This window comes from Taklimakanibacter albus, assembly GCF_016595235.1.
GTDB classification, from domain to species: Bacteria; Pseudomonadota; Alphaproteobacteria; order Rhizobiales; family Aestuariivirgaceae; genus Taklimakanibacter; species Taklimakanibacter albus.
In genome coordinates this window covers 2,215,259-2,265,433 of sequence record NZ_JAENHL010000007.1, presented here as the reverse complement: position 1 = coordinate 2,265,433, position 50,175 = coordinate 2,215,259, and the positions used below count along the sequence as shown (strand labels likewise).

The following is a 50,175-nucleotide window of genomic DNA, read 5'->3' as shown; positions in this document are numbered from 1 at the left end:
AAAGCCGCCGCCGATGATGACGATGCGCTGTTTCATCAGGAACGCTCGAAGACGATGCAGCCGTCCACGATGGTCAGGAGGCTCGCCAAGTCCTTCAGCTTGTTTGCCTCGACGGTAAGCGGGTCGGTAGCGAAGACGGCGAGGTCGGCGAGGAAACCCGGCGTCAGCGGGCCTTTGTGATGCTCGTCATAGGTGAGGCGCGCGCCGCTCACCGTGAGCGCGTGCAAGGCCTCGCGGCGGGTCAGCCGCTCGGCGGCGCCCAGTACCTTACCGTCGGACCGGCGCTCCCTTTCGCACATCGTCCACAGTGTGAAGCCGGGATTATAGGGAATATTGTCGGTCGCCGCGGCGGCATCGATGCCGAGATCGAGCATGGTGCGCATCGGCACGATCCGGTCGCCCTCGGCCGCGTCATACCAATGGCCGCCCTTCCACAGGAAATAGACCGGAATGGTGGTGACGAGCACGCCGAGCCGCGCCAGGCGGGCGAGCGTCGTGCGTTCAGTCTTGGCGATATGCTGGATCACCCAGCGTTTTCCGGCGAGCGGCGCCAGCGCGTTCACCCGCTCGAGTATCGCGACGACCTCGTCGAGGCGGTCGCCGACGATGGTGTTGATGCGCAGGTCATAGAGCAAAGCCAGGCGGCACAGCTCCTCGAAATCCTTTGGCCCCTGCGCCTGCTCGACGAAACCCGACCAGCCGGTATTGGGCAGATCCTTGCGGGCGATCTCGGCCATGCGGTCATCGCCGCCATAAGCGACATGGATGCCGGAGAGACGGAACCACGGATCGCCGAGGCCGGAGCCCCGCGCCTGTGCCAGCCAGTCGCGCATGATGATCGCCGCCTCGTTGGCATCCGTCCAGGACGGGCTCACCACCAGCCCCATGCGCACGGTGAGCTCGTTCCGCTCCCACAGATCGCGATAGAGGCCGATGATCTCGGCGGCCGAGCCATGGCCTTCATAGGCCGATGTCGTGCCGACGCCATTATAGAGGCGCATCGACGCGACGATGCCGGCGCGGCGGTCGGCAGCGCTGAAGCGCGGCACCGCGGGCAGAAGATCGAACTCGACCATCGGGCGCGGATTGCGCTCGATGATGACGCCGGTCGGCTCGCCTTTTGCGTCCTTCACGATCTCGATGCCGCCGATGCTGGGTATCGACGCGCGTGTAATACCATTGAGCGCCAGCGCTTTCGTATTGAGGCAGGAATGGCCCGGTGGTGCCCCCCAATTGCCGAAGAGGCCCGGAATATAGATCGGATGATCGGGAGCGGCGGCGTCGAGGTCGAAACGGTCGGGTGCCCGGCCTTCGGCGAGCTGGGCAACAGCGTTGAAGAAAAACGGCGGCGCGCCGATCGGCATGGTGACGATCCAGTCGCCGGGCTTCGTCTTCTGCGCTTCCTTCCGGATGAGCGTCTGAATATCGGCGATCGACCGGCAGGCGGCGAGTGAAGGACGCCGGAGCTTCAGCCCCTCACGCTCCATATGTGCATGGGCATCATTGATGCCGGGCGTCACAGTAGCGCCGGGCAGATCGATGAGGCGCGTGGCGGCCGTGGCGCGCGCTTTGAGATCTGCCGCGGCGCCGACAGCGAGAACGCGGGTGCCGTTGATCGCAATGGCTTCGGTGACACGATCTTGCGCGTCGAACGTGCGCACCGTGCCGGTAGTGATGATGATGTCAGGCACTGGGCCGATACCAGGGGAAGAGCTTCCGGCACAAAGCGACGAACAGGCGGTCGCCGGCGAAGCCTAAGAATCCGAGGATCACCAGTCCGGCGAACATGATGTCGACGCGGAACAGCTGATGGCCCATCGACATCATATAAGCGACACCGGCGCGCGCACCCGCAAGTTCGGCGGCGACGAGCACGATGAGGGCGATGGCGATGCCTTGCCGAAGCCCCGCGATGATGAAAGGCAAGGACGCCGGCAGCACGACATAGCGCAAAGTCTGCCAGCGATTGGCGCCGAGACAGGCGGCGGAGCGCAAATAGATCTCATGCACGTCGCGCACGCCGATGAAGCTGTTGATCCAGATCGGGAAGAAGGCGCCGGTGGCGACGAGCGCGACCTTGGCGCCCTCACCGATGCCGAACCACAGGACCGAGACCGGCACCAGCGCGATGACCGGCACCGAGCGGAAACCATGCAGCAAAGGCTCGACCAGATCGCGGATCAGTGGGGCCCGCGCGGTGGCGACGCCGATGGCGACACCCAGCACCGCGGCGATGAGGAAACCGGCACCGGCGCGCCCCAGGCTCACCAGGATATTCCACGGGATCTCGCCCGAGCCAAACATCGGCAGAGCCGCCTCGAGGACGTTCGAGGGCGGCGGGAACAGCACCGGATTGGCAAGGCCGAGGCGCGGGATGATCTCCCAGACAGCCAGGAACAGCAGGACACCCAGAATGTTGAGGGCGATGCCGCGCCAGCGCCTGAGCCGCACCGCGCGTTGATGCTCGGCGAGGAAACGGGCTTCGAGCGCCGCGATATGGTTTGCCTCGTCGCGCATCAGGCGGCCTGCTTCTGTTTCTGGTCGCGATGCAGCGCCGCATTGATGCGCGCGTACCATCTGGCGAATTCGGGCGAGCCGCGATCGCGCGGATGCGGCATGTCGATGGTCATGATCTCCTGGATGGAGCCCGGATGCGCCGACATCACCACCACGTCATCGGCAAGGAACACCGCCTCATCGACATTGTGGGTGATGAAGACGATGCTGAGGCCCAGTTGCTGCCAGAGGCGCAGCAATTCTTCCTGCAAGGTGGCGCGGGTCAGCGCATCGACCGCCGCGAAAGGCTCGTCCATCAGCACGACCTCAGGATGGATGGCGAGCGCGCGGGCCACCGCCACACGCTGGCGCATGCCGCCCGACAATTCATGCGGATAACGATCGGCCGCGTGGCTCATGCCGATCATGGCGAGCAACTCGTCAGAACGTTGGTGTCGTTCGGCCGCCTTCATGCCGGCGACGCGCAGGCCGAATTCGACATTCTGGCGCACCGTGAACCAGGCGAAGAGCGCATATTCCTGGAAGACGACGCTGCGGTCGGGACCCGGTCCCGAAATCGGCTTGCCGTCGAGCTGGACGCTGCCGGCGGTGGGCTTGAGAAAGCCGGCGATGAGCTGCAGCAAGGTGGTCTTGCCGCAGCCCGACGGGCCGACGAGACAGGTGAAACGGCCCCGTTCGAGGCCGAGACTCACATCACGCAAGGCCCAGGAGGGGGTGCCGCCGGTCCCGACATAGAGATGCGAAACATGCTCGATCGAGATCAGCGGCATGATGCTCAGAGACTCACGCGGTCGGGAGCGGCCTTCTTCAGGGGCTCCGAAGCGATGAGGCCCGACAGCAGGGTCCGCACATCCTCGGCCGGCTGCTTGGCGAGGCCGGAATTGATCGCCCATTCGGCCTGGCCGACGAGATCATCGAGGAACGCCTTGTCGAGCCGGACCTGGAATTCGAAGACCGAGGTCATCTGGCGGACGAAGTCGGCTTCGGCGCGCACCCGCGGCGCCACGATCTCGGGCCAGGAGGCGTTCTTGGTCATGTAATCCTCGGCGGCGAGCAATGCGCGCACCGCGCGGTCGCCGAGCTCGGGATTGCTCGCGAGGGCGCTGTCATTGACGAGCAGCAATTGATGGCTGACGAAAAACTTCTCGAGCCCGTCCTGGGTCATCTCGAAGATCTTGTCGGGGGCCGCATCGAGGGCGAGCTTGGAGGCCTGCGAGGTCCAGGCGAAGCCGTCGACATCGCCGCGCAAGGTGGCGGCGAGCATGTCGCTCGGATTGAGATCGACGATCTTGATATCGCTGTCCTTCAGGCCGCCCATCGCCAGGTAACGCGACAGCATATATTGGCCGCTGGTGCCGACGCGGGTGCCGATGGTCTTGCCCTTGAGCGAGGAGGGATCCTTCTCGGAGACGCCGCTCGCTTTGCTCATCGTCACTTTCATGTCGCGCGAATAGCGGCTGTAGCTCGCGAGGATCTTCGGCTTGAGGCCCTGCAGGGCGGCGAAGATCACCGGCGTGTCGGTCGAGGTGGCGAATTGCGCCGAGCCGCCGAGCAAAGCCTGCATCGATTCGCGGCCCGTCGGGAAATCGAGGGCGGTGAGGGTCACGCCTTCCTTCTTCCAGGCGTCGATGCCCTCGGCGACGAAGGACAGGGCCCAGGTATAGCCGGTGCTGCCATAAGCGATGGTCGCGTCGATGGGGGTGGCCTCGGCCTTGGCGCCCCGCAAAGGTGTCGCGAGGAGGGCGGTACCGCCCAGGGCCAGAAGGGCGGAACGTCGGGTCAGCAGCATTGGTTTTTTCTCCTTATATGCCGGCAGTAACGTCATCCATCCGGTCCGGCAACTTGATTGACCGGTTTCTCACAGCAAAGTGTGGCCCAGGGGCCAAACGAGAAAATTTCACGCCCGGCCGAAGTTTTTCTAATGATTACTTGACGTTGTGTTGGGTCTCGAATGCGCGCCGCAGGGCCGCCCCGGAAATCCAGGGTTGACAGGGACCTTGAGGACGCGTTTACTCGGATAACATTTGTTCCGGCAGAATTACAAAAGTTCAAAGCCGCCGGAAAGACCGGATGGGAGGCCTCTTGATGACCGCAAGCCTGCGCGGTGCGACGATGTTGTGTGCCGGAGCGCGCGCATGAGCGACGCGGCGGTGGCGCAAGGCCGTTCGCCGGGCTCGTTCTGGCCCAAATGGCGCTGGCTTTCCTCCGAGCATCCCTTGCCCTGGCTGCTGCCGGCTTCGGCGCTGATGATCATCTTCGGCATCTATCCGCTGCTTTATGCGCTGTGGCTGTCGCTGCATAAGCGCAACCCGGTGACGCGAGCCAATGTCTTCGATCCCGACTACAACTGGCTGAAGGCCTTCGGCGATCAGCGCGTCTGGGACGCCATCGGCACGACCTTCCTCTATACCGGCATTGCGCTGGTCATCCAGCTGGTGCTCGGGCTTCTCATCGCGCTACTGCTCGACTCGGACCGCAAAGGTTATGGCGTGCTCCGCGCCTTGATGACCTTGCCGCTGGTGGTGCCGCCCGCCGTCACCGGGATGATGTTCCTGCTCATGCTCGATGGCTCCTTCGGCGTGCTGTCGCGCTCGCTCTATGCGGTGGGACTGCTGTCGCCGCAATATCCGATCCTCGCCAACAGCTCAACGGCGCTCGCCGGCGTGCTGCTCGCCGATATCTGGCAATGGACGCCTTTCATGGTGCTGATCATGCTGGCGGGATTGCGCTCACTTCCGAAGGAACCTTTCGAGGCGGCGGCGATCGACGGCGCCACTGCCGTTCAGGCCTTCTTCAAGCTGACGCTGCCGATGATGTCGAAGGTGATCGCCATCGCCGTCCTCATCCGCGGCATCGATCTGTTCCGCGTCTTCGACTATGTGAAGGTGATGACGGATTCGGGGCCGGGCACCGCCACCGAGACGCTCACCTCCTATTCGGGGCGCATCTATTTCAACGGCGATTTCCCTTATGCCTCGACGCTGTCGCTCATCACCCTCATCCTGGTGATCATCGCGTCGAGCCTGTTCATGAAGATTTTCCGGGTGAAGCTCTGATGGAACAGTCCCTGCCCAAACGCATATTGCGCGACATCACGGCGGTCGTGGTCGTGGCGATCTTCATGTTCCCGCTGTTCTGGTGGGCCTTGACCTCGATCAAGCCGATGTATGCGATCTTCAACAAGGACGAGGTCGTCGTCTTCGACTTCGTGCCGACGCTCATCAATTATGCCGTCGTGCTGCTCGGCTGGTCGCGCGCCGAGATCGCCATCGAAAGCGGCTCGACTTTCGGCGTCGGCGGTACCAGCTCCTACGATTCGCGCCAGACCATCATCGATTCGATCATCGTCGCCGTCGGGTCGACCGGGCTCACCATCATCCTCGCGGTCCTCGCCGCCTATGCTCTGTCGCGCATGCGGTTCCGCGGCCGCGAAGGCTTTCTCAACTGGGTGCTCGGGCAGCGCTTCCTGCCGCCGATCGCGATCATCGTGCCGCTGGTCGGCATGTACAAGGTCGCCGGCATGCGCGACACCGACAATCTCTTCCTCGGCTATATCGGCCTCATCGTCATCCATGCGCTGATGAACCTGCCGATCGCGGTGCTGCTGCTCAAATCCTTCTTCGACGATGTGCCGAAGGATGTCGATGAGGCGGCGATGATCGACGGTGCCACGCGCTGGCAGACCTTCCTCAAGGTGGTGCTGCCGATGGTGCGGGGCGGTGTGGCCGCCGCCGCGGTGTTGTGCTTCATCTTCTCGTGGACGGAATTCCTGCTGTCGCTCTTCCTCACCACGATCATCCGTACCGTGCCGGTCAAGATCACCACTTTCGTCACCTCGACCGGCTCGGAATGGGGCTTCATCTCGGCGCTCGGCACGGCGGCGATCCTGCCCGGCTTCATCTTCATACTTCTGGTTCAACGGCATCTGGTCCGCGGCCTCACACTCGGCTCACTCAAGGAATGAGCCGCGGACGAGCGATTACGACGCAACCCATGGGAGGAATTCATGAGTTTCAAAGACCACGATAAGAAGACCTTCATCATCGACACCGCCCGCGACTTCGCGGCGCGGCGCATCTCCAAGCGCGACTTCCTGCGCAAGACCGGCATGGCCGGCATCGGCTTCTCGGCCTTTGCCACCGGGCTCCTCGGCTCGACGCGGCCCTTCCGCGGCAATCTCGGCGGCAATGCGGCCTATGCGCAGACGCCCGAAGAGATGACCAAGTGGCTGAAGGATGTCGGCGGCAAGTTCAAGGGCACCAAGGTGCGCTACACCTCGGAAGCCACACCGCCGACCGTCGTTCTCAACCAGATCAAGGGTGAGTTCACCGAAGCGACCGGCATCGAGGTCGAAATCGAGATCGTGCCGCTCGAGCAGGTGCTCGCCAAGGCGACGCAGGACGTGCAGGGCCAGCTCGGTACCTATGACGTCTATTATCTCGACCAGTCCTGGGTCGCGACCTTCGCGCAGGACACGGTTGATCCGACGCAGTACTACAAGGACAAGCCCGATCTCGCGATGCCGGGCTTCGACTTCGACGACTTCTCCAAGCCGCTGGTCGAGGGTCTTGCCCTCTATGACGGCAAATGGGCGGGCATTCCGTTCGACATCCCGATCTTCATCACCATGTATCGCAAGGACATCCTCGAGAAACATGGCATCAAGCCGCCGACCAATTTCGACGAGTTCACCGCCGGCGTGAAGGCGATCACCGAGGCTGAGAAAGCCAATGGCATTTTCGGCACCGGTCTCCAGGCCAAGTCGGGTCACTATTCGCTCGAATGCGACTGGACCGCGGCGGTGTGGGGCCATGGCGGCTCGATCTTCGGCAAGGACAAGAAATTCGCCGGCAATGACGAGCAGGCCATCAAGGGTCTCCAGTGGTATCAGGAAATGCTGAAGAACGCCCCGCCGCAGTCGACCGCGTCGACCTGGGACGGCCAGTTCCAGATGATGCAGGCCGGCCAGGTGGCGCTCGTCAACAGCTGGGACGAGTTCTTCCCCGGTCTCGATGCCGATGATTCGAAGGTAAAGGGCCTGTGGGAACCGCTGCACCCGATCTCCTCCATGACCGGCGTGCGCGCCGTGGCGGATGCGGGCTTCGGCGAAATCCCCAATGTCGGCCACCAGGGCGGCTCGATCCTCGGCCTCTCGAAATACTCCAAGAATCTCGACGCCGCCTGGATCTTCATGCAGTGGGCCTGCTCGAAAGAGATCATGACCCGTTGCACGCTTTTGGGCGGCTTCGCGCCGATGCGTCTGTCCTCCTTCGACGACCCGCGGGTCAAGGCGAAGGCGGTGGTCGGCCCCGGCACCACGCGCCATCTCGAGACGGTGAAGTGGACGATCGACAATGTCATGGCTTCCGAACCCGACATGCCCTTGTGGGCGGGCTTCTCCAATAACGAGATCCCGGTCGAGCTCGGCAAGCTGCTCACCAATCAGGACTATGGCGGCGATGCCAAGAAGTGCATGGACAACGTTGCCAGCCTGATCAACAAGGCCGTCGAAGACGCCGGCCTTCTCTGATACTCCCTGGACTGGGCGGAGGCGGACCATCCCGTCTCCGCCAATTTTTTGACCGGACTCATGACCCGCGACCTCGTCATCGGCCTCGATTCCTCGACCACTGCCGCCAAGGCCATCGCCTTCGACCGCGACGGCAATGCGCAAGGTGAAGGCCGCGCCCAGATCGCGCTCGCCAATCCGCAAGCCGGCTGGTTCGAGCAGCGGGCGGAAGACTGGCGCCATTCCGCCGAAACCGCGATCCGCGAGCTGCTCGTCAAGGTGAAGCCGGAACGCGTCGCGGCCATCGCCATTTCCAATCAGCGCGAAAGCTTCGCGCAGTTCGATGCTGAAAACACGCCGCTGCGCCCCGGCACGTTGTGGCTCGACGAGCGCGGCCGTTCCGAGATCGAGCGGCTCGCCCAGAAGATCGGCCGCTCCGAGATCCATCGTATCTCGGGCAAGCCCGTCGATCTGACGCCCTGTCTTTATCGTTGCGCCTGGTTCGACGCCCATATGCCCGATATGTGGCGCAAGACCGCCAAGACCGCCGAGGTCCATGGCGTCCTCATCCATCATCTGACCGGCCAGTGGGTCACCTCGACGGCGTCGGCCGATCCGATGGGACTGCTCGATATGGCGGCGCAGGACTGGTCCGACACGCTCATCGACGCCGTCGGCTTGAGCCGCGCGCAGTTGCCGAAGCTCGTGCGGCCGGGCCAGAAGATCGCGACCCTCACCGAAGCGGCGGCGAAAGCGACCGGGCTGCCGCGCGACGTCGTGGTAGTGGCGGGCGGCGGCGACGGGCAATGCGCCGGCAGCGGCGCCAATGTGTTCGAGACAGGCCGCGCCTATCTCAATCTCGGCACCGCCGTCGTATCGGGAAGCTTCGGCGAGGCTTACGCCTATGATCCCGCCTTCCGCACCATGAAGGCGATCGCCGAGACCGGCTATATCTATGAATCCTGCCTGCGCACCGGCACCTTCCTGGTCAACTGGATGGTGGAGCAGCTGTTCAACATCGATCCGGCCCGGAACCCGCAGATCTTCAAGACGCTCGAAGCGGAAGCAGCACTTTCGCCGATCGGCGCCAACGGCCTGGCGCTGGTGCCTTACTGGTCGGGCTCGATGACGCCCTATTGGGATCCCCATGCGCGCGGCATCATCGCCGGTCTCACCGCCTCGCACCGGCGCGGCGATGTCTATCGCGCGCTGCTCGAAGGTGTGGCGCTGGAGCAGGCGATGGTCACCGGACGCATCGCCCGAGTGACGCAGCCGATCGATCATTTCGTCGCCATTGGCGGCGGCGCCGCGTCCGATCTCTGGTGCCAGATCATCGCCGATGCGACGGGCCGCAAGGTGCTGCGCTCGACGACGGTCGAGGCGTCATCGCTGGGGGCCGCCGCCGCGGCGGCGACCGGCGTCGGCTGGTATGCTTCCGTGATGGAGGCGGCGCGCGCCATGACCGGCGATCTCACCAAAACCTTCACCCCGGATGGCAAGGCCCAGGCCCGCTATGCCGAACTCGCTGCCATCTATGCCGATCTCTGGCCGTCTCTGTCGAAGTGGAATGCACGCATGGCCGCCTTTGCCCAAGGAGCACCCCAATGACGGAAGCCATGCGCGACTGGAACCAGCTCATCAGTGACGTGGTCGACGGCAGATGGGCCGATCCCGAAACCGGCAAGCCGGCACAAGTGCCGTTCAAAACCATCCTGCTCGCCGATACGCTCGATGGCGGCGCCGCCGATGTGACGGCGCCCCTGAAGCTCGGCAAGAGGATCGCCGTCGTCTCCGACGCCAATACGGTCGAGGCGATGGGGCGACGTGTCGCCAGGGAGCTGCAGGCGCTCGGCACGATCGATGAGATCGTGATGCCCGGCAATATGGAATGCGACGAGCCGACCATCGCACTGGTGCAGGAGAAAACCCGTCATGCCGACGCGCTGATCGCGGTGGGCTCGGGGGCGCTCAGCGACACCTGCAAATTCGCGACCTTCAAGGACGGCAGGCCCTATGCCACCTTCGGTACCGCCGCCTCGATGAACGGCTATGCCGCATCGACCGCTTCGGTGACGCTCGCCAATGGCTACAAGACGTCGCTGCCGGCGCATGCGCCGCAGGGCATCTTCCTCGATCTCAAAGTGTCGGCCGATGCGCCGACTTGGCTCTCGGCGGCGGGCCTCGGCGATTGCCTCTGCCGTTCCACCGCGCAGATCGACTGGTGGGCCTCGCATCGCCTCTTCGGCACCTTTTATTCGCCGGTTCCTTATGTGCTGCAGAAGGACGATGAAGCGCCGATGCTGAAGGCTGCTTCCGGCCTCGCCAAGCATGACGTGGCCGCCAATGGCTATCTGCACCGCGTGCTCACTCTGTGCGGTCTCGGTGTCTGCTTCACCGGCATCTCGCATCATGGCTCGATGGGTGAGCATCAGGTGTCGCATTGGATTGACATGTTCGCGGGGCCTGCCCATCCCGGCACCACCCATGGCCAGCAGGTCGGCGTCGCCTCGCTCGCCATCGCGCGGCTGCAGAGCGAATTGCTCAAGCTCGACAAGGCGCCGAAGATCAAGCCCACTCATATCGACGAAGCCGAGTTCATCGACCGCTATGGCCGCGAGATCGGCAGCATGTGCTACGCCGAAGCGAAGAAGAAGGCCTTCGACAGGAAGGGCGCCGACGAGTTCAACGCCAAGCTGGCCGATCTCTGGCCGCAATTGCGCGAAGAGCTCAAAGCCTTTGTGATGGACCCGGCCGAGATGGAAAGGGCGCTCAAGGCGGCCGGCGGCCCGGTCACCGCGACTGACATGAACCTGCCGCGCAAGATCTGGCGCGATGCGATGAAATATGCCCGCGACGTGCGCAACCGCTGGTCCTTCCTCGACCTCGCGGATGATGCGGGACTCCTCGACGACTTCCTTTCACGTGATCCGCAATAGGGACGGGCAAACTCATGGCATCGGTTTCCGCCAAGAAGGTCTTCAAGAATTACGGAGATGTCGCTGTCGTCCATGGCATCGATCTCGATATCGAGGACGGCTCCTTCGTCGTGCTGCTGGGCCCGTCGGGCTGCGGCAAGTCCACGCTGCTCCGCATGATCGCCGGCCTCGAGACGGTCACCAAGGGCGATATCGAGATTGCCGGCAAGCGCGTCAATGACGTGCATCCGAAAGACCGCAATATCGCGATGGTGTTCCAGAATTATGCGCTCTATGCGCATATGAATGTCGCCGACAATATGAGCTTCTCGCTGAAGCTCGCCAAACGGCCGCAGTCGGAGGTCGACCAGAAGGTCTCCTGGGCGGCGAAGATCCTCAATCTCGAGCCCTATCTCAAACGCTACCCGCGTGAATTGTCGGGCGGCCAGCGCCAGCGCGTCGCCATGGGCCGCGCCATCGTGCGCGACCCGGCGGTGTTCCTATTCGATGAGCCTCTGTCCAATCTCGACGCCAAATTACGCGTCCAGATGCGCACCGAGATCAAGGAGCTGCATGAGCGGCTCCAGACGACGACCGTCTATGTGACGCATGACCAGATCGAGGCCATGACCATGGCCGACAAGATCGTCATCCTGCGCGACGGGCGCATCGAGCAGATCGGCTCGCCGCTCGAGGTCTATGATCATCCGGTCAATCTCTTCGTCGCCACCTTCATCGGCTCGCCGGCGATGAATCTGCTGAAAGGCGAGACGGTCTCGGCCAATGGTGGCGTCGCGGTCAAATCGGGCGACGTGCTGCTGCCCTTGCCGCAGACCGGCAAGGTCGAGGCGGGCCGCAAAGTCACCTATGGCGTGCGGCCTGAGCATCTCGATCCGGTTTCGGGTTCGGATGGCATCCCGGCCAAGATCAGCGTCACCGAGCCGACCGGCCCCGAGATCCATATCTATGCCGAGCTCGCCGGCGAGGAGATCTGCGCCATCACCGATGAGCGGCGTGACTGGAAACGCGGCGAAACGGTCGGCCTCAAACCGAAGCTCGACCGCATCCATCTCTTCGATGCGGAGAGCGGAATGGCGATTTTGTGACGGAGTAGAGAGTGTATGGAGTGTCAGATGACAGTGTTGGGCTCGCCCCATTATCGTCATCCCGGCGAAAGCCGGGACCCATTAAATTCTTTCCACGCGACCAGCGCTTCCCAGATTGCGCTTATTGAATGGGTCCCGGCTTTCGCCGGGATGACGGTGTAATCATGGCGGTCATCACCATTCTCGGCGCTGGCGTCATGGGATCGGCGATGGTCCTGCCGGCGCGCGACAAAGGCCATGAGGTCAGGCTCGTCGGCACGCATCTCGACCAGGCGATCATCGACAGCGTCACCAGGACCGGCCGGCATCCGCGTCTCAATGTGAAGCTTCCCGATGGTGTGAAGGCCTTCACCCACAGCGACTTCGGCAAGGCGCTGGGCGACGACACCGATCTCATCCTCTTAGGGGTAAGTTCCGCCGGAGTCGGCTGGGCCATCGACCGTTTGTGTGAGACGCTGAAGAAGCCGGTGCCGGTGATGATGATCACCAAGGGGCTGATGCCCAAGGACGGCGCCATCCTGACGCTGCCCGATTTCGTCCAGGCGGAAGTGAAACGCCGCACCGGCATGGCGCTCGATCTCGCGGCCGTCGGCGGTCCCTGCATCGCGGGCGAGCTGGCGGTGCGCCGGCAGACCGGTGTCGTGATCACTTCGCGCACCGCAGGGCTCGCGGCCAAACTCTGCGCCTGGCTCGAAACCGATTATTATCATCCGCGTGTGTCAGACGACATGGCCGGCGTCGAGCTCTGCGCCGCCTTCAAGAATTTCTTCGCCATCTCGGTCGGCTGGGCGGCGGGCCAGCATGAAAAGGCGCCGCCTTCCGAGAACAATGCCTTCAATTTCAACGCCGCGTCGGTGATCTTCGACCAGGCGATCGCCGAGATGATGGTCTTGGCGCGTTATATGGGCGGGACTGAGAAAAGCGTATGGGGCATGCCGGGCGCCGGCGATCTTTATGTAACCTGCCAGGCGGGGCGCAATTCCAGGCTCGGACGGCAGCTGGGCCTCGGGCTCTCTTACGCAGAGGTCAAGGCCGGACCGATGAAAGATGATACGATCGAAGGTGCCGAGCTCGGCATCGCCTTGGCGGCGACGCTGAAACAGTTGATGGCGGCGGGAAAACTCGCTGCCGCCGAGTTGCCGGTGACCGCCGCTTTGCTCCAGGCGCTGACCGCCAATGACAAGCTCATAATGCCGTGGGGCAAGTTGCATCGTTACGCATGACCGAATACGGAGTGTGCCATGACTGAGAAGAAATCCATCGCCATCGGCGCCGACCATCTGGGCCTCGAGCTCAAGAACACGTTGGTCGAGCATCTCAAAGCCAAGGGTTATGAGGTAAAGGACATGGGTGTCGTCGACAGCAATCCGGTCGATTATCCCGATATCGGCGTCAAGGTGGCGGAAGCGGTCGGGCGCGGCGACTATCCGCGCGGCATCCTGGTCTGCGGCACCGGGGCGGGCATGGCGATCACCGCCAACAAGGTGCCGGGCGTGCGCGCCGTGCCGGTGATGGACCCCTATACGGCGGAACGCGCCATGGCCTCCAACAATGCCCAAATCATCACCTTCGGCCAGCTCATTGTCGGCCCGGCGGTGGCCAAGATGCTCACCGATATCTGGCTCAATGCCGAATTCCAGGGCGGCCGTTCGGCGCCCAAGGTCGCCAAGATGGACGCCATCGACGAGAAATACCGAAAAGCCGTCAAATGAACGACGAGTCCATGCTGGTATTGCCGGTCGATCGCGACGAGCAGCTCGCGACCCGCGCCGCATGGCTCTATTTCGTCGCCGGCCTCACCCAGGCGCAGATCGGCAAGAAGCTCGGCATCAACCGCATCCGGGTCAACCGGCTGCTCGCCCAGGCGCGTGAGCAGGGCATGGTGCAGATCCGTATTACCGGCCGCCTCGCCGACTGCATCGAGCTCGAAAACCGCATCAAGGACCGCTTCAAGATCGACCAGGCGATCATCGTGCCGACCCCGCCAGATCCGGCCCTGATCCGCCATGTGATCGGCGCCGCCGCCGGCAGCGCGCTCGCCGAGCGGCTGAAGGACGGCATGTCGGTCGGCGTCGGCTGGGGCCGCACCTTGCGGCTCAGCCTGCGCTCGGTGCCGCGCCGGCCGTTGCGGCGCGTTTCCGTCGTGTCGCTGATGGGCGGCCTGACGCGCGGCGCCGCCGTCAATCCACATGAGACGGCCTCGCATCTCGCCGACCTCATCGATGCGCAATGTTATTATGTCGCCGCCCCCGCGCTCGCCGATTCGGAAGCGACGCGCGATCTCCTCGCCCAGCAGCCGATGATCAAGGATGTGTATGAGCGCCTGCGCAAGGTGGATCTCGTCCTCGTCTCGGCGGGTGGGCTCGCCGACGACAGCACCATCCATCATGTCGATCTCATCAGCGCCGCCGACGCCAAGTCGCTGAAGGAGGCGGGCGCCGTCGGCGATCTCTGCGCCCATTGGCTCGATGTCCATGGCCGCCTCGTCGATCATCCCTTGAACAAGCGGGCGGTAGGCCTGTCGCCGCTCGAGCTCAAATCGGTGCCCTGTGTCATCGTGGCGTCAGGCGGCATCGATAAGATCGAGGTCCTGCATGGGGCGCTCGAAGGCGGCATGGTCGACATATTGATCACCGATGAAGTGACGGCATCCGGCATTCTGGCGACTTCCGATCGGGTGACACCATGAGTGACGCGGTCCTCGGCATCGATATCGGCACGTCCGGCCTGCGCGCCGTTCTGCTCGACCGCGACGGCGAGATCCTGGCGATGCGCCAGACCGCCATGATGCTGCCGCAGCAGGCCTTCGGCCGCCTGTGGCAGGATGCGCATGTCTGGGCGGCGGCGATGGACGAAGTGCTGCTCGCGCTGAAGGGTGAATTCAAGGCGCACCGGGTCCTCGCTCTGGCGATCGACGGCACGTCGGGCACCATCGTGCCGATCGATATCGAAGGCACGCCGGCCGGGCTCGCCTCGATGTATAATGATGTCGCCGACCAGAAATACCTCGATGCCGTGATGCAGGTGGCGCCGCAGGAAACGGCGGCGCGCGGCGGCTCGTCGCCTTTGGCGCGGGCGCTCGAAATGCAGGCGACGATCAAACCCGTCCGCATTCTGCATCAGGCCGACTGGCTCGCCGGGCGCTTCTCCGGCCGCTTCGATGTCAGCGACGAAAACAATGCGCTGAAGACCGGCTATGATCCGATCACCCGGCAATGGCCGGCCTGGATCGCCGAGACCGGCCTCGCGATGGATCTCCTGCCGCACGTGGTGGCGGCGGGCGCGCGCACGGGTAAGATCCTGCCCGCCATTGCCGAGCACTATGGACTGCCGAGCACCGTCGCTATTGTCGCCGGCACGACCGATGGCTGCGCCGCCTTCCTGGCGAGCGGCGCGCGTGACCCGGGTGACGGCGTCACCTCGCTCGGCACGACCTTGACCTTGAAGCTCCTCTCGGATGAGCCGGTCTTCTCCCCCGATTACGGCATCTACAGCCATCGCATCGGCGATCAATGGCTGGCGGGCGGCGCGTCCAATACCGGCGGCGCCGCGCTCGCCGCTTATATCAGCCGCGAGGACATCGTGCGGCTCACGCCTTTGATCGACCCCAATCTTCCGACTGGCCTCGATTATTATCCGCTGCCGAAGCCCGGCGAGCGGTTCCCGATCAATGATCCGAAAATGGAATCGCGGGTGACGCCCAGGCCCGATGACGAGCGCCTGTTTTTCCAGGGCCTGCTCGAAGGCATAGCGGGCGTCGAAGCCTTGGCCTATCGCCGCCTCGCCGAGCTCGGCGCCACACCGCTCAAGACGCTTCGCACGGTAGGGGGTGGTGCGGCCAATGAAGGCTGGACGCGCATTCGCGAAAGGCTTCTCAAGGTCGCCAATGTAACGCCGCGCAGCGAACATGCCGCGGTCGGCACGGCGCGTCTCGCCTGGCGGGGATTGGGTCATGATCCCTATTAAAGGCCTCGCCGACATCGCCGGACAATATGACGGCATGCTGATCGACCAGTTCGGCGTGCTGCATGACGGTGGGACGCTCTATCCCGGCAGCCTCGGCGTGCTCACCGAATTGAAGGCGCTCGGCATTCCTGTTGCCGTCATGACCAACTCCGCCAAGCGGGCGGCGCCCAATGTCGCGCGCCTCACGCAGATGGGAATCCCGCGTGATCACTTCGTCGATGCGGTGAGCTCGGGTGAGGTCGCTTACGATCTCCTGCGCGGCTCCACAGCAAAGAGAGCTTTCATCGTCGGCCGGCAAGGCGACGACTACGGCTTCGACATGTTCGATCTCGTCGCTCGGCCCGACGATGCCGACATCATTCTCATTCTGGGGTCGGATGCGCCGCGGGTATCGCTCGAAGAATATGGCCGGCTGCTGAAGGGCGTCACCGCGCCGGCCGTCTGCTGCAATCCCGACAAATGGATGATCACGCCGTCGGGCCTTCACCCGGCGCCCGGCGCCATCGCCGCGCTCTATGAGAGCCAAGGTGGCAAGGTGCGTTGGATCGGCAAGCCGCATCGCGAGATCTACGACTACGCGCTGCGCCGGATCGGCAGGCCGCAACGCGTACTCTGCGTCGGCGACAGCGCCGAGCATGATGTCGCGGGCGGGCGCGGCGCCGGCCTCGCAACCCTTCTCATCCGCACCGGCGTGTCGGAGGGGCAGACCGATTTCGAGCCCGCGCCCGACTATCTGATGGAGCACTTCACCTGGCGATGAGCCATTCATGCTCCTTGGCATTGTGGAACTTCCAGGTGCGCTTCGGTCCCGCCATCACATTGAGATAATAGAGATCGTAGCCATGGATGGCGGCGCAAGGGTGATAGCCCTTGGGCACCAGCGTCACATCGCCGTCCTCGATCGCCATCGCCTCGTCGAGCGAGCGGTCGTCGGTATAGACGCGCTGGAAGCCGAAGCCCTGGGACGGGTTGAAGCGGTGATAATAGGTCTCCTCGAGCAGCGACTCGCGCGGCAGGTCGTCCTGGTCGTGCTTGTGCGGCGGATAGGATGAGGTGTGGCCGCCGGGCGTGATGACCTCGACCACGAGCAGGCTCTCCGCCGGCTCCGTCTCGGGCAGGATGTTGGTGACATAGCGGACATTGGTGCCTTTGCCGCGCGTCTCCTGGCCGAGCGTGTCGGGCGAGATCACACGGATCGGCAATTTGCCGGTGCCGGGGGCGGTGCACACGCCGAGCTCGAGCGGCGTTTCGGCGCTGATGCTCCAGCTCGCGCCCGCCGGCACATAGACCGACCAGGGCTTGCCTTCGAAAGGCGACATGCGCTCCCCCAGGATGCCCAGATCCTTGCCGTCGACCGTGACGCGGCCCTTGCCGGTGATGAAGACCAGGCAGGTCTCGCGTGTCTTGTCCCCACCCTTGGCGGACTGGCCCTTATCGAGCTTCCACACATCGAAGCCGACATAGGTCCAGCCGGCATTTTCCGGCGTCACATGGAGGATGCGTCCTTTGCCTTGCTTGTGCTTGAGCAGCAGTTTCGACATCAGGTGAGCCCGCCGTCTTTGAGGAAGCGAACAAGATTGTCATAACCGAGCTTGGCATATTTCGCCGGCTCGGCTTTTTTCGGGTCCTGCTCGGCCTCGACCACCACCCAGCCGGAATAGCCGGGAAGCTCCTTGAACACCGAGACATAATCCACCATGCCGTCGCCCGGCACCGTATAGACGCCGGCGATGACCGAATCGAGGAACGACCAGTCCTTCGCCTCGGATTCCTTGCGCACGGCGGCACGCACATCCTTGCAATGAACATGGCTGATGCGTTTCCGGTATTTGCGCGCCAGTGCGGCGGGATCGGCGCCGCCCCAGGTGGCGTGCCCCGTATCGAGCAGAAGATGCACCGCTTCGCCCGTCTCCTTCATCAGCCGGTCGATCTCTTCCGGCGTCTGCACCACGGTGCCCATATGATGATGATAGACGAGCTGGAAGCCCTCCTGCCGCAGAAGCTCGGCGAGTTTCGTCAGCCGCTCGGTGAAGCGCTTCCATTCGGCTTCCGTCATCTTGGGCCGCGTCGACAGCGGCTTCGATTTGTCGCCATGGATGGTGCGGGTGCATTCCGCCACGATGAAGACATTGGTGCCCATGTCTTTCAACAACTTGCGGTGATGCGCCGCTTCGGCGAATTCGGTCTCGGCGTCACGCTCGATCAGAAAGATCGAATGCCAGCCGCCGATCAGCGCATGGCCGTATGTGTCGAGGATCGGACGCAGCTTCGCAGCCTCGCGCGGGAACTTGTTGCCGAGCTCCATGCCGACAAAGCCCGCGGCCTTCGCCTCGCTCAGGCATTGCTCGAGCGGAATCCATCCGCCGAGCTCCTGCATGTCGTCATTCGACCAGCCGATCGGATTGGCGCCGATGCGGATTGCCATAGTCACTACCTCCTAATTTAGTTTGTCATCCCGGCGAAAGCCGGGACCCATTAAACTCGTGCGAGCCGCACAGTGCTGCCCGCTTTGAAAGACTCTACTGGATCCCGGCTTTCGCCGGGATGACGGTAGGGAGTGGATACCCACAATGATACCTCAATCCCCGATCCGCTGCTGCTTCACCGCCGTCTCATATTTCTTCCGCGCCGCGTCGACTTCCTTGCGCACCGACACTTCCGGCACCGCCACATCCCACCAATGGCCGCCGGCCTCGGTCGAGACCCACGGATCGGTGTCGATGACGATCACGGTGGTGCGCGTGTTGGCCTTCGCCGCCTTCAGCGCCGTTTCGAGATCAGCGAGTGAATTCACCTTTTCGGCGAGGGCGCCCATGCTCCGGGCATGGCCGGCGAAATCGATCTCGGGCAGCGTCTCATGCACGCTGTCGGCCAGGAGATTGTTGAAGCGGGCGCCGCCCGTCGCTTTCTGCAATCTGGTGATGCAGCCATAACCACGATTGTCGAGCAGTACTATGGTGAGCTTGATGCCCATCATCACCGAGGTGGCCACTTCCGAATTGAGCATGAGATAGGAGCCGTCGCCCACCATCACCACGACCTCGCGCTCGGGCTGCGCCATCTTCATGCCGAGGCCGCCGGCGATCTCATAACCCATGCAGGAGAAGCCATATTCGAGATGATAGGAAGACGGCGTGCTCGCCTGCCAGAGCTTGTGCAACTCGCCGGGCAGCCCGCCCGCGGCGCAGAGCAGCGAGATATCGCGGCCGAGCGCCCGCTGCACCGCGCCGATCACTTGCGCATCGGAAGGCAGCGCATTGGTGGCGGCCGTCACCGCATCGGCCTCCTTCATCCAGGCCTTGAAGCCATCCTGCGCCGACTTGGTCCAGGTGGCCGGTGCCTTATAGCTGCCGAGATTGGTGGACAGTTCCTCGAGCCCGACGCGCGCATCGGCGATGAGCGGCAAAGCGCGATGTTTGCCGGCATCGAAGACCTGCGTGTTGAGGCCGATGATCGTCTTGCCTTCATTCTTGAACAGCGCCCAGGAGCCAGTGGTGAAATCCTGCAAGCGCGTGCCGACCGCCAGGATCATATCGGCCTCTTCGGCCAGGCGATTGGAAGCGGATGTGCCGGTGACGCCGATGGCGCCCATATTGAGCGGATTGAGGAAGGGCAAAGACGATTTGCCGGCCTGCGTCTCGGTGACGGGAATGCCATGACGCTCGGCGAAGCCCGCCAAGGCGGCGGAGGCCTCCGAATAGAGCACGCCACCGCCTGAAATGATCACCGGCTTCTTGGCGTCGCGCAATCTTGCAACGGCGCGCGCCAGCTCATTCTCATCGGGGCGAATGCGGCGCTGCGTCCAGACTGTTTCGACGAAGAAGCTCTCCGGATAGTCGAAAGCTTCCGCCTGCACATCCTGGCAGAGCGCCAGCGTGACGGGGCCGCAGTCGGCCGGGTCGGTCAGAACTTCCATGGCGCGGGAGAGCGCCGGGATCAATTGCTCCGGCCTGGCGATACGGTCGAAATAACGCGAGACGGGGCGGAAGCAGTCATTGGCGGAGGCCGTGCCGTCGCCGAAATTCTCGACCTGCTGCAGCACCGGGTCGGGCTTGCGGTTGGCGAAGATGTCGCCGGGCAGGAACAGCACCGGCAGGCGGTCGACATGCGCGACGGCGGCGGCCGTCACCATATTGAGCGCGCCGGGACCGATCGAGGTGGTGCAGGCCATCATGCGGCGCCGGCGCGTCGCCTTGGCGAAAGCGATGGCCGCATGCGCCATGGCCTGCTCATTATGGGCGCGATAGGTCGGCAATTCATTCTTCACGCCATACAGCGCCTCGCCCATGCCGGCGACATTGCCATGCCCGAAAATCGCCCAGACGCCGGCGAAGAGCGGAACCTTCCTGCCGTCGACCATCGTCATCTGGCGGGTGAGGAAGCGCGCCAGCGCCTGGGCCATTGTGAGGCGGATCGTCTTGGTCATGAATGCGTCCTCTTCCACAAATCGACGAGCTTGCCGAAGCGCCCGGCCATGTCGGCGACCGCCTGGTCGTCGCCGAAGCGCCCGCCAAGCCAGTCTTTCGCCACATCATTGAAGATCGTGCGGCCAATGGCAAATCCCCTGACCTCCGGCTGGCCGGCGGCCGTCTCGAAGCCCCGGGCGAGCTCGCTTTCCGGTGCCTCGAGGCCCAGAAGCACGACGCCCCGGCAATAGGGATCATGGCGCTGAATGACCTCGCCGATGGCCTTCCAGGCCGCGCCCGAGGCTTGCGTCTCGAGCTTCCACCAGTCGGGCTTGATGCCGAGCCCATAGAGCTCGTCCAGCACGCGCGCCACCGTGTCGTCCATGAGCGCCCCGTTCTTGCCGCAGATGATTTCGACCATCAGCTCGCGGCCGACCCGGCGCGCCGCCTCGAACAGCGTGCGCAGCTTCTGCGCCTGCTCGTCCTTCAGAGCCTTGTCATCGTCGGGATGATAAAAAGCCAGGCATTTGATCGTATGCGTCACCGGCCATTCGGCGAGGCGGGCGCCGACATCCTGGGTGAATTCGAAGCGCAAGGGCCGCGACCCCGGTTCCTCCAGCGGCCGCGCGACCCACAGATTGTGCTGCGCCGCGTCGAACATGGCTTCCCGGCCATAGGTGTCGTCGAGCAGCATGCCGAAGCCTTCCTTGCCCCTGGACACCTGCGCCGTCGCCTTCACCGCCAGGCGCTTGAAATCGGCAATGCGCGTGCGCGGCACGCTGAGCTTGTCGGCGACCTCCTCGAGCTGCTTCCTGTGATCGATCGCCAGCGCCAGCAGGCTTTTCGCCTGCGGCCGCCGTGTCGTCGCCCAATGGACATGGTTGATCGCCTCGTCCTTGCGCAAAGCGCGGTGCGGGCTGCCGGCTTTAAGGAAATATTGCAGCTCATCCCAGGTCGGGATCTCGGGCGAGCAGAGGAGACGCGACACGGCGAAAGCGCCGCAGGCATTGGCCCAGGTCGCCGAGGTCGCGTGGTCCTCGCCTCTGAGCCAGCCGCGCAGGAAACCCGACATGAAGCTATCGCCGGCGCCCAGCACATTATAGACCTCGATCGGAAAACCCTTGCCGACGATGCCGTCCTCGATCCGGGCCGGAATGGCGTCGGGATAGACGACGCAGCCCATCGGCCCGCGCTTCAGCACGATGGTCGCCTTCGAGAGCGCGCGGATCTTGCGCAGCGCCGCGAGCGTGTCCTCGGCGCCACCGGCAATATGCACTTCCTCTTCGGTGCCGACGATCAGGTCGCAATCGGGGAGAATGGCCTGCAGGCTTTCCGAGACCTTGTCGGATTTGATGTAGCGCTCCTCGCCCGCCGCATGGCCGGCAAGGCCCCAGAGATTGGGCCGGTAGTCGATATCGAAGATGACCTTGCCGCCGCTCTCCTTGGCGATCCGGATCGCTTTACGCTGCGCCGCGCTGTTATGCGCGCGCGCGAAATGCGTGCCGGTGACGAGCACGGCCCGGCTCGAGCGGATGAAATCGGGGTCGATGTCGGCCTCCGACAAAGCGCTGTCGGCGCAGTTCTCGCGGTAGAAGATGAGCGGGAAGCTCTTGTCGTTCTCGACCGAGAGGAGGACGAGGGAGGTCAGGCGCTCCTTGTCGGTGGCGATGCCGGTGAGCGACACGCCCTCGCGCGCCATCTGCTCCGTGATGAAGCGACCCATCTGCTCATCGCCGACCCTCGTGATGAGGCCCGATTTGAGGCCCAGCCTGGCGGTGCCGATGGCGATATTGGACGGGCAGCCGCCTACAGACTTGGCGAAAGAGCCGATATCCTCCAGCCTGGCGCCGATCTGCTGGCCATAAAGATCGACGGAGGACCGGCCAATGGTGATCACATCCAGTTGCGCCATGGCCTGCCGATCGTCCTTGATTGCTGTGCTTGACGGTATGAAACAATAATTCTATTCAATCGTCAATTCGGAATATTTGTTCTGTTTTGGGAGGTCGCATGATCAGCTTCGGAGTTCTGGGCGCCGGCCGCATCGGCAAGGTTCATGGCAATACGCTGGCCAATTCCGGCCGCGCCAAGGTGGCTTACGTGGCGGACGCCGACGGCAAGGCTGCCGACAGCCTCGCCAAGGCCGTTGGCGCCAAGGTCGCCTCGGTCGAAGAGGTCATCAAGGCCAAGGACACCGATGCGATCCTCATCGCCACCCCGACCGACACCCATGCCGACCTGATCGAGGCCGCGGCGCAAGCCGGCAAGATGATCCTGTGCGAGAAGCCGGTGTCGCTCTCGGTCGAGCGCATCGAGAAATGTCTCGCCGTCGTCGAGAAGGCCAAGGTGCCGCTGATGATCGGTTTTCATCGCCGCTACGACCCCAATTTCTCGGTACTCGAGAAGCGCTTGCGTAAGGGGGAAGCCGGCGATGTCGAGATCGTCACCATTACCTGCCGCGATCCGGCGCCGCCGCCGGTCTCCTATATCGAACGCTCGGGTGGTCTCTATCGCGATATGATGATCCACGACTTCGACATGTCGCGCTTCCTTTTGGGCGGTGAGGAGATCGAGATCGTCCATGCGCTCGGCGGCAATATGGTCGACCCCGCCATCGGCAAGGCCGGCGATATCGACACCGCCGCGGTGCATATGCAGACCAAGCGCGGCGCCATGGTGATCATCACCAATTCCAGGCGCGCCACCTATGGCCACGATCAGCGCATCGAAGTGCATGGCAGCAAGGCGATGCTTCGCGCCGGCAATATCCACCTGACGACGGTCGAATGCGCCAATGGCGACGGCTTCACCAGCGACCTGATTCCCTTCTCCTTCATCGAACGCTACGCCGAAGCCTACCGCCTCGAAGTGCTGGCTTTCCTTGATGCGATCGAGAAGGGTGTGGCACCTACCGCCTCTGGCCATGATGGGCTTCAGGCCCAGAAGCTCGCCGAAGCGGCGACGGAAAGCTGGAAGACAGGGAAGCCCGTAAAGGTGAAATAGTATTTTGGCCCGCTTCGCGGGAAGAAAGTACCGTCATCCCGGCGAAAGCCGGGACCCATTAAATTCGTGCAAATTCTGCAGTGGTGCTCGCGTTGAAGGGCTTCAATGGATCCCGGCTTTCGCCGGGATGACGTATTGGGATAGGGGCGAGGATGTTTAGCTCCCGCGCTTCTCCGCCACGGCCACCGTCAGCGTCATAGCGAGTGCCAGCGTCGCCGCAAGCGAGCGGAAGCCTTCGAAATTGGCCTCCGCCACCTCGAACCAGATTTCGGCGTCGCGGGCGAGCGGCGAGAACGCGCTGTCGGTGATGGCGATCACCGGCACATGCATGCGGGCGGCTTGCGTGACGAGCGTCACCGTCTCGCTGGCATAGGGGGTGAAGCTCACCGCCAGCACCGCATCCTTGGGGGTTGCGAAAGTGAGATCGTTGGACGCCAATCCACCCAGCCCATCAATCAGCACATGGCGGATGCCGAGCTTGCCGAAGGCATAGGCCACGTAAGAGGAGATCGGGAAGGAGCGTCTGAGACCTACGATATAGATCGTCTGCGCCGCCGCCAGCCGCGCCACGGCCTTGTCGAGCGTTCCGGCCTCGAGCTTGCTGCCCAGATCGGCGATCGATTTCTGCGCCGCCTCCGAAAAACCCTCGAACAGGATATGCGCCTTGGACGCCGATTTCGCATGCTCGCGCAACTGCGCGATGCGCTCTTCGTAATTGGGCACCCGGTCGCGCAGCCTGGCGCGGAAGATCTCCTGCAATTCGGAGAAGCCCTGATAGCCCATGGCCTGGGAGAAGCGGATCAGCGAGGAGGGCTGCACCTGGGCCTGCTCGGCGATCGAGGCCACCGTCCCGAAAGCGATATCGTCGGGATGGTCGAGCGCGAAAGCGGCGATCTGGCTCAGGCGCTTGGGCAGCGTCTTGCCGCGCTCGATGATCAGCGCCTTCAATGCGGCGAAATCGCGGGGCGTCGTGTCGGCGGTGGTCATGGACGCATGTCAACAGAAGGGCTTGACGACGTCAAGCAAAAATGGAATAAACATTCTAATCACAAAAATAATCAACAGAATATTCTATTTCAGACCGACTGCCGGATCCTGAAGAGGGAGGATAGACAGGTGAGCGTCACGCAGACCCCATTATTGGAGGCCAAAGGCGTCACGAAGTATTTCGGGGCGATCACCGCGCTGCGCAATGTGAACTTCCATGTGAATGCCGGCGAGGCGCTGGGGGTGGTGGGCGACAATGGCGCCGGCAAGTCCACGCTCATGAAGATCCTCTCCGGCCTCTATCAGCCGAGCGAAGGCCAGCTCATCTTCGAGGGCCAGCCCGTTCATTTCTCGAGCCCGCGCGTCGCGCGCAACAGCGGCATCGAGATGGTCTATCAGGACTTCGCGCTCGCCGGGAACCTGCCGATCTACGAAAATATCTATCTCGGCCGCGAGCCCGGCACCAAGGTCGGCGGGCTCACCGTCATCGACAGGGCCAGGGAGCGCGAGATGGCGCAAGCCCATCTTGACAAGCTCAAGATCCATGTGAAAAGCGTCGACCAGCCAGTCGAGGAACTGTCCGGCGGCCAGCGCCAGGCGGTCGCCATCGCGCGCGCCACCGCTTTCGACGCGAAGGTCGTCATCATGGACGAGCCGACGGCGGCGCTCGCCATCAAGGAGGTCGGCAAGGTTCTCGATCTCATCAAGACGCTGAAGGAGCATGGCGTCGCGGTCATCATCATCTCGCATCGCATGGACGACATCTTCTATGCCTGTGACCGCGTGATGGCGCTGTTCCAGGGCACCAATTTCGCCGATGCGCCGCTCGTCGAGACCAACCGCAACGAGGTCATCGGCTGGATCATGGGAACGAAGGGCCATACCGCGCAGCTTGCGCATGACAAGGTGCATTGATGATCAGCAACAATCCCGCCTTGTCGCGTTTCCTCGAAAGCTACGGCATCATCCTCGTCGTTCTCGTGATGATGGCGATTCTTTATGCGACACAGCCGGCGACCTTCCTGTCGGCCACCAATCTCTCCAACATCCTCAAGCAGAACGCCTATCCGGCGATGCTGGCGCTCGGCATGTTCGTCGTCATCATCACTGCAGGTATCGATCTTTCAGTCGGCTCGGTGCTCGGCCTGTCGATCATCTGTCTCGCCGTCGCCGACAAGGCCGGCGTGCCCTGGCCGATCGTGCTCCTGATCGGTCCTCTGGTCGGTACCGCCTGCGGCCTTGTCAATGGCTTGGGCTATACCTTGCTCAAGCTGCCGCATCCCTTCATCATGACGCTCGGCACGCTCAATATCGCGCGCGGCCTGACCAGCCTGATCAGCCAGGCGCCGATTTCGGGCCTGCAGCCGGAGGTGCGATTCGCCGGGCAGAAAGTCTTCGACTTCGGCATCTTCCTGCCGCCGGCCGGCGTTCCCTTCAGCTTCTTCCTGGTCATCATCTGCGCCGTGGGCCTGTGGTTCTTCCTCAACCGCACCAATATGGGCCGGCATATCTTCGCCATCGGCGGCAATCCGCAAGCGGCGCGGGTGTCGGGCATCGATGTCGACCGGGTGCTGGTCTATGTCTATGCGATCTGCGGCTTCTTCGCCGGGCTTGCGGCGCTGCTGCTGGCGGGCCGGACCGACTCCGGCTTCCCGCTCGCCGGCATCGGCAATGAGCTCGATGCGATCGCCGCGGTGATCATCGGTGGCGCCAGCTTCTTCGGCGGACGCGGCACGGTGCTGGGCGTGCTGGCCGGCGTGCTGATCATGGGCCTGCTCCGCAATGGGCTCAATCTCAACAATATCAGCCCGTTCTGGCAGCAGATCCTCATCGGCCTGATCATCATCATCGCCGTTTATATCGACGTGCTCAGACGGCGCGCTGCTACGCGCAAATGACTTTATGGACCCGGCCCTGTCTCCTGCCGGGTCCTGTGTGTTGCGGAGACGTCATGCTTCATGGGAGGACTAAATGAAGAAGTTTCTGATCGCGGGTGCCGCACTTGCAGCGCTTGCCGGCTCGGCCTTCGCCGATCCGATCGTGCTCGACATGAAAGGCCCCGGCGCCGGCAACCCGTTCTGGGCGGCGGTGCAGGCGGGCGCCGAAGAGAAGGGCAAGGAGCTCGGCGTCGAGGTCGTGGTGATGTCGCCGCCGGCCGAATCCGATGTCCAGGCGCAGATCGGTCAGCTCGAGGACATGCTGGCCAAGGGCATTTCCGGTCTCGCTCTGGCGCCGACCGATCCCAATGCGCTGGCCGCCGTCGTCGATGCCGCCAAGGCCAAGAACGTGCCGGTCGTCTTCGTCGACACCAAGGGCACCAATGAAGGCGTGACCTTCATCGGCACCAACAACCAGGTCGGCGCCAAGCTCGCCGCCGACTTCATCTGCTCGAAGATCGAAAAGGGCTCTGAAGTGGCGATCCTGCAGGGCATCATCACGCAGTCGACCGGCCAGGCTCGCGCCACCGGCGCCAAGGAAGGCCTGGAAGGCTGCGGCCTCAAGGTCGTCGCCGAGCAGCCGGCCGACTGGGATCGCGCCAAGGGCCAGTCGGTGATGGAGAACATCCTCACCGGCAATCCCAATATCAAGGCGGTCTTCGCGTCGAACGACAATATGGCGTTGGGCGCGGTCGAAGCGCTCAAGGCGGCCGACAAGCTGAAGGACGTCATGGTGGTCGGCTTCGACGCCAATCCGGATGCCGCGGCCTCGATCCTCGCCGGCGACATGACGGCTTCCGTCGCCCAGGCGCCCAAGAATATGGGCGCCTTCGCGGTCGAGAATCTGATCAAGCTCCAGAAGGGCGAGAAGATCGACGCGGTGATCGACACCGGCACGGTGCTCGTCACAAAGGACAATGCCGATCAGTACAAATAAGGCTGGTTTGGTCTTGAAGTGAAAGCGGGTCCCGGCGAAAGTCGGGACCTGCCACCTCCCGTCATGGCCGGGCTTGACCCGGCCATCCAGGCTCGCCGCCACACAGCTGTCGTGCGGATGGGCTGGATGGCCGCCTCAAGGGCGGCCATGACGAGCGGGGGATTAGCTTTGTAAGGGTGAGCCATGACATCTCTCGGCATCGGCCTGATCGGCACCGGCTTCATGGGCAAGTGCCATGCCATGGCGTGGAGCCATGTGCGGCCCGTCTTCGGCGATGTGCCTGAGATTCGTCTCGAAACTCTGTGCGACATCGATCCGGACGTCACCCAAAAGCGTGCCGCCGAATATGGCTTCGCGCGCGCCGAAACCGACTGGCGCAAGCTCGTCGATGATAAACGCATCGACATCATCTCGATCACCTCGCCCAACAATGTCCATCGCGAGATGGCGGTCGCTTTTCTCGAAGCCGGCAAACATGTCTGGTGCGAGAAGCCGATGGCGCTGACATTGGAAGAGGCGGAAGCGATGACGGTCGCCGCGACCAAGGCCAAAGGCCGCACTCTGCTCGGCTATAATTACATCAAGAATCCCGCTGTGCTGCATGCGAAGAAGCTCATTGACGCGAAAGCGATCGGCGACGTCGTGCATTTCCGCGGGCAAGTGGATGAGGACTATCTGGCCTCGCCCGACGTGCCGTGGAGCAAACGGGCGCGCATCGATCTGTGGGGCCTCGGCACGCTCGGCGACATAACCTGCCATCTGGTGAGCTTCGCGCATCTCTTAATCGGCGACATCGCCTCCGTCTCGGCCGATATGGAAACAGTGGTGAAGCAGCGCCCGGTGCCCGGCACCAGCGAAATGCGCGAGGTCGAGAATGAGGACATCGCCCATGCCATCGTGCGTTTCAAATCCGGCATTTCCGGCATGCTCGCCTCGAGCCGCGCCGCCTGGGGCCGCAAGAATCTGATCCGCTTCGAGGTGCATGGCACCAAAGGCATGCTCACTTTCGATCAGGAGCGCCTCAATGAGTTGCAGCTCTATATGAGTGAGGGGCCGGAGGAGACGCGCGGCTTCCGCACCATCCTCACCGGGCCGGTTCACACGCCCTATGGCCAGTTCACCCCGGCGCCCGGCCATCAGCTCGGCTTCAACGAGCTCAAGGTGATCGAGGCCAAACATCTCCTTGATTGCATCGCCAATGGGAAAGAGTGCTTCGTCAACTTCGCCGAAGGCCTCAAGATCGAGCGTGTCATCCACGGCATGGCGCAATCGGCGCGCGAGCGGAAGTGGGTGGATGTGGCCTGACGCTGCTCATGAGAGCGCCATCATCCCGGCTTTCACCGGGATGATGGAATTGTTGAATTGCAATCGCGGTCACAACAGTGACACTCAGGCAGCTTGCCCGAGGCTCATGACGCGAGCCGTTTCATGGCCGCACAGCAAATTCCCTGCTCCAGGGGCCCACAGGGTGCTAACTCTTTGAAAAACCTGGATCGACACCAGGATTTTCGGAAATACCCTGTAAATCCCTGATAATCCCTGTAATTTCGCTGTTCTTCAGCCCTCGTCGAAACCGCGGGCGCCACCCTTGCCCTCGTCGCGGCCCTTGTGCCGGCCATTGGGCGGCGGCATCTGGCCGTTGCCATTCTCCTCCTCGAGGGCGCGCTTGAGTCGCCGGATGATGACGGCGCGCGCCTTCTCGTCGGCCGCCTTGCCCACCATGTCGTTGATGCCGAGCATGAGCTCGGTCAGATCATTGTGCCAGTCGCGGCGCGCCAGCTTGTCGGGGCTGATGCGCGGCCTGACTTCGGCGGCGCTGAGCACCGGCTCTGCGCCGGTCAGATCATAGACATCATCGAGGCTCGGCCGGGCGATCCGGTCGGCGGGCATGATGTTGTTCTGCGCCACCTCGCCTTCCATGGCGATCTGGGCCGATTCTTCGCCATGGGTGAGGAAGACCATCTTGGCGATGGGCAGGCGCTCGCGCAGCCACTGCAGCAGCTCCGGTCCGTCGGCATGGCCTGAATAATCCTCGAAGCGGCGGATGGTGGCGCGGACCTTGACTTCCTCGCCATGGATCTTGACCGCTTGCGCGCCGTCCTCGAGCAGGCGGCCGAGCGTGCCCGCCGCCTGGAAGCCGACCAGCAGCACCGTGGCATTGGGCTTGAACAGATTGTTCTTGAGATGATGGCGGATGCGGCCCGCCTCGCACATGCCGCTCGCCGCGACGATGATATGGAAGCCCGAGAAGCGGTTGATCGCTTTGCTCTCCTCGACGCTTTCGGTCGTCTTCACATAGGGAGATTCGAGTGCCCGCAGCAGCGCGTCGCCGTTGCGCAGCGACTTGGCGTGCTGCGAGAAGATATTGGTGGCCTTGAGCGCCAGCGGCGAGTCGATGAAGACCGGCGCATTGGGAATGACGCCCTTGTCCATCAGCGCGATGAGATCGACCAGCACTTCCTGGGTGCGCTCGACGGCGAAGGACGGGATGAGCACGGCGCCCTGGCGGCTTGCCGCGGCGCGCAGTTCCGTGCCGAGCAGCTCGCGGCGCTTTTCTTCCGATCGTTCGAAACGGTCCTTGCCGCCATAGGTCGATTCACACACGACATAGTCGAAATCGGTCGGCGCCTCGGGATCGGGCTCGAAGAGCTTGGCGTCGGGGCCGATGTCGCCCGAGAACAGGATGCGCAAGGGCTTCTGGCCGGCACGCTCCACTTCCACCTCGATCGAGGCGGAGCCGAGCAGATGGCCGGCATTCCAGTAGCGCGCACGGATGCCCGGCACCGGTGTGATCCACATCTTGTAGGCAATGCCTTCGAAGAATTCGAGCGCCCTATGGGCGTCTTCCAACGTGTAGATCGGCTCGACCTCAGGCAGACCGCGCTTCCGGTTGCGGTCATTGAGCAGCCGGACTTCGGTCTCCTGGATGAAGCCCGAATCGGGCAGCATCACCGCGCAGAGATCGCAGGTCGCGTGCGTCGCATAGATCTTCTTGGCGAAGCCCGCCTTGACCAGCTTGGGGATCAACCCGGCATGGTCGATATGCGCATGGGTGAGAAGCATGGCGTCGATCTTGCGCGGATCGAAGGGGAAAGCCCGATAGTTCAGCTCCTTCTCGGTCTTCGAGCCCTGGAACATGCCGCAATCGATGATGAGGCGCGCCTGGTCCGTCTCGATCACATAGCAGGAGCCGGTGACGACGCGGGTGGCGCCGTGGAAATGCAGCTTGACGGTCATGCTTTATCCTTTGCGTTCGGGGATCTTGAGGCCGCGGGCGATGAGCTCGCCCCAGGCTTGTTCGGGCGTGTCGGCGAAAGCGAAGAGATCGAGATCCGCCGGGGCGCACAGGCCTTCCTCGACGAAGCGGTTGAAGTTGATGGTCTTGCGCCAGAAGATGCTGTCATAAAGCACGATCGGCAGCGCGTCGTCCATCTTGCCGGTCTGGCGAAGCGTCAGGATCTCGAACAATTCATCGAGCGTGCCGAAGCCGCCGGGAAACACGACGAGGGCCGCGGCGCGCATGGCGAAATGCATCTTGCGCATCGCGAAATAATGGAAGCGGAAGGTGAGGTCGGGCGTCGAATAGGCATTGGGCTCCTGCTCATGCGGGAGCGTGATATTGTAGCCGATCGAGGGCGCGCCGGCATCGACGGCGCCGCGATTGGCCGCTTCCATGATGCCGGGGCCGCCGCCGGTGGCGATCACATTCTGACGCGGTCCGGCATGATCATAGAGGGCGCCGCCGCGCTCCGAGACGATTCGGGCGAAGGCGCGCGCCGCCTCGTACCAGCCGCGCTTGTCGCCTTCCTTGACGCGGGCGGAGCCGAAGACCACGATGGTCGAGGCCACGCCCCATTTGCGCAGATATTCTTCCGCCTTCTGATATTCGAGGTGGAAGCGCACGCCACGCATCGTATCGCCGAGAACGAAATCCTGATCGAGGGCGGCGATCCGGTAGGCCGGCGACGCCATCTGAGCTTTGTTGTCTGTCATCATCAATCCTTCTGCTGTTAGGGAATAGAAGCCTGGGCCCTTGCAATCAAGCCCTGTTTGGCTCACGCTTATGCGAGCAAAAACAGGAGCTTGCATGGCCAGTCCGTTCGCCAGGAGATTCACCGTCGAAGGCGGTAAGAGCGTTTCGCTCGCCAAGATCGACCCGCGCGACGAGAGCGCTTTCGAAAGCAAGGAGAAGGCCAAGGCCGAGATCGCCAAGGACGCCGAGGCGATCAACCAGCTGCAGGACTGTCTCTATGCGGAAGGCCGGCGCAGCCTGCTCGTGGTGCTGCAGGGCATGGACTGCAGCGGCAAGGACGGCACGGTGCGCGCGGTGTTCAACACCTGCGGGCCGATCGGCGTCGAGGTCACGCCGTTCAAGGTGCCGAGCGCGGAAGAGCGCGCCCACGACTTTCTCTGGCGCGTCCACAAGGCGGCGCCGCCCAAGGGCATCATCGGCATCTTCAACCGCTCGCATTACGAAGACGTGCTGGTGGTGAAGGTGAAAAAGCTCGCCAAGCCGGAGGACATCGAGCGGCGTTATGAGGAGATCAACAACTTCGAGAAGCTGCTCAGCGACCACGGCACACGCATCCTCAAATTCATGCTGCATATCTCGAAGGACGAGCAGGCCGAGCGTCTGCGCGAGCGCGTGACGGACCCCAAGAAGTTCTGGAAGTTCAATCCGAGCGATCTCGAGGACCGCAAATTGTGGCCGCATTTCATGGATGCCTATGAGACGGCGCTCAAACGCTGCTCGCCGGCGCACGCGCCGTGGCACGTCATCCCGGCCGACCGCAACTGGGTGCGTAACGCCGCCATCGCCCGCATCGTGCGTGAGACCCTCGAGGACATGGCGCCGAAATATCCAAAGCCCGACGGCTGGGATCCGAAGAAAGTGGTGATCGAGTAGTTACTCCGCCGGCGCCGGCGCCGCATGCGCGACGTCCTTTGGCGCAATCGTGACCTTGCGCCCGGCGAGGCTGTAGACGGCGGGCACCACGAAGAGCGTGAGAAGCGTGCCGACGCTCATGCCGCCGACGATGACCCAGCCGATCTGCTGGCGCGCCTCGGCGCCCGCACCTTCGGCGAGCGCCAGCGGCACGGCGCCCAGCACCATCGCGGCCGTCGTCATCAGGATCGGGCGCAGGCGCAAGGTCGCCGCCTCGACGATCGCCTCTCCGCGGCTCTTGCCTTCCTCCTGCAAACGGTTGGCGAAGTCGACGATCAGGATACCGTGTTTGGTGATGAGGCCGACCAGCGTCACGAGCCCGATCTGCGAATAGATGTTGAGCGTGCCGCCGGTGAGCTTGAGGGCGAGAAGCGCGCCCGCCATCGACAGAGGCACGGTGAGCATGATCATCAAGGGATCGCGGAAGCTCTCGAACTGCGCCGAGAGCACCAGATAGATGAAGGCCAGCGCCAGCACGAAGATGAACAGGATATTGCTCGATGCGTCGCGGAATTCGCGGCTCTGGCCTGAGACGTCGGTGAGCGCGGTCGACGGCAGGATCTGCTCGGCGGTCGCCTGAACCGCCTGCAAGGCCTGGCCCAGCGTATAGCCGGGCGCCAGATTGGCCTGGAGGGTGACGGCGCGCAGCTGGTTGAAGCGGCGCAGGTCCTTGGGCGCCACCGTCTCGTGGATCGAGACGATGTTGGAGAGCTGGATCATCTCGCCGGCCGAGTTGCGCACGAACATGCGGGCGAGATTGTCGGGCGCCGAGCGTTCGCTCGGATCGAGCTGGACGATGACGTCATATTGCTCGCCGCCGATCTCGAAACGCGTCACCTGGCGGCCGCCGAGCATCGTTTCGAGCGTGCGGCCAATGACCGACACGTCGAGGCCCAGATCGGCGACGCGGTCGCGGTCGATCTTCACTTCGAGCTGCGGCTTGTTGAGCTTGAGATTGCTGTCGAGATCGGTGAGGCCCGGATTCTCGGCGAGCTTGTCGAGCATTGCGTCGCTGTATTTCTGCAGGTCCTCGTAAGTGCCCGAGGTCTGGATGACGAACTCGACGGGGCGGCCGCCGCCGCGCCGGCCGAAGCCGCCCGAGGAGCGCGCCGAGACCTGGGCGCCCGCCACCTTGCGCAATTCAGGGCCCAAACGCTGGGCGATCTGCGATTGGGTCAGATTGCGTTCGGAATAGTCCTTGAGGCGTCCGATCGAGAAGAATTCGTTCACTTCCGGCTGGCCGACGGTGACGAGATAGGAGCGGATATCGGGTGACTTGGCAAGAATACCTTCGACCTGGCCGGCATAGCGGTTGGTGAAAGCAAGCGTCGAGCCTTCCGGTGTCTGACCCGATATCTGCAGCACGCCGCGGTCCTCGCTCGGCGTCAGCTCGGAATTGAGTCCCGTGAAGAGCACGCCGCCCATGCCGGCGACACCGAGCGCAATCAGGAACACGACATAACGCAGCTTGATCGCGAAAGTGAGGAGGCCGTGATAGGCCCGCTCGAGGCGGGCGAGAATGGTCTCGATGAAACGGGCGATGATATTCGGCCGGTCATTGTGCTTGAGCAGCTTCGAGCACATCATCGGCGTGAGGGTCAGCGCGATGAAGCCGGAAATGACCACCGCGCCGGCCAGAGTTAGCGCGAATTCGAGGAACAGGCGGCCGGTCGAGCCCGGCATGAAGGCGATCGGTGCATAGACGGCGGCCAGCGTCAGCGTCATCGCGACGACGGCGAAGCCGATCTCGCGCATGCCCTTGAGCGCCGCGTCGAAGGGCTTCATGCCCTCTTCGACATGGCGGAAGATGTTCTCGAGCACGACGATGGCGTCGTCGACCACGAGGCCGATGGCCAGCACCATGGCGAGCAGCGTCAGCATGTTGATCGACAGGCCGGCCATCAGCATGATCGCGAAAGTGGCGACCAGCGAGATCGGGATGGTGATGATCGGGATGATCGCGGCTCTCAGCGAATGGAGGAAGAACATGATGATCAGGATCACCAGCGCGATCGCCTCGAGGATGGTCGAGAACACCGAATTCACCGACTGCTCGATGAACTGGGTGGAATCATAGCCGATCTCGGCATTCACCCCGTCGGGCAGCGAATCGATGATCGACGGCATGACCTCGCGCACCGCTTTCGAGACATCGAGCGGATTGGCGACCGCCTGCTTGATGATGCCGACGGTGATCGACGTCTGGCCCATATAGCGGCTGATGCGGCGCACATCGGTGGAGCTCAGCTCGACACGCGCGACGTCGCCGAGCTTCACCTGCAGGCCGCCGGCCGGCTTCAGCATGATGTTGCGGAACTCTTCCGGTGTTGCCAAAGCGGTCTTGGAGAGAACGGTGAATTCGCGGTCGGCGCTTTCGATGCGCCCGGCCGGGATCTCGGCATTCTGCTTGCGCAGCGCATCCTCGATGTCCTGGGCGGTGAGGCCGTAGCCGGCGAGGCGGTCGCGGTCGAGCCAGATGCGCATGGCATAGAGACGCTCGCCATAGATGGCGGCGTCAGAAATGCCGGTCAGGTTCTTGAAGCGGTCGACGACATAGCGGTCGACATAGTCGGTGAGCTCGATGGCGTTCAGCCGGTCGGAGCGGAAGGTGATGTAGATGATGGCCTGGGCGTCAGCCTCCACCTTGGCGATGATCGGCTCGTCGACCTCGTCTGGCAAACGGCCGCGAACGCGGCTCACGCGGTCGCGCACGTCGCTCGCCGCCGTGTCGATATCGATATCCGACTTGAAGCGGATGGTGATGCGGCTCGATTCGGAGCGGCTGGTCGATTCGATGATGTCGATGCCCTCGATGCCGGCGAGCGAACCCTCGAGCACCTGGGTGATCTGCGATTCGATGAGGACGGCGGAGGCGCCGGTATAGGTGGTGTTCACCGAGACGACCGGCTCGTCGACTTGCGGATATTCGCGCACGGTGAGCCGGCCATAAGCGACGATGCCGATCAGGAGGATGATCAGGCTCAAGACGGTGGCGAAGACGGGGCGGCGGATACAGAGTTCGGAGAGCGACATCCGCTCAGCCCTCGACGGCGGCGGTCGCCGGCGGGACGATCTCGACATCGGAGCCGTCGCGCAGGCGCGACTGTCCGGCGATCACCACCTGCTGGCCGACCTCGATCCCGTCGAGAATCTCGACGAAGCCATTCTCGCGCCGGCCGGCCAGAACCTTCGTCTCCTTCGCCTTGCCATTGTCGGTCTTGAAGACGAGGAAATCCTCGCCGCGCGACACCAGCGCGCTTTCAGGGATGGTGACCGCGGTGCGCGGCTGGCCCTTCACCGTGATGCGGGCGAGAAGACCGGGGCGCAGTTTGCCGTCCTGATTGGCGAGCGTCGCCTTGACGCGGACAGCGCGGCCATTGACGTCGATCGCGGGGTCGATGGCGTAGATCGTGCCTTCGAAGCGGACGCCGGGCAGGGCGTCGGCCGTGATGTCGATCTTCTGTCCGGCCGCGAGCTTGCTCAGATAGAATTCGGGCACGCTGAAATTCACCTTGAGCTGGTCGATCTTCTCCAGATTGACGAGCGGCGTGCCGGCGGTGACATAGGCGCCGAGTGAAATGGAGCGGAAGCCGAGCTCACCCGGAAACGGCGCCTTGATCGACAGCTTCTCCTGCTGGGTACTGATCAGGTCGTAGGCCGCCTGCTGGACCAGCAACTCCGACTGCGCGGTGTCGAGCGTGGTCTGCGAGGCGGTGCCCGATTTGCGCAAGGTGGCGGCGCGGTCGTAAGTCGACTGGGCGAGCGTCAGACGCGCTTTGGCGTCCTCGAGCTGGGCGGCGATGAGCTTGTCATCGAGCTTGATGAGCACGGCGCCGGCCGCGACGGACTGGCCCTCGGTGAAGGCGATCTCGGCCACCCGGCCATTGGTCTCGGCGGCGATCTGCACCGATTCATCGGAGAGCAGCGAGCCCACCGCGGTGATGTCGTCGCTCAGCGTCTTGGCGGCGGCCGCGACCACTTCGACGGGGGAGGCATTGGCGGGCCGCGCCTGGCGCTTCTCCGCGGCCGGCTGTGGCGCGGCCGCCTTCAGCTTGCCGGTGGCGGCCGACACGATAGGCTCCACCCAGCCGGCGCGCTGGGCGGTGTAGCCGGCGCCAGCCAGCAAAGCGAGAACAAACAGAGAAACCAGCGTTTTCTTCATAGAATTCTAGAATAGCGGATATTGGGCCCGTGGATAAGACGAGGGGAAACCTAAAACCCGTCGCTTTAAAGGCGGCCTGACCGCCGTCCCGGCTCACACGCTCGTGATCGGTCCCGCCACCCGGCCCTGCTTATCGGTCGAAAAAACGATGTCTTCACCCCGCCTGACCGTGAGGGTCTTGCCTTTGCGCGTGATCGTCACAGAACCCAATGGGCTCATGACCGGGCCGATCGCGAAATCCTTGCCTTCATTGCGCAGTTGCCAGCCTTGCCAGGGCAGGAAGCTCATCGTCCGGGCATGCTGCATGAAAGGTAAGAGCGCCGACCAGGAATAGAAAGGATCGGTGTCGGGCTGATCGAGACCCTCGCCGGACACGGGATGGTAGTTTTCGGGCGACAGGCGCCCTTCGTCCCAGCTCTTGGTGAAAAGCTTCCAGCTCTTCTCGACGAGCCGGTCGGCCGCTTCAAATTCGCCGGCGCGTTCGAGGCCGTTCCACACCAGCCAGTTGAGGATCGGCCAGATGCGGCCGCGCCAATAGACATTGTCGTTCACCGCGGGATCGTCACGCGACACCGAAGGCAGGCCGAAGGCGCCGCCGAACTTCTTCGGGTCGTCCAGAGCTTTCAGCAGATGTTTCGTCTGCTCCTGCGAGGCAGCGCCGCACAGCAAGGGATAGAAGCTCGTCGGCGCGACGCTTTTCACGAAGGCGCCGGACCACAGGCGGTTGGCGAATATCTTGCGCCTGTCGTCCCAGAAATGCTTACCGATCTTCCTGCGCATCGTCCCGGCATGGGCATCGTGCCGTTTGGCTTCGTCGCTGAGGCCGAGCGCGCGCGCCATATGGGCGAGCATCTCGCAATCGAGGCAGACGAGACAATTGAGGCCGACATCTTCGCTGTCGAGGGTACGGCTCTCTTCGTTCCAGCGCGCCTCGTCATGGATCGGCGAGTTGTCCATGAAGGACTCGTCCTTGGCGGCGAGCTTGGTGCCTTTGTAGAGGCCCTGTCCGACATCGGAAGATCCGAATTCGAGGAGCCCGTTGCCGTTGCCGTCGCGAACGTCGCGGATCCATTCGTTGTTCCGCGCCAGCGTCTGATAGGCCATGTCGATGAACAGGCGGTTGCCGGTGCGCAGATAGATCTGCCAGACGATGAAGGAGATGAGCGGCGTCTGGGTGCGGTCGACCCAGGCGTCGTTGCCGGTCATGATGCAGGGCAGGTTGCCTTGCGGCGTCGCTGCCGACAGCAGCATCGCCAGATTCTCGCGCGCCTGATCGGGATCGAACTGAGCGACGATGAAAGCATTGATCGCCGTGTCGTTGAGCCAGAAGCCGAAGCCGCCGAACTTCTTCAGATCCCAGTTGCGCGAGCAGGTGATGTAAGGACGGTGATTGACGCTGTCCCAGATGGTGTTCCAGCCCATGATGTCGGCCATGGCGTCGAGCGCCGGCCCGCGCGAGGGCGCGGTGGTGGCCGGCAGTGGCTTGGCGAGGCGGGCAAAGGCCTTCTCCTTGCGGTCGGCAATCGTCACCGCGAAATCATTCTCAGGTGCTTCCTCGAGATTGAAGCGCAGCGCCAGGACCTTGGCACTTTCACCGCGCGAGGCCAGATACCAATAGCCGTTGGTCTCATATTCGGTGCGCAAGGCGTCGAGGCTCTCATGCGCGGTCACCAGAAGTGGTGCATGTTTCGCCTTGATCGCCACGGTGCGCGGCCCGATGGTGCAATAAGCGGTGCGGGCCGTTTCATCATAATGCCAGAGCGCGCCATCATTCTGGCTCAAGGCCAGCACGACCCAGTAGCGCAGGCCCCATTCGCCGAATTTCGCGGTCTTCCAGGCGCCGGTGATCTCGAAGGGCGATGGTTTGGTGCAAGTCCAGTCGAGATGGGTGCCGCCATGGGCGAAGGACGCCTCGATGAGACTGCCATCCGGCTCGTGCCGGCCGAGCTTGATCTCCGAGCCCGGCCCCATCAGCGTCGTCTTGCCGATGCTCGCGGCATAGAAGACCGGGGTGATCTTCACGCCGAGCGGCAGATGCGACATTTCGAGATAACGGTCGGCGGCCCAGCTGTTCCAGGCGCGGTGCGTCGGGATATTGGGCGTGCGCAGATAATTCGGAACCGTCATGGCGACCAGGCTTTCAGCAAAGTGTCGGTGTCGATGAGCTCGACCTGCTGGTCGAAGCGCGGATAGATGCCGTCGAGCGCGGCCGCATGGCTCGCTTTATTGGAGCTGGCGATGGCGTCGGAGACGAGGATGGTGCGATAGCCGCGATCGACCGCGGTCAAGGCGGTGGCGAGCACGCAGACATCGGTCTCGACGCCGGTGAAGATGATCGTGTCGGCGCTCAATTCATCGAGCGCGTCCTGGAAGGCCTGAGCCTCGAAAGCCGAATGCACATATTTGTCGATGACACGCGCCGGCGGCACGAAGGGACGCAAGGGCGGCAGGAGATCGAGCAGGTCGTGATCGATATTGCTGGCCAGCACGCTTTTCCAGTGGCGGTAATAGATCTGCCACTGGCCCTTGGCGTCCTCGACATGCTCAGGCGTCAGGAACCGGGTGAAAAGGGTGAGATGCGGCGCGTGGGCGACGATGCGGCGCACCGTCGGCTCGATCGCATGGACGACGGGGGCGGCCCATTCGGTCTCTTCGGCGAACAGCCGCTGCATGTCGATGCAGACATGGACGGCGCGCTTGCCGATGGCGCCGAAACGAAGTCCCGTAATGGCGTTGCGCGTTTCGAGAGTGTCGCTCATGCGTCCACCGGAATGGTCTGCTCTGGGTCCCAGCTTGCCGTGACAAGGGCGCCCGTCGCGAGCACCTCGCCGGTCTGGTTCTGGATGAAGGCGAGGAGCGGCGTATCACCCAGTACCTTGGTACGGATGCGATAGGTCACACTGGCGCCGGAATAGATCGCCTGGATGATCTCGCCTTCGATACTGTTGCCTTGCGCCTTCTTGTGTCCGCCTGCGACGCGCAATTTCTCCGGCCGCACGATAGCCGCGCCCGTCGAGGGTTTGAGCGTCGCGATGACCGTGCCGTCGGCGAGCTTCAGGCCTTCCGCGACAGGCGTGCCGCGGAACACATTGGCGTCGCCCAGGAAGTTCGCGGCGAAGACGGTGGCCGGCCGCTCATAGACAGTCTGCGGCGCATCGACCTGGATCAGCCGGCCCTGGTCGATGATGGCGATGCGGTCGGACAGTGTCAGCGCCTCTTCCTGGTCGTGGGTAACGAAGATGGCGGTGATGCCCGTCTCGCGCTGGATGTCCTTGAGCTCGACCTGCATTTCCTGGCGCAGCCGGCGGTCGAGCGCGCCGAGCGGCTCGTCGAGCAGCAGCACCTTGGGGCGCGTGATCAGCGCGCGGGCAAGCGCCACGCGCTGCTGCTGGCCGCCCGACAATTGCCGGGGATAACGGCCTTCGAGGCCCGAAAGACGGACCATCGCCAGCATCTCGGCGGCGCGCTTCTTGATGTCCTCGCGCGCCACGCCCCTCACATCGAGGCCGAAGCCGATATTCTCGGCGATGGTCAGATGCGGAAAGAGCGCATAGGACTGGAACACCATGCCGATGGCGCGGCGATGCACTGGAACGGATTCCACCTGCTCGCCGTCGAAGGAGATCGTGCCTTCGTCAGGTATGATGAAACCCGCGATCGAGCGCAGCAAGGTGGTTTTGCCCGAGCCCGAGGGGCCGAGCAGGCCGAAGAACTCGCCGTCATTGAAGGTGATCGAGACATTGTCGAGCGCGGCGAAGGTACCGTAGCGTTTGGTCACATGCTGGATGTCGACGCGGCTCATCAATTGTCTCCGCCGAATTTGTAATTGCGCGCCACGATCAGCATGAGCCCCATGGAGAAGAGAATGATGATCGAGGAGATGGCGTTGATCTCGGGCGTGAAACCTTTGCGGATCGACGTATAGATTTCGACGGGCAAAGTCGACGTTCCGGGCGGCGCCAGGAAATAGGAGATGACGAACTGATCGAAGGAGACGGCGAAGGCGAAGAGGCCCGCGGCGATGATGCCGGGCAGCAAGACCGGAACCGTGATGCGCCAGAAGGTCTGCCAGGGTGTGGCGCCGAGGCTCGCGGCGGCTTCTTCGAGCTGCGGCCCGAAATTGGCGAAGCGGGCACTCACCACCACGATCACATAAGGCAAGGACAGCGCCACATGGCCGAGCAGGATGGCGTGCAGTCCGCGGCCGATGCCGGTCCAGAAGAAGAAGATCAGCATCGAGGTGCCGATGATGAGCCATGGGATGGTGATCGGCGGGAAAAGCAGGATCTGCAAGAGCCGCTTGGCGCGGAAATCGTAGCGCGCGAAGGCATAAGCGGCGAGGGTTCCGAGCGTGGTCGCGATCGCCGCATTGACGCAGGCGATCCAGATGCTGTTCCAGCTCGCCTGCAAAAGCCGGTCGTTCTGCGCCAACGCCTTGAACCAGACGAGATCGAAGGTGAAAGGCATCTCGTAGAGGGCCGAGCGGTTGAAGGCCATGGCGATCATCACCACGATCGGCAGATAGAGAAAGACGAGCACGGCGCCCAGATAGAGTTTGGCGGTCCGTTCCATCAGCCCACCGCCATCTGCTTCTTGAGGAAGGGGGCGGCGATCAAAAGGATGATCAGCACCATGCCGAGCATGGTGAAGGAAAGAGCGGCACCCAAGGGCCAGTTGAAGGCGGTGATGAACTGGCCTTCGATGATCGGACCCAGCATGATCGCGTCCTTGCCGCCCAAGATACGCGGCTCCATGAACGAGCCGATCACCGGCACGAAGATGAGGAATACCGCCGCCAGGATGCCGGGCATGCTCAAGGGCAAAGTGATGCGGCGGAAGGCCTGGGCCGGTGTGGCGCCAAGGCTGCGGCCCGCCTCGATGAGCGAGTCGTCGACCGCCTGCAGCGAGATGTAGCAGGTGAGGATCGCGTAAGGCAGATAGGCGTGGACGAGGCCGACGACGATCGCCGGATAGGAGAAGAGAATATTGAAGGGCTCACGCAGCACCATGGTCCAGGAGAAGGTGCGCACCAGCGCGTTGGACCAGAAAGGCAGGATGATGAGCAGGAAGATCGCCTCGCGCCAGCGGCCTTTGATATATTTGGCGAGGCCGAGGGCCGCGGGATAACCGATGATCAGGCAGAGCGCCGTCACATAGAGGCCGAGCTCGATCGAGCGCCAGGCATTGTACCAGTAAATCTGCTTGGTGAAGAAATCCGTATAATGCTTCAGCGTGAAGCTGACTTCCTTGCCGCCGAGCGGCGAGGCGGTGAGGAAGCTGAAATAGAACATCGTCGCCAGTGGCAGCATCACCGTGACGGCGAGCCATAGATAAGCCGGCGCCGTCAGCGCGAAAACGGTGCGGGTCTGGCGGGAGACGGCCATCAGGCCTTCTCCCACGCGATGCGCGGGAGAAGCATGAAAAGGCGGGAAGCGCTAAAGGGCAAAGCTCGTCTTCACCTCGTCCCAGAGTTCCTGGTTCTTCTGCTTCTGCTCATCCGTGATCGGCGCCATCCACTGGACGCGCTTCACCACTTCGGGATCGCCCAGCACGACGCGGTTGAGCGCGTCTTCGGGGAGTTGCGCATTGGCCTTGGCGTTGGAGGAGGCGGGTGCTCCGATGTCATTGTCCCATTTCACGTAGAATTCGGGATCGACCATGAAGTTGATGAAGGCGGCCGCGCCTTCGGCATTGGGCGCGTTGTTGGCAATCGTAAGGCCGTCGAACCAGCCGATGGCGCCTTCCTTCGGCACCACGAATTCGACCGGGAGCTTCATCGCCTTCTTGGAGCGTGCCGCCGAGCCTGACCAGTAGACAGCGATGTCGTAATCGCCCGCCGCCATATATTTGTTCCACTCGTCCTCGGACGACCAGAAGGTCTTGATCTGGCTCTTGAGGCTTTTCAACTTCTCCTTGATCTTCTCGATGTCGGCCGGCGCATTCATGTCCTGGCCGGTGGCGAGTGCCGCGATCTGGATCGATTCGAGCGCGTCATCGCGCCAGCCGACCTTGCCGGCATGGGCCGGATCCCACAGCGCATTCATGCTGTCGGGTTTGGCCGTGATCTTCTGGGTGTTGTAGGCGAAGGAGGTGAGGCCCCAGACCCAGGCGATGGCGAAATGTTTGCCGCCCATCACGAAGCGATCGCTGTCGCGCAAGGCCGGCGTCAGATCGTTGAAGTTGGAGAATTTCGCCGTGTCGAGCGCCTGGATCAGGCCTTCATGGGCGGCTTCCATGACATAGATGTTGTTCATCAGCACCACGTCATAGACGCCCGGGCTGGTGCGCAGCTTGGTCAGCATCTCCTGCTCAGAGTTGAAATAGTCATGGACGACCTTGATGCCGGTCTTCTTCTCGAACATCTCGAGCGCCCATTTCTCGTCGGTGCCGTAGCCCTGCCAGTTGAGGACCTTGATCTCGCCGGCGGCGTGAGCGAGGCGGCTCGTGGCGCCAAAGGCGGCGGCCCCGCCCATCAGGGCCAGAGCGGAACGGCGGGACAGCGCAAAGCGTGACATCGTAATCTCCCTCGGTCGCAAAATTTTCTCTTGGCGGCGGACTTTAACGGATGGGCAGTGCCCCCGCAATGCAACGGTTCTCCGTGGGTTATTGTGCGGCGAGGAAAGCGTCGATCTCGGCGCGCGTCGGGGCGGCGGCGGAGGCGCCTTTCTTGGTCGTCGACAGAGCGCCTGAGGCAGCGGCGAAACGCACGGCCTCGGCGAGCGACTTGCCTTCATCGAGGGCGACCGCAAGGCCGCCATTGAAACTGTCGCCGGCCGCCACCGTGTCAATGGCGGTCACCTTGAAAGGCGGCACGAAGCCTTCCTCAGTGGGGCCCGAGAAGGCGACGCCCTTGGCGCCGAGCTTCACCAGCGCGGTGCGGAAGCCTTTGGACTTGAGCTCGCGCGCGGCGCGCAGGGCGTCATCAGGCGTTGCCGGCTGCCAGCCGAGGAGCCCGGCGGTTTCGCTTTCATTGGGAGTGACGACGTCGACCGCGGCGATGATGTCGGCCGAGAAAGGTTCCTTGGGCGCCGGGGCCGGATCGAGAATCACCGTGCCGCCCTTGCCGCGCACGATCTTGGCGGCGGCGAGAGCGCCTTTGAGCGGCACTTCCAGTTGCAGCAGCAGGACGCGCGCCTGCTCGAGATCGGCCTTGGCGGCTTGGGCGTCGCTCTGATCGACCGCGCCATTGGCGCCGGCGATCACCGTGATCATGTTCTGCCCGCCTTCGCCGACCTTGATGATGGCGATGCCGGTGGCGGAGCCCTCGTCACGGCGGATATGGGTAAGGTCGACGTCATATGATGTGAGCTCGGCGCGTGCCGCATCGCCGAAGGAATCGGCGCCGGTGCGGCCGATGAAACGCACCTCGGAACCGAGCTTGCGGGCCGCCACCGCCTGATTGGCGCCCTTGCCGCCCAGACCCATCTTGTAACCAGAGCCATGCAGGGTCTCGCCCGGCTTCGGCAGGCGATCGAGATAGGCGATCACATCCATATTGATGGAGCCGAAGATGGCGACGGTCATTCTATTCCTCCCCGCAAAGTCGGCCGGAGCATATGCCGGAAGAGACCGGCGCCGACAACAGCCCCTCCGAAAAGGGCATGCTGCGGTGCATGAATTTGGGAAAATCGAGGCAAAAAAGCCCTTTGAAAAGGCTTAAGTCTATGAATTTGATCGTGATTATATGCGTCACGAAAGAGACATAGTGAATTCAAATAGTTAGATGCGACGATTGTTAAGGTTTTGTGAAGCTGCGGGGCGAGTCAGCTATGTAAATTTTGCATTGCACAAAATGGTGCGTCGCACCATATATCAACTCGTCAAAAGCAACCAACCCAACCCGTCAATCCATAGGGGAAAGACCATGTTCAACTTCTTCACTGATGGTTTCAAGCGCTGGAACCGCTACAACACCACCAAGCGTGAGCTCGACCTGCTCACCGACCGTGAGCTTGCCGACCTCGGCATCATGCGCTCCGACATTCCGCGTATCGCGCGGGATAGCGTGAGCCGCTAAACGACTCACTTCAAAGTTTCGCAAGAGCCCGCCGGTCCTCCGGGGGGCTCTTTGCATTTTACGCGCAAGAGAAAGCCGTGCGCCCTTTGCGCTTGCGGCAATCCGCCGTGCCTTCCTTGTTGCGAGTCCAATTCCCATGTGATAACCCACGCCCGCGGCTTAAGGCGGAACCTACGCCGCACGTGCTTTCTCAAGTACGATTATCCAATAAATTCAAGCTTTCCGGACCGCTGCCAAGGGTTCGGAGAACGCGGGTTCGGCGGGGAGTTGTCGTGGCTCAAAGTGATCAGACGGTATCAGGCGTCCCGGGACGTTATGCGACCGCCCTTTTTGAACTGGCGCGGGAAGACCAGGCGGTCGACCAGGTCGGCGCCGATCTGTCGAACTTCCAGGCGCTCCTGGACGAATCCGAAGACCTGAGCCGGCTCGTCCGCTCGCCGGTCTTCTCCGCCGAGGATCAGATTTCCGCCCTTCAGGCGATCTGCGAAAAGGCCGGCATCAAGAGCCTCGCTCTTAATTTCATCAAGCTGGCGGCGCAGAACCGCCGGCTCTTCGTCCTCTCCGACATGATCAAGGCCTACCGCGCGCTGGTGGCCCAGTCGAAGGGCGAGATCAGCGCCGAGGTCATCTCGGCCGACACGCTCTCACCGAAACATCTCGACGACCTCAAGGCTGCCATCAAGGCGAGCGTGGGGCGCGACGTGCAACTCTCCACCCGGGTTGATTCGTCCATTCTGGGCGGCCTTATCGTCAAGGTCGGCTCGCGCATGGTGGACAACTCGCTCAAGACCAAACTTCAAAACCTCAAGATCGCGATGAAGGGGACCGGCTGATATGGATATCCGCGCCGCCGAAATTTCCGCAATTCTCAAGCAGCAGATCAAGGACTTCGGCAAGGAAGCCGAAGTGTCCGAGATCGGCCAGGTGCTCTCCGTCGGTGACGGTATTGCCCGCGTCTACGGCCTCGACAATGTCCAGGCCGGCGAAATGGTCGAGTTCCCGAACGGGATCCGCGGCATGGCCCTCAACCTCGAAGTCGACAATGTCGGTATCGTTATTTTCGGTTCCGACCGCGACATCAAGGAAGGCGACACCGTCAAGCGCACCGGCGCCATCGTGGAAGTCCCGGTCGGCCGTGAACTGCTCGGCCGCGTGGTCGACGCGCTCGGCAATCCGATCGACGGCAAAGGCCCGATCAAATCAACCGAACGCCGCCGCGTCGACGTCAAGGCGCCCGGCATCATCCCGCGCAAGTCGGTGCATGAGCCGATGTCGACCGGCCTCAAGGCCGTCGACGCGCTGATCCCGATCGGCCGCGGCCAGCGCGAGCTGATCATCGGTGACCGCCAGACCGGCAAAACCGCGATCGTTCTCGACACCATCCTCAACCAGAAGCCGATCCATATCGCCGGTCCGGATAAGGAAAAGCTCTACTGCGTCTATGTGGCTTGCGGCCAGAAGCGCTCGACCGTCGCCCAGTTCGTCAAGATTCTGGAAGACAATGGCGCGCTCGAATATTCGATCATCATTGCCGCCACCGCGTCCGACCCGGCGCCGCTGCAGTATCTGGCACCGTTCACCGGCTGCACGATGGGTGAATATTTCCGCGACAACGGCATGCATGCCGTGATCGCCTATGACGATCTCTCCAAGCAGGCCGTCGCCTACCGCCAGATGTCGCTGCTGCTGCGCCGTCCGCCCGGCCGCGAAGCCTATCCGGGCGACGTGTTCTATCTCCATTCGCGCCTCCTCGAGCGCGCCGCCAAGCTCAATGACAGCCAGGGCTCCGGTTCGCTGACCGCCCTTCCGATCATCGAGACGCAGGCCAACGACGTGTCGGCCTATATCCCGACCAACGTGATCTCGATCACCGACGGCCAGATCTTCCTTGAAACGGATCTCTTCTATCAGGGCATCCGTCCGGCGGTGAACGTCGGTCTTTCGGTGTCGCGCGTCGGCTCCTCGGCGCAGATCAAGGCGATGAAGCAGGTTGCCGGCAAGATCAAGGGCGAGCTCGCCCAGTATCGTGAAATGGCCGCCTTCGCGCAGTTCGGCTCGGATCTCGACGCCGCCACGCAGCGCCTGCTCAACCGCGGCGCCCGCCTCACCGAACTCCTCAAGCAGCCGCAATTCTCGCCGCTCAAGACCGAAGAGCAGGTGGTCGTGATCTATGCCGGCGTGAACGGCTATCTCGACGCGCTGCCGGTCAACAAGGTACGCGACTTCGAGGACGGCCTGCTGCGTCTCGTCCGCGAGAGCCATGCCGACATTCTCGATGCGATCCGCACCGAGAAGGAAATCTCCAACACGGTCGGCGAAAAGCTCAAGAACGTCGTGGCGGGCTTCGCCAAGTCGTTCGCTTGATCATCCTGAACGAGGCAACCAGCTGAAGGCAGGACGATGCCAAGTCTAAAAGACCTCAGAAATCGCATCACGTCGGTAAAATCGACGCGGAAGATCACCAAGGCGATGCAGATGGTGGCGGCGGCGAAACTGCGCCGCGCCCAGGAATCGGCCCTCGCCGCGCGCCCCTATTCGGAGCGCATGGCGACGGTGCTGGCCAATCTCTCGTCTTCGATGGAAGGCCGCGATGACGCGCCGCAGCTCCTCGCCGGCAACGGCAAGGACCAGACGCATCTGCTCGTCGTGTGCACAGCCGAGCGTGGTCTGTGCGGCGGCTTCAACTCCTCGATCGCCAGGCTGGCGCGCGAGCATGCCGACCGCCTGATGGCGCAAGGCAAGACGGTGAAGATCATCACCGTCGGCAAGAAAGGCAATGACATCCTGAAGCGGCTCTATGGCCGCTTCATCATCGACACGGTGGACCTGCGCGCGGCGCGCACCTTGGCCTTCAGCCATGCCCAAGCCATCGCGCAGAAGGTGCTGAAGCTGTTCGAAGACGGCCAGTTCGACGTCTGCACGCTGTTCTTCGCCGAGTTCAAGTCGGTGATCTCGCAGAAGCCGACGGCGCTGCAGCTCATTCCGGCCAGCGTCAAGGGCGGCAAGACCCCCGATCTCGGCGGCGCCATCTATGACAGCGAGCCGGATGAAGGTGAAATCCTGGCCGATCTTCTGCCGCGCAATATCGCGGTGCAGATTTTCCGCGCGCTGCTCGAAAACGCGGCTTCCGAACAGGGAGCGCGCATGAGCGCCATGGACAGCGCCACGCGCAACGCCGGCGACATGATCAACAAGCTGTCGATCCGCTACAACCGGCAGCGCCAGGCGCAGATCACCAAGGAACTTATCGAAATCATTTCGGGCGCGGAAGCGCTCTAGACCGGAACCGAGAGAAGGAAGACCGTTATGGCGAAGAAACCCGCAAACACCTCCGGCAAGTCGGTGGGCCGCATCCGTCAGGTGACAGGCGCCGTCGTCGACGTGCAGTTCGACGGGCATCTGCCGCAAATCCTGAACGCGCTCGAGACCATGAACGGCGATGTCCGTCTCGTCCTCGAGGTCGCCCAGCATCTCGGCGAAAACACCGTGCGCACCATCGCCATGGACTCGACCGAAGGCCTGGTGCGTGGCCAGGAGGTCACCGATCTCGGCGCGCCGATCACCATCCCGGTGGGCGATGAAACGCTCGGCCGCATCATGAACGTCGTCGGCGAGCCGGTCGACGAGGAAGGCCCGATCACCAGCACCGCCACGCGCGCCATCCATCAGCCGGCGCCTGAATTCGTCGAGCAGTCGACGGAAGCGCAGATCCTCGTCACCGGCATCAAGGTCGTCGACCTCCTCGCGCCTTACGCGAAGGGCGGCAAGATTGGCCTGTTCGGCGGCGCCGGCGTGGGCAAGACGGTGCTCATTCAGGAACTCATCAACAACATCGCCAAGACCCATGGCGGCTTCTCGGTGTTCGCCGGCGTCGGCGAGCGTACCCGCGAGGGCAACGACCTCTATCACGAATTCATCGAATCGGGCGTGAACCAGAAGGGCGGCGGCAAGGGCTCGAAATGCGCCCTGGTGTACGGCCAGATGAACGAGCCGCCGGGCGCGCGCGCCCGCGTCGGCCTCACCGGTCTCACCGTCGCCGAGCATTTCCGCGACCAGGGCCAGGACGTGCTGTTCTTCGTCGATAACATCTTCCGCTTCACGCAAGCGGGTTCGGAAGTTTCGGCTCTTCTGGGCCGCATCCCCTCGGCGGTGGGCTATCAGCCGACGCTCGCCACCGACATGGGTGCTCTCCAGGAGCGCATCACCACCACGACCAAGGGCTCGATCACCTCGGTGCAGGCCATTTACGTGCCGGCCGACGACTTGACCGACCCGGCGCCGGCCACCTCCTTCGCCCACTTGGACGCGACCACCGTGCTGTCGCGCGCCATCGCCGAAAAGGGCATCTATCCGGCGGTCGACCCGCTCGACTCGACGTCGCGCATGCTCGATCCGCGCGTCATCGGTGACGAGCACTATCAGACGGCGCGCCGCGTGCAGGTCATCCTTCAGCGCTACAAGGCGCTGCAGGACATCATCGCCATTCTCGGCATGGACGAGCTCTCGGAAGAGGACAAGCTCACCGTCGCCCGCGCCCGCAAGATCGAGCGCTTCCTGTCGCAGCCCTTCGACGTCGCCGCCGTGTTCACCGGCTCACCGGGCGTGCAGGTCAAGCTCGAAGACACGATCAAGGGCTTTAAGGGCCTCTGCGAAGGCCAGTATGACTACCTGCCTGAGCCGGCCTTCTACATGGTTGGCACGATCGAAGAAGCGGTCGAAAAGGGCAAGCGCCTGGCTGAGGCGGCCTGATCACCATGGCCCTTCACTTCGAACTCGTCTCTCCGGAACGTTTGCTGTTCTCGGGCGATGTCGCGGAAGTCGACATTCCGGGCACCGAGGGCGATATGGGCATCCTGCCGGGCCACGCGCCGGTGCTGTCCACGCTGCGTCCGGGTGTCGTCACCGTCACCAAGGAAGGTGGCGCGAAGGAGCGCATCTTCGTGCGCGGCGGCTTCGCCGAAGTGAATCCGCAAGGTCTCACGGTTCTGGCGGAAGTCGCGGTGCCTGTCGCTGAGCTCAATGCCGAGCGTCTGGCGCAGGAAGTCAAGGACGCGCAGGAAGACGTGTCGGACGCGCAGGACGATGAAACGCGCCGCCGCGCCCAAGAGAATCTCGATCATCTGCAGGCGCTGCAAAGCGCGCTGTGATGACGATCACAAGATGAAGGAACAGGCCCGCCTCGCGCGGGCCTTTCTTTTGGGGGGATGACATGGAAGACGCTGCACCGCGCGGCAGGTTCTCGATCTGGTTGCTCGGCCTCATCCTGGGACCTGTCGTTCTCATGCTGTGGCTTGGCCGCGGCCGTCTGGCGCTTGTGTATTTTCTCGCCGGGCTCTTGCTTGGCGTCGCGCTCCTATTCGCGGTCGCAAACGGTCTCATTACGCCGCCGGCATGGACCGACTTCGGCATGGCCGCCGTGCTCTTCAGCATCCCGTTCAACATCATCGGTCTTGTCCATGGGTTGATGATCCGTGCGACGGCGCTCAGTCGACCCTGGTTCTCGCGCTGGTATGCTGCGATCATTCTACCACTCGCCGTCAGCTGGCTCCTTCCGTTCCTCGTGCGTGAATGCCTCTACCAATCTTACAATGCGCCGTCGCTCAGCATGGTGCCGAGCATCGTGATCGGCGACTATTTCCTCGTGTCGAAGGCTGCTTATGGCTATAGCCGCTTGTCCTACTCGGGTGGCTTCATGAATTTTCCCGGTCGCATCTGGGCCAGTGAGCCCAGGCGGGGCGATATCGTCGTCTTCAAGCTGCCGCGTGACA

44 protein-coding genes (1 of these 44 running past the window's edge) are annotated in these 50,175 nt (G+C 63.1%); 24 read left to right on the top strand and 20 right to left on the bottom strand.

Annotation, left to right across the window (positions count from 1 at the left end; translation table 11 throughout):
* Positions 1-35 precede the first annotated feature (35 nt).
* The 4 genes from JHL16_RS22225 to JHL16_RS22210 are packed head-to-tail and all read right to left on the bottom strand — an operon-like array spanning position 36 to position 4,306.
* Positions 36-1,691 (bottom strand): amidohydrolase, encoded by a 1,656-nt coding sequence (locus JHL16_RS22225; protein WP_348647256.1) that lies wholly within the window; start codon positions 1,689-1,691, stop codon positions 36-38.
* The gene (locus JHL16_RS22220; RefSeq protein WP_200186994.1) at positions 1,684-2,517 is read right to left on the bottom strand and encodes an ABC transporter permease; all 834 of its coding nucleotides are present in this window, start codon (positions 2,515-2,517) and stop codon (positions 1,684-1,686) included. Before JHL16_RS22220 ends, JHL16_RS22225 begins: the two co-directional genes overlap by 8 nt.
* Complete coding sequence (locus JHL16_RS22215; RefSeq protein ID WP_200186993.1) at positions 2,517-3,287, bottom strand: ABC transporter ATP-binding protein; 771 nt, start codon at positions 3,285-3,287, stop codon at positions 2,517-2,519. The genes JHL16_RS22220 and JHL16_RS22215 overlap by 1 nt, the downstream gene beginning before the upstream one ends.
* Before the next feature lie 5 nt (positions 3,288-3,292).
* Positions 3,293-4,306: an ABC transporter substrate-binding protein gene (locus JHL16_RS22210; RefSeq protein WP_200186992.1), complete on the bottom strand. Its 1,014-nt coding sequence runs from the start codon at positions 4,304-4,306 to the stop codon at positions 3,293-3,295.
* A gap of 346 nt (positions 4,307-4,652) precedes the next feature.
* Between JHL16_RS22210 and JHL16_RS22205 the strand changes: the two genes are divergently transcribed.
* The 11 genes from JHL16_RS22205 to JHL16_RS22155 all read left to right on the top strand — a co-directional run bounded on the left by JHL16_RS22205 (position 4,653) and on the right by JHL16_RS22155 (position 16,773).
* Positions 4,653-5,573: a carbohydrate ABC transporter permease gene (locus JHL16_RS22205; protein ID WP_200186991.1), complete on the top strand. Its 921-nt coding sequence runs from the start codon at positions 4,653-4,655 to the stop codon at positions 5,571-5,573.
* Positions 5,573-6,481, top strand: coding sequence for a carbohydrate ABC transporter permease (locus JHL16_RS22200; protein WP_200186990.1), 909 nt, complete (start codon positions 5,573-5,575; stop codon positions 6,479-6,481). Before JHL16_RS22205 ends, JHL16_RS22200 begins: the two co-directional genes overlap by 1 nt.
* A 42-nt stretch (positions 6,482-6,523) precedes the next feature.
* A complete protein-coding gene (locus tag JHL16_RS22195; RefSeq protein ID WP_200186989.1) occupies positions 6,524-8,047 on the top strand; it encodes an ABC transporter substrate-binding protein in 1,524 nt (507 codons plus the stop codon).
* A 60-nt stretch (positions 8,048-8,107) separates the two neighbouring features.
* Positions 8,108-9,634, top strand: coding sequence for an FGGY-family carbohydrate kinase (locus tag JHL16_RS22190; protein WP_200186988.1), 1,527 nt, complete (start codon positions 8,108-8,110; stop codon positions 9,632-9,634).
* Positions 9,631-10,962 carry an iron-containing alcohol dehydrogenase gene (locus JHL16_RS22185; protein ID WP_200186987.1) on the top strand — a complete coding sequence of 444 codons (1,332 nt, stop codon included), beginning with the start codon at positions 9,631-9,633 and terminating at the stop codon, positions 10,960-10,962. The genes JHL16_RS22190 and JHL16_RS22185 overlap by 4 nt, the downstream gene beginning before the upstream one ends.
* Positions 10,963-10,976: 14 nt before the next feature.
* Positions 10,977-12,047 carry an ABC transporter ATP-binding protein gene (locus JHL16_RS22180; RefSeq protein ID WP_200186986.1) on the top strand — a complete coding sequence of 357 codons (1,071 nt, stop codon included), beginning with the start codon at positions 10,977-10,979 and terminating at the stop codon, positions 12,045-12,047.
* Between the two features lie 164 nt (positions 12,048-12,211).
* Entirely contained in the window at positions 12,212-13,270 is a 1,059-nt protein-coding gene (locus JHL16_RS22175) for an NAD(P)H-dependent glycerol-3-phosphate dehydrogenase (RefSeq protein ID WP_200186985.1), read from the top strand.
* Positions 13,271-13,288: 18 nt separating this feature from the next.
* Complete coding sequence (gene rpiB, locus JHL16_RS22170; RefSeq protein ID WP_200186984.1) at positions 13,289-13,759, top strand: ribose 5-phosphate isomerase B; 471 nt, start codon at positions 13,289-13,291, stop codon at positions 13,757-13,759.
* A complete protein-coding gene (locus JHL16_RS22165) occupies positions 13,756-14,736 on the top strand; it encodes a sugar-binding transcriptional regulator (protein WP_200186983.1) in 981 nt (326 codons plus the stop codon). The genes rpiB and JHL16_RS22165 overlap by 4 nt, the downstream gene beginning before the upstream one ends.
* Positions 14,733-16,013, top strand: a complete 1,281-nt coding sequence (locus tag JHL16_RS22160) for an FGGY-family carbohydrate kinase (RefSeq protein ID WP_200186982.1) — start codon at positions 14,733-14,735, stop codon at positions 16,011-16,013. Before JHL16_RS22165 ends, JHL16_RS22160 begins: the two co-directional genes overlap by 4 nt.
* The gene (locus JHL16_RS22155; protein ID WP_200186981.1) at positions 16,000-16,773 is read left to right on the top strand and encodes a TIGR01459 family HAD-type hydrolase; all 774 of its coding nucleotides are present in this window, start codon (positions 16,000-16,002) and stop codon (positions 16,771-16,773) included. The genes JHL16_RS22160 and JHL16_RS22155 overlap by 14 nt, the downstream gene beginning before the upstream one ends.
* On the opposite strand, the gene iolB is transcribed toward JHL16_RS22155, so the two are convergent.
* The 4 genes from iolB to JHL16_RS22135 form a co-directional block, all read right to left on the bottom strand.
* Positions 16,760-17,554 (bottom strand): 5-deoxy-glucuronate isomerase, encoded by a 795-nt coding sequence (gene iolB / locus JHL16_RS22150; protein ID WP_200186980.1) that lies wholly within the window; start codon positions 17,552-17,554, stop codon positions 16,760-16,762. The genes JHL16_RS22155 and iolB overlap by 14 nt on opposite strands.
* A complete protein-coding gene (iolE, locus tag JHL16_RS22145) occupies positions 17,554-18,438 on the bottom strand; it encodes a myo-inosose-2 dehydratase (RefSeq protein ID WP_200186979.1) in 885 nt (294 codons plus the stop codon). The genes iolB and iolE overlap by 1 nt, the downstream gene beginning before the upstream one ends.
* Positions 18,439-18,591: 153 nt before the next feature.
* A complete protein-coding gene (gene iolD / locus JHL16_RS22140; RefSeq protein WP_200186978.1) occupies positions 18,592-20,439 on the bottom strand; it encodes a 3D-(3,5/4)-trihydroxycyclohexane-1,2-dione acylhydrolase (decyclizing) in 1,848 nt (615 codons plus the stop codon).
* Positions 20,436-22,331, bottom strand: a complete 1,896-nt coding sequence (locus JHL16_RS22135) for a bifunctional 5-dehydro-2-deoxygluconokinase/5-dehydro-2-deoxyphosphogluconate aldolase (protein ID WP_200186977.1) — start codon at positions 22,329-22,331, stop codon at positions 20,436-20,438. The genes iolD and JHL16_RS22135 overlap by 4 nt, the downstream gene beginning before the upstream one ends.
* Before the next feature lie 98 nt (positions 22,332-22,429).
* Here JHL16_RS22135 and iolG point away from each other — a divergent pair, with 98 nt between their 5' ends.
* A complete protein-coding gene (gene iolG / locus JHL16_RS22130; protein ID WP_200186976.1) occupies positions 22,430-23,422 on the top strand; it encodes an inositol 2-dehydrogenase in 993 nt (330 codons plus the stop codon).
* Positions 23,423-23,578: 156 nt separating this feature from the next.
* On the opposite strand, the gene JHL16_RS22125 is transcribed toward iolG, so the two are convergent.
* Positions 23,579-24,409 carry a MurR/RpiR family transcriptional regulator gene (locus JHL16_RS22125; RefSeq protein WP_200186975.1) on the bottom strand — a complete coding sequence of 277 codons (831 nt, stop codon included), beginning with the start codon at positions 24,407-24,409 and terminating at the stop codon, positions 23,579-23,581.
* A gap of 129 nt (positions 24,410-24,538) precedes the next feature.
* Here JHL16_RS22125 and JHL16_RS22120 point away from each other — a divergent pair, with 129 nt between their 5' ends.
* The 4 genes from JHL16_RS22120 (at position 24,539) to JHL16_RS22105 (ending at position 28,588) form a co-directional block, all read left to right on the top strand.
* Positions 24,539-25,324, top strand: a complete 786-nt coding sequence (locus tag JHL16_RS22120) for an ATP-binding cassette domain-containing protein (RefSeq protein ID WP_348647253.1) — start codon at positions 24,539-24,541, stop codon at positions 25,322-25,324.
* Positions 25,324-26,307: an ABC transporter permease gene (locus tag JHL16_RS22115; protein ID WP_200186973.1), complete on the top strand. Its 984-nt coding sequence runs from the start codon at positions 25,324-25,326 to the stop codon at positions 26,305-26,307. Before JHL16_RS22120 ends, JHL16_RS22115 begins: the two co-directional genes overlap by 1 nt.
* Before the next feature lie 73 nt (positions 26,308-26,380).
* Positions 26,381-27,283: a sugar ABC transporter substrate-binding protein gene (locus JHL16_RS22110; protein ID WP_200186972.1), complete on the top strand. Its 903-nt coding sequence runs from the start codon at positions 26,381-26,383 to the stop codon at positions 27,281-27,283.
* 183 nt (positions 27,284-27,466) lie between these two features.
* Complete coding sequence (locus JHL16_RS22105; protein ID WP_200186971.1) at positions 27,467-28,588, top strand: Gfo/Idh/MocA family protein; 1,122 nt, start codon at positions 27,467-27,469, stop codon at positions 28,586-28,588.
* Positions 28,589-28,840: 252 nt separating this feature from the next.
* Here JHL16_RS22105 and JHL16_RS22100 read toward each other — a convergent pair whose 3' ends face one another.
* Both JHL16_RS22100 and JHL16_RS22095 read right to left on the bottom strand, forming a co-directional pair.
* Positions 28,841-30,520 carry an MBL fold metallo-hydrolase gene (locus JHL16_RS22100; RefSeq protein ID WP_200186970.1) on the bottom strand — a complete coding sequence of 560 codons (1,680 nt, stop codon included), beginning with the start codon at positions 30,518-30,520 and terminating at the stop codon, positions 28,841-28,843.
* A 3-nt stretch (positions 30,521-30,523) separates the two neighbouring features.
* Positions 30,524-31,276 (bottom strand): LOG family protein, encoded by a 753-nt coding sequence (locus JHL16_RS22095; protein WP_246771122.1) that lies wholly within the window; start codon positions 31,274-31,276, stop codon positions 30,524-30,526.
* A 94-nt stretch (positions 31,277-31,370) separates the two neighbouring features.
* Here JHL16_RS22095 and JHL16_RS22090 point away from each other — a divergent pair, with 94 nt between their 5' ends.
* A complete protein-coding gene (locus JHL16_RS22090) occupies positions 31,371-32,189 on the top strand; it encodes a polyphosphate kinase 2 family protein (protein WP_200186969.1) in 819 nt (272 codons plus the stop codon).
* On the opposite strand, the gene JHL16_RS22085 is transcribed toward JHL16_RS22090, so the two are convergent.
* The 9 genes from JHL16_RS22085 to rbsK form a co-directional block, all read right to left on the bottom strand.
* A complete protein-coding gene (locus JHL16_RS22085; RefSeq protein ID WP_200186968.1) occupies positions 32,190-35,261 on the bottom strand; it encodes an efflux RND transporter permease subunit in 3,072 nt (1,023 codons plus the stop codon). It lies immediately after the preceding gene.
* A 4-nt stretch (positions 35,262-35,265) separates the two neighbouring features.
* Complete coding sequence (locus JHL16_RS22080; RefSeq protein WP_200186967.1) at positions 35,266-36,390, bottom strand: efflux RND transporter periplasmic adaptor subunit; 1,125 nt, start codon at positions 36,388-36,390, stop codon at positions 35,266-35,268.
* Positions 36,391-36,483: 93 nt separating this feature from the next.
* The gene (locus JHL16_RS22075; protein WP_200186966.1) at positions 36,484-38,517 is read right to left on the bottom strand and encodes an amylo-alpha-1,6-glucosidase; all 2,034 of its coding nucleotides are present in this window, start codon (positions 38,515-38,517) and stop codon (positions 36,484-36,486) included.
* On the bottom strand, positions 38,514-39,149 hold the full coding sequence (locus JHL16_RS22070; protein WP_200186965.1) for a cysteine hydrolase family protein: 636 nt from the start codon (positions 39,147-39,149) through the stop codon (positions 38,514-38,516). The genes JHL16_RS22075 and JHL16_RS22070 overlap by 4 nt, the downstream gene beginning before the upstream one ends.
* Positions 39,146-40,192, bottom strand: coding sequence for an ABC transporter ATP-binding protein (locus tag JHL16_RS22065; protein ID WP_200186964.1), 1,047 nt, complete (start codon positions 40,190-40,192; stop codon positions 39,146-39,148). Before JHL16_RS22065 ends, JHL16_RS22070 begins: the two co-directional genes overlap by 4 nt.
* Entirely contained in the window at positions 40,192-40,962 is a 771-nt protein-coding gene (locus JHL16_RS22060) for an ABC transporter permease (RefSeq protein ID WP_200186963.1), read from the bottom strand. The genes JHL16_RS22065 and JHL16_RS22060 overlap by 1 nt, the downstream gene beginning before the upstream one ends.
* On the bottom strand, positions 40,962-41,774 hold the full coding sequence (locus JHL16_RS22055; RefSeq protein ID WP_200186962.1) for an ABC transporter permease: 813 nt from the start codon (positions 41,772-41,774) through the stop codon (positions 40,962-40,964). Before JHL16_RS22055 ends, JHL16_RS22060 begins: the two co-directional genes overlap by 1 nt.
* Positions 41,775-41,825: 51 nt before the next feature.
* Entirely contained in the window at positions 41,826-42,905 is a 1,080-nt protein-coding gene (locus JHL16_RS22050; protein ID WP_200186961.1) for an ABC transporter substrate-binding protein, read from the bottom strand.
* An 88-nt stretch (positions 42,906-42,993) separates the two neighbouring features.
* Positions 42,994-43,914: a ribokinase gene (gene rbsK, locus JHL16_RS22045; protein WP_200186960.1), complete on the bottom strand. Its 921-nt coding sequence runs from the start codon at positions 43,912-43,914 to the stop codon at positions 42,994-42,996.
* Between the two features lie 340 nt (positions 43,915-44,254).
* Here rbsK and JHL16_RS22040 point away from each other — a divergent pair, with 340 nt between their 5' ends.
* The 7 genes from JHL16_RS22040 to lepB all read left to right on the top strand — a co-directional run.
* On the top strand, positions 44,255-44,407 hold the full coding sequence (locus JHL16_RS22040) for a DUF1127 domain-containing protein (protein WP_137857116.1): 153 nt from the start codon (positions 44,255-44,257) through the stop codon (positions 44,405-44,407).
* A 272-nt stretch (positions 44,408-44,679) separates the two neighbouring features.
* Positions 44,680-45,240, top strand: a complete 561-nt coding sequence (locus JHL16_RS22035; protein WP_200186959.1) for a F0F1 ATP synthase subunit delta — start codon at positions 44,680-44,682, stop codon at positions 45,238-45,240.
* A 1-nt stretch (position 45,241) separates the two neighbouring features.
* The gene (atpA, locus tag JHL16_RS22030; RefSeq protein ID WP_137857114.1) at positions 45,242-46,771 is read left to right on the top strand and encodes a F0F1 ATP synthase subunit alpha; all 1,530 of its coding nucleotides are present in this window, start codon (positions 45,242-45,244) and stop codon (positions 46,769-46,771) included.
* Between the two features lie 36 nt (positions 46,772-46,807).
* A complete protein-coding gene (locus tag JHL16_RS22025) occupies positions 46,808-47,686 on the top strand; it encodes a F0F1 ATP synthase subunit gamma (protein ID WP_137857113.1) in 879 nt (292 codons plus the stop codon).
* A gap of 27 nt (positions 47,687-47,713) precedes the next feature.
* Positions 47,714-49,156: a F0F1 ATP synthase subunit beta gene (gene atpD, locus JHL16_RS22020; RefSeq protein ID WP_137857112.1), complete on the top strand. Its 1,443-nt coding sequence runs from the start codon at positions 47,714-47,716 to the stop codon at positions 49,154-49,156.
* A gap of 5 nt (positions 49,157-49,161) precedes the next feature.
* Positions 49,162-49,554 (top strand): F0F1 ATP synthase subunit epsilon, encoded by a 393-nt coding sequence (locus JHL16_RS22015; RefSeq protein ID WP_200186958.1) that lies wholly within the window; start codon positions 49,162-49,164, stop codon positions 49,552-49,554.
* A 62-nt stretch (positions 49,555-49,616) separates the two neighbouring features.
* Positions 49,617-50,175: the 5' portion of a signal peptidase I gene (gene lepB / locus JHL16_RS22010; RefSeq protein WP_200186957.1), read on the top strand. Its footprint extends 431 nt past the window's final position; only the first 559 of its 990 coding nucleotides appear in the window; it begins with the start codon at positions 49,617-49,619; the stop codon falls past the right edge of the window.

Excerpts from the sequence above, each read along its gene's own strand:
- JHL16_RS22080 (WP_200186967.1), bottom strand. The coding sequence starts at position 36,390 with ATGAAGAAAACGCTGGTTTCTCTGTTTGTTCTCGCTTTGCTGGCTGGC.
- iolG (WP_200186976.1), top strand. The coding sequence starts at position 22,430 with ATGATCAGCTTCGGAGTTCTGGGCGCCGGCCGCATCGGCAAGGTTCAT.
- JHL16_RS22195 (WP_200186989.1), top strand. The coding sequence starts at position 6,524 with ATGAGTTTCAAAGACCACGATAAGAAGACCTTCATCATCGACACCGCC.
- JHL16_RS22075 (WP_200186966.1), bottom strand. The coding sequence starts at position 38,517 with ATGACGGTTCCGAATTATCTGCGCACGCCCAATATCCCGACGCACCGC.
- rbsK (WP_200186960.1), bottom strand. The coding sequence starts at position 43,914 with ATGACCGTCGCCATCTTCGGCTCCATCAATATGGATGTGATCGCCTAT.
- JHL16_RS22095 (WP_246771122.1), bottom strand. The coding sequence starts at position 31,276 with ATGACAGACAACAAAGCTCAGATGGCGTCGCCGGCCTACCGGATCGCC.
- JHL16_RS22210 (WP_200186992.1), bottom strand. The coding sequence starts at position 4,306 with ATGCTGCTGACCCGACGTTCCGCCCTTCTGGCCCTGGGCGGTACCGCC.
- JHL16_RS22220 (WP_200186994.1), bottom strand. The coding sequence starts at position 2,517 with ATGCGCGACGAGGCAAACCATATCGCGGCGCTCGAAGCCCGTTTCCTC.
- rpiB (WP_200186984.1), top strand. The coding sequence starts at position 13,289 with ATGACTGAGAAGAAATCCATCGCCATCGGCGCCGACCATCTGGGCCTC.
- JHL16_RS22060 (WP_200186963.1), bottom strand. The coding sequence starts at position 40,962 with ATGGAACGGACCGCCAAACTCTATCTGGGCGCCGTGCTCGTCTTTCTC.
- JHL16_RS22160 (WP_200186982.1), top strand. The coding sequence starts at position 14,733 with ATGAGTGACGCGGTCCTCGGCATCGATATCGGCACGTCCGGCCTGCGC.
- JHL16_RS22165 (WP_200186983.1), top strand. The coding sequence starts at position 13,756 with ATGAACGACGAGTCCATGCTGGTATTGCCGGTCGATCGCGACGAGCAG.
- JHL16_RS22025 (WP_137857113.1), top strand. The coding sequence starts at position 46,808 with ATGCCAAGTCTAAAAGACCTCAGAAATCGCATCACGTCGGTAAAATCG.
- JHL16_RS22070 (WP_200186965.1), bottom strand. The coding sequence starts at position 39,149 with ATGAGCGACACTCTCGAAACGCGCAACGCCATTACGGGACTTCGTTTC.
- JHL16_RS22085 (WP_200186968.1), bottom strand. The coding sequence starts at position 35,261 with ATGTCGCTCTCCGAACTCTGTATCCGCCGCCCCGTCTTCGCCACCGTC.
- iolD (WP_200186978.1), bottom strand. The coding sequence starts at position 20,439 with ATGACCAAGACGATCCGCCTCACAATGGCCCAGGCGCTGGCGCGCTTC.
- JHL16_RS22155 (WP_200186981.1), top strand. The coding sequence starts at position 16,000 with ATGATCCCTATTAAAGGCCTCGCCGACATCGCCGGACAATATGACGGC.
- JHL16_RS22105 (WP_200186971.1), top strand. The coding sequence starts at position 27,467 with ATGACATCTCTCGGCATCGGCCTGATCGGCACCGGCTTCATGGGCAAG.
- JHL16_RS22190 (WP_200186988.1), top strand. The coding sequence starts at position 8,108 with ATGACCCGCGACCTCGTCATCGGCCTCGATTCCTCGACCACTGCCGCC.
- JHL16_RS22175 (WP_200186985.1), top strand. The coding sequence starts at position 12,212 with ATGGCGGTCATCACCATTCTCGGCGCTGGCGTCATGGGATCGGCGATG.
- iolB (WP_200186980.1), bottom strand. The coding sequence starts at position 17,554 with ATGTCGAAACTGCTGCTCAAGCACAAGCAAGGCAAAGGACGCATCCTC.
- JHL16_RS22055 (WP_200186962.1), bottom strand. The coding sequence starts at position 41,774 with ATGGCCGTCTCCCGCCAGACCCGCACCGTTTTCGCGCTGACGGCGCCG.
- JHL16_RS22125 (WP_200186975.1), bottom strand. The coding sequence starts at position 24,409 with ATGACCACCGCCGACACGACGCCCCGCGATTTCGCCGCATTGAAGGCG.
- JHL16_RS22100 (WP_200186970.1), bottom strand. The coding sequence starts at position 30,520 with ATGACCGTCAAGCTGCATTTCCACGGCGCCACCCGCGTCGTCACCGGC.
- JHL16_RS22135 (WP_200186977.1), bottom strand. The coding sequence starts at position 22,331 with ATGGCGCAACTGGATGTGATCACCATTGGCCGGTCCTCCGTCGATCTT.
- JHL16_RS22215 (WP_200186993.1), bottom strand. The coding sequence starts at position 3,287 with ATGCCGCTGATCTCGATCGAGCATGTTTCGCATCTCTATGTCGGGACC.
- JHL16_RS22110 (WP_200186972.1), top strand. The coding sequence starts at position 26,381 with ATGAAGAAGTTTCTGATCGCGGGTGCCGCACTTGCAGCGCTTGCCGGC.
- JHL16_RS22200 (WP_200186990.1), top strand. The coding sequence starts at position 5,573 with ATGGAACAGTCCCTGCCCAAACGCATATTGCGCGACATCACGGCGGTC.
- iolE (WP_200186979.1), bottom strand. The coding sequence starts at position 18,438 with ATGGCAATCCGCATCGGCGCCAATCCGATCGGCTGGTCGAATGACGAC.
- atpD (WP_137857112.1), top strand. The coding sequence starts at position 47,714 with ATGGCGAAGAAACCCGCAAACACCTCCGGCAAGTCGGTGGGCCGCATC.
- JHL16_RS22065 (WP_200186964.1), bottom strand. The coding sequence starts at position 40,192 with ATGAGCCGCGTCGACATCCAGCATGTGACCAAACGCTACGGTACCTTC.
- JHL16_RS22090 (WP_200186969.1), top strand. The coding sequence starts at position 31,371 with ATGGCCAGTCCGTTCGCCAGGAGATTCACCGTCGAAGGCGGTAAGAGC.
- JHL16_RS22040 (WP_137857116.1), top strand. The coding sequence starts at position 44,255 with ATGTTCAACTTCTTCACTGATGGTTTCAAGCGCTGGAACCGCTACAAC.
- JHL16_RS22050 (WP_200186961.1), bottom strand. The coding sequence starts at position 42,905 with ATGTCACGCTTTGCGCTGTCCCGCCGTTCCGCTCTGGCCCTGATGGGC.
- JHL16_RS22205 (WP_200186991.1), top strand. The coding sequence starts at position 4,653 with ATGAGCGACGCGGCGGTGGCGCAAGGCCGTTCGCCGGGCTCGTTCTGG.
- atpA (WP_137857114.1), top strand. The coding sequence starts at position 45,242 with ATGGATATCCGCGCCGCCGAAATTTCCGCAATTCTCAAGCAGCAGATC.
- JHL16_RS22015 (WP_200186958.1), top strand. The coding sequence starts at position 49,162 with ATGGCCCTTCACTTCGAACTCGTCTCTCCGGAACGTTTGCTGTTCTCG.
- JHL16_RS22180 (WP_200186986.1), top strand. The coding sequence starts at position 10,977 with ATGGCATCGGTTTCCGCCAAGAAGGTCTTCAAGAATTACGGAGATGTC.
- JHL16_RS22115 (WP_200186973.1), top strand. The coding sequence starts at position 25,324 with ATGATCAGCAACAATCCCGCCTTGTCGCGTTTCCTCGAAAGCTACGGC.
- JHL16_RS22185 (WP_200186987.1), top strand. The coding sequence starts at position 9,631 with ATGACGGAAGCCATGCGCGACTGGAACCAGCTCATCAGTGACGTGGTC.